Below are 57,671 nucleotides of genomic sequence, written 5' to 3'. Positions count from 1 at the left end.
CGTGTGGTCTTCTATCACCCCGCGTCCGGTGGCGAGCAGGTTGGCGTAGTTGTACAAGCCCCAGTCCAGCCCACCGCCGGCAGCCTGGCGGTAATGCCGTGCCGCGGCAGTGGCATCGGACACACAACCCCAGCCGTGTTCATGGCAACGACCGAGCATGTTGTGCGCCATCAGGTGCCCGCCGTTGGCGGCGATCTGGAACCAGCGCAAGGCGAGCGCCTCGTCCTTGGCGATGCCCTGCCCTTGCAGCAGGATCTGCCCCAGCAATGCCTGGCCGTCGAGGATGCCGGCCCTGGCTGCCAGCAGAATCGCCTGGGCCGCGCGTGCGGGGCTTTCGGCAAGCATGGCGCGCAGTTGCTCGCCGCTGAGGACTTCTTCGCGACGCAGTCGAAAGTTCACCGCCTAGACCTCGACCCAGCGACGCAACAGGTTGTGATACGTGCCGGTGAGGCGGATCAGCGATGGATGATCGGGCACATCGCGGGTCAGTTGCTGGATTGCCCCGTCCATCTCGAACAGCAGCGTCCGCTGGCTGTCCTCGCGCACCAGGCTTTGCGTCCAGAAAAACGAGGCGAGTCGTGTTCCGCGCGTCACCGCGTTGACCTTGTGCAGGCTGGTGCCGGGATACAGCACCATGTCCCCGGCAGGCAGCTTCACCCGTTGGGTGCCGAAGGTGTCCTGGATTTCCAGCTCCCCGCCGTCGTAATCCTCGGGCTCGCTGAAGAACAGCGTGGCGGACAAATCCGTGCGCACCCGCTCGATGCTGCCTTGGGGCTGACGCACCGCATTGTCGATATGGAAGTCGAAACTGCCACCAGCGGTGTAACAGTTCAGCAACGGAGGAAAGACTTTATGTGGTAGCGCAGCCGACATGAACTGTGGGTTTTTCCACAGCCTCTCCAGCATCGCCGCGCCGATCTCCTTGGCCAGCGGGTGCCCTTCAGGCAGCTGCAAATTGTGCTTGGCCTTGGCCGACTGGTAGCCGGCGGTGATCTTGCCATCAGCCCAATCGGCTTGTTCCAGAGCCTCGCGAATGCGCTGCACCTCGTCTTTTTCAAACAGACCGGGAATGTGCAGCAGCATGACAAAGGCACCTGAAACCAAAGGGATGTCAATGGTATTGATTCTTATTGCCCGTGTAAAACACATCTGACGAATGAGTCAGCAGAAACCGTAAGGTTAAATTGTAAAGATTGTAAATTCAGTGCGAATAGTAATATTTCGCAATTGTTACGAATACCTATTTACCCTATATTCCGCGGCCTCAAATCCTTGGGGAGGGGAATTCAAATGTCGCGTCAACAACCACAAGTACCGGTCAGTTCACCACGTCTGCTCGCATCCGCCATCGGCATGGCGATTACTGCCGGCTCTGCGGGCCACATGGTTTTCGCGGCGGAAAAAACCGACGAAAAAGCACCGGACAAAGTGATTTCGCTGGGCGCCACCGCCATCACCGGCGAAGCCCAGGACGAGACAACCTACAACGTAGAGAAAGCCTCCTCGCCCAAGTACACCGCGCCGCTGATCGACACGCCGCGCTCGGTAACCGTTGTTCCGCAACAGGTCCTGAAAGACACCGGCTCACTCAACTTGCAGGACGCGCTGCGCACCGTTCCGGGCATCACTTTCGGTGCCGGTGAGGGCGGTAACCCACAAGGCGACCGTCCGTTCATCCGCGGCTTCGACGCCCAGGGCGACACCTATCTGGACGGCGTGCGCGATACCGGCTCCCAGAGCCGTGAAATCTTCGCCGTTGAATCGATCGAAGTCAGCAAAGGCCCGAACTCCGCCATTGGCGGTCGTGGCGCTGCGGGCGGCAGCATCAACCTGGTCAGCAAGAAAGCTCACCTGGGCGACTCTCTCGACGGTGGTTTCACCTGGGGCTCCGACCAGACCCAGCGCTACACCTTCGACGGCAACTACCAGTTCACCGAAACCGCCGCCGGCCGTCTGAACCTGCTGAGCCACGAGAGCAACGTCGCCGGACGTGACAGCGTCAACTACGACCGTTGGGGTGTTGCACCGTCCCTGGCCTTCGGCCTGGGCACCGACACCCGCGTCAACCTCGACTACTACCATCTCGAAAGCAACGACCTGCCGGACTCGGGTATTCCGTACAGCATCCCGACCGGAGGCTCGGCGGCACGTACCAAGGCCAACCCGGACAAGCCCAATGACGGCGGCGACAGCAGCAATTTCTATGGCCTGACCGACCGCGACTTCCGCAAGACCCGCACCGACACCGCGACCTTCGCCATCGAGCATGACCTGAGCGACTCGCTGACCATCAAGAACACCCTGCGTCACGGCACCAGCATGCAGGATTACATCCTGACCCAGCCGGACGACAGTAAAGGCAACGTCAACAACGGTAGCGTCTGGCGCCGCGCGAACACCCGCGTGAGCAACACCGAGACCACCACCAACCAGACCGACCTGTTTGGTGATGTCTACATCGCCGGGTTCAAGAACAGCTTCTCCACCGGTGTCGAATACACCCACGAGGAAAGTGAAAAATCCTCGTACAACGTCAACACGGACACCACCCCGGGAACAGCCGCGGTGACCACCAACTGCTCGCCGGCCCTGATCGGCGCGCCAAGCGGTTACAACTGCACCTCGCTGTCCAACCCGAACCAGAATGATCCGTGGAACGGCGCCATCTCGCGCAACTATGCGGGCACCGACACCAAGGCCAACACCTACGCGCTGTATGTGTTCGACACCCTGACGTTGTCCGAGCAGTGGCTGGTGAACATGGGTTTGCGCTACGACCACTTCGACACCGAATACAAAACCTTCAACGGTTCCAGCGTGACTACGTCCAAGGGCGATGACACCAGCGAATTCGTTACCGGTCAGTTCGGTGTAGTGTACAAACCAGCCGAGAACGGCAGCATCTATGCGTCCTACGCGACGTCCGCCACGCCACCGGGCAACACCCTGGGTGAAGGTTCGGAAGGCAACCCTCTGGGCGGCACGCCGGATCGCAACGGCAACCTGCTGAAAAGCGACATGGAACCGGAAACCACCAAGAACTACGAAATCGGCACCAAGTGGGACCTGCTGAACGATCGTCTGTCCCTGACTGCCGATATCTTCCGCACCGAGAAAGACAACGCTCGTGTGCAGACCAATACCACCACGTTCGAAAACGTCGGCAAAACCCGCGTTCAAGGTATCGAACTGTCGGCCAGCGGCAAGCTCACCGACAAATGGCAAGTCTTCGCCGGCTACGCCTACATGGACAGCGAGCAAATCGATGGTGGTGACCTGCCGGCAAACAAAGCCAACAACGGCAACGAACTGCCTAACACGCCGAAAAACAGTGCCAGCCTGTGGACGACCTATCAGGTCACGCCGAAGCTGACCATCGGTGGCGGTGCGTTCTATGTCGATGACGTGTTCGGCAACGTAGCCAACACCACCATGGTTGATTCCTACGTTCGTTACGACGCAATGGCAGCCTACAAGCTGAGCAAAAACGTCGACCTGCAACTGAACGTGCAGAACCTGACCGACGAAACCTACTACGACAAGGCGTTCTCGACTCACTTCGCCAACCAGGCGGCCGGTCGTACCGCATTGCTGAGCACCAACTTCCACTTCTAACTGTAGGAGCAGCCGGTCGACGCTCGATTGCTCGCGAGAGACTCGAGAACGACGCGGTGAATCAGGTTTACCGCGCTATCGTTGACGACCATCGCCAGCAAGTTGGCTCCTACAGATATTGGCAGTGGGTCGGGCCCCGTTCATCCACATGAACGGGGCCTTTGTGCGTAAAAAAGAATGCTTCTCGACAACCCCACGGCATAATGCGCGCCGTGGTGAATCAATTTGAACGAACAAGGCGAGCGACGTGTTGAAGAAAACCCTGTTCCAGTTGCACTGGTTTTTCGGCATCAGCGCCGGGCTGGTCCTGGCCCTGATGGGCATCACCGGGGCGGTGGTGTCGTTTCAGGATGAAATCCTGAGTACATTCAACCCTTCTGTGTTGCAGGTCGAAAAACAGGTCGCCGGTGTGCTGCCACCCGCCGAACTGGTGGAGCGAATCGAAGCCGTGTCAGGCAAAAAAGTCTCGATGCTCACGGTGGAAACCGACAGCGGCAACGCCGCCAAAGTGTGGTTCACCCCGCCGCCGGGTGAACGCCGTGGTGAGATGCGCTACTTCGACCCGTACACCGCCGAGTTCCTCGGCGACGCCGCCGGCCAGGACTTCTTCGGCCTGATGCTGCAACTGCACCGCTTCCTCGCCATGGGCGACACAGGCCGGCAGATCACCGGCGCGTGCACGCTGATCCTGGTGTTCTTCTGCCTGTCCGGCCTGTACCTGCGCTGGCCTCGCCAATGGAAAAGCTGGCGCGCCTGGCTGACACTGGACTGGAAGAAAAAGGGCCGCAGCTTCAACTGGGATCTGCACTCGGTGGCCGGCACCTGGTGCCTGGTGTTTTACCTCATGGCAGCGCTGACCGGGTTGTCCTGGTCCTACGAGTGGTACAACAAGGGCCTGACCCGGTTGCTCTCCGACTCACCGCAGAGCGAACGCGTTCGCGGCGGACGTGGCCCTGCGCCGAGCGGTCCGGCACCGACGGCCGATTACGCGGCGATGTGGAGCAGCATCTACAGCGCAGCCGGTCCGCAACTCAGTTCCTATAACGTGCGCATGCCGCCCGTGGCCGGCCAGTCAGCGACCGTTTACTTCCTGCTGAAAACTTCGCCTCACGACCGCGCCCTGAACCAGATCACCCTCGACCCGGCCACCGGCGTGGTCAAACGGGTTGATCGCTACAGCGACAAGAGCCTCAAGGCGCAACTGCTGACCAGCATCTATGCGCTGCACGTCGGCAGTTACTTCGGCATCGTCGGGCGCATCATCCTGACCCTCACCGCGCTGACCATGCCGCTGTTCTTCGTCACCGGCTGGATGCTGTACCTGGATCGTCGGCGCAAAAAACGCCAGATCAAGGATGCGCGCAAAGATCTCGTGCAACCCGCCAGCGATGCGCCGGCGTGGCTGATCGGCTTCGCCAGCCAAAGTGGTTTTGCCGAACAGCTGGCATGGAAAACCGCCGGGCAATTGCAGGCCGCTGGCTTGCCCGTGAAAGTGCAGCCTTTGGCAGATGTCAGCGAGCAGGACTTGCATGAATCGAACAATGCCTTGTTCGTCGTCAGCACCTTCGGCGACGGCGAAGCACCGGACAGCGCTCGCGGTTTCGAACGCAAGGTACTGGGCCGGGCACCGAGCCTGGGACGCCTGAATTATGCCGTCCTTGGGTTGGGCGACCGGCAGTATCAACACTTCTGCGGTTTCGCCAAACGCCTGCACGCCTGGCTGGGCGAACATGGCGCAAAGACCCTGTTCGCCCCGGTGGAGGTCGACAGCGGTGACCCTTATGCCTTGCGTCACTGGCAGCAGCAACTGGGCCTGTTGACCGGACAGGCCCCCGTGGATACCTGGCAAGCGCCCAGCTACGACAACTGGACCCTGCTGCGTCGTGAACTGCTCAACCCGGACAGCAGTGGTTCGCCGGTGTACTTGTTGGGCCTCAAGCCTCCTTCCACCAGCAGCTGGCTGGCGGGCGACCTGGTGGAAGTGATGCCGCGCAATTGCCCTTGGGCCATCGAACATTTCCTCGACGGCCTGGGGATCCACGGTGAAACCAAGGTGCAACTCAACGGCCTGGAAGAAACCCTCGAACAGGCCCTGGCCAGCCGCCAGTTGCCGGAGAACCGCGCCCATCTGGTCGGGCTGCACGCCCAAGCGCTGGCAGAAGCCCTCGTGCCGTTGGCCATGCGCGAGTATTCCATTGCGTCGATCCCGGCCGATGGCGTACTGGAATTGATCGTGCGCCAGGAAGTGCATGCCGACGGCAACCTCGGCGTCGGCTCCGGCTGGTTGACCGAATACGCGCCGGTGGGCAGCTCCGTTAGCTTGCGCGTTCGGCGCAACAGTGGTTTCCATCTGCCGGCCCAACCGGTGCCGATGATCCTGCTGGGCAATGGCACGGGGCTGGCCGGGTTGCGCAGCCTGCTCAAGGCCCGGATTGCCAATGGTCAGCAACGTCACTGGCTGTTGTTTGGCGAGCGCCATCGCGAGCACGACTACCTGTGCCAAAAGGAGCTGGAGGAGTGGCTGATCAATGGTGATCTGGCGCGCCTCGACCTGGCGTTTTCCCGCGACCAGGCCGAAAAGATTTACGTACAGGATCGCCTGCGTGAATCGGCAGCCGAGCTCAAGAAGTGGCTGGCGGACGGTGCGGTGATCTACATCTGCGGCAGCCTTCAAGGCATGGCTTCATGTGTGGACCAGGTGCTCGACGAGGTGCTGGGCGCTGCCGAAGTGGAGCGCCTGATCGAACAGGGCCGCTACCGCCGCGACGTTTACTGATTCACTGAGTTCCCTGTAGGAGCGAGCTTGCTCGCGATGGTCGTTAACGATGACGCGTTCATACAGGATGAGCGCGTTATCCTCAGGTTCATCGCGAGCAAGCTCGCTCCTACAGGTACCCGGTGCCGGTCAAACTGGCTGCAACTTCTGCTCGAATACAGACACCCCATCCAGATCCCGCAACACCACGCTCAACTCCCCGCTCTGCCCATCGATATTCACCTCGCCAAAAAACTGAAACCCGGCAAACGGCGAGACGTTCTGCGCGGGTGGCGCCTTTTCGAACACCACTTCGGGGCCGAAGGTTTTGTCCAACTGGTTCGGTCCGAAACTGCCGGCATTCAATGGCCCGGCGACGAACTCCCAGAACGGTTCGAAATCCTGGAACGCCGCCCGATCCGGATGGTAATGATGGGCCGCGCAGTAATGCACATCCGCGGTCAGGAACAGGAAATTGCGCACCTGTTGCGCCCGCAGAAAACCGAGCAGTTCGGCGATCTCGAGTTCACGCCCCTGGGCTGGGCCGGGGTCACCGTTGGCCACCGCTTCCCAACGCGCGACACCGGGGCTGACCTCGCCGTCGGGCACGCCGAGGCCAATGGGCATGTCGGCAGCGATCACTTTCCATTGCGCGTTCGAGGCCTGCATTTCGCGCTTGAGCCAGTCCAGTTGCTCACGACCGAGGAAGGGTTTTTCAGCGCCCAGATTGTCATCGTTGGCCCCGCGATAGCTGCGCATGTCGAGCACAAAAACATCGAGCAGCGGCCCGTAACCAAGCTTGCGATAGATCCGCCCGCCGCCATCGCCACTCTGCAAACGCATCGGCGCGTATTCGAGCCAGGCCTGGCGTGCGCGGCCCACCAGGCTGTGGATATCTTTGTCCTGATAACGCGCATCCAGCTGCTTGCCCGGCGACCAGTTGTTCACCACTTCATGGTCGTCCCACTGCCAGATCTGCGGGACCTCGGCGTTGAAGCGACGGATGTTTTCGTCCATCAGGTTGTAGCGATAGTTGCCGCGATACTCATCGAGGGTTTCGGCGACTTTGCTCTTGGCCTCGGTGGTGATGTTGCGCCACACCCGGCCGCCTTCTGAGGCGAGCTGTGCCGGGATCGGGCTGTCGGCGTAAATGGTGTCGCCGCTGTGGATAAAAAAGTCTGGCAGACGCAGGCGCATGGCGTCGTAAATGCGCATACCACCAATGTCCGGGTTGATGCCGAAGCCCTGGCCGACGGTGTCGCCGCTCCAGACGAAACGGATGTCGCGCCGGGTTTGCGGCACGCTGCGCAAGTGACCGAACCAGGGCTCGCTGGCGACGCCGCTCTGGGCGTCTTCAAACTGCACGCGATAGAAAATCGCCTGGTCAGCGGGCAGCCCGGTGAGTTCGACCCGGGCAGTGAAATCGGTGCGCGCATCGGCCAGGGGCGAGACGAATCGCCGAGGGTTGGGAAACAGGCTGCGGGTGTCCCACTCCACCACCATCCGTGCGGGGCGGTCGCAGCGGCTCCAGATGATCGCCCGGTCGCCCAGCAGGTCGCCGGACTGCACGCCGTCGGTGAGTTGCGGCCGGTCCTTGACCGAAGCGATCACCGCCGGCGCCAGCCCCGGCAACAACAGCCCGGCGCCGACCGCTTGCATGACACGACGGCGCCCGAGGTTGAAATCGCTCATGGTGTTCTCCCTGAAAAAGGAAAAACTAAAGCATGGACCTATGACCCTGGCATGACACAGATCCCTTGTGGGAGCGGGCTTGCTCGCTCCCACAGGGGCAGGTGTCAGGCAGTGACGGGTTCTACCGCCAACTCCACCGTCTCCGGCCGTTTCACCAGCGCATACACCACCGCCGTCAACAGGCTCCCCGCCACAATCGCCAACAAATAAAGCAGCGCATGGTTGATCGCATTCGGGATCGCCAACACGAACAACCCACCGTGGGGCGCCATCAATTTACAGCCGAAATACATCGACAGTGCACCGGTCAGCGCACCGCCGGCGATGCTCGCCGGAATCACCCGCAACGGGTCTTTCGCCGCAAACGGAATCGCCCCTTCGGAGATGAAGCACAGTCCCAGCACCAGCGCTGCTTTACCGGCCTCGCGTTCGGTCTGGGCGAACTTGCGTCGGGCAATGAACGTGGCGATGCCCAGGCCGATCGGCGGCACCATGCCGGCGGCCATGGTCGCCGCCATCGGCGCGTAACTCTGCGACGCTAGCAAGCCCACCGAAAACGCATAGGCCGCCTTGTTGATCGGCCCACCGAGGTCGACGCACATCATGCCGCCCAGCAGCACCCCAAGCAGAATCGCGTTGGTGGTGCCCATGCTGTCGAGGAAATGCGTAAGCCCGGCAAGCATCCCGGCGACCGGTTTGCCGACCACGTAGATCATCACCAGACCGGTGAACAGACTCGCCAGCAACGGGATGATCAGGATCGGCTTCAGCGCCTCAAGGCTTTGCGGCAACCGCGCATAACGGTTGATCGCCCTGGCCGCATAACCGGCAAGGAAACCGGCGATGATCCCGCCGATGAAACCGGCGCCCAAGGTGCTCGCCAGCAGTCCGCCGATCATCCCCGGCGCGAGGCCCGGACGGTCGGCGATGGAATAGGCGATATAGCCTGCCAGCAGCGGCACCATCAGCTTGAATGCGCTGTCGCCACCGATCTGCATCAATGCCGCCGCCAGAGTGCCCTCTTCCTTGAACGCGGTGATACCGAACACGAACGACAAGGCGATCATCAAGCCACCGGCCACCACCATCGGCAACATGAACGACACGCCGGTCAGCAGGTGTTTATAGACGCCCGTCTTCTCCTGCTTGGCCGTTGTCTTGGCAGCGCTCGATGCGCTTTCCTGCTGGCCTTCGGCCAAGGCCTTTTTCAAGGTCGCTTCGGCTTGCTTGAGGGCAATGCCGGTGCCACAGCGATAGATTTTCTTGCCGGCGAAACGCTCGGTGGCGACTTCGATATCGGCCGCCAGCAGCACCACATCGGCCTCGGCAATGGCTTGCGCGCTCAATGGATTGCGCGCGCCGACCGAGCCCTGGGTTTCCACTTGCAAGTCATAGCCCAGGCGCTTGGCCGCTTGCTGCAAGGCTTCGGCAGCCATGAACGTGTGGGCTACGCCTGTCGGGCACGCGGTGACGGCCACCAGTCGCGGCGTGTTCTGGACAACCGCCACCGGTTCGACGACGGCCTCTTCGGCGGCGTAAACCTGAGCGTCCTGCGCTCCACGCCGCAGCACGGCTTCCACGTCTTGCAGGGCCTGGGCCGGGGTACTCTGGAACAGCCGCTTGCCGACAAACCGCGACATGTCCACGGGCGCGCTGGTCACCAGCAACACCCACTCGGCCGCGTCGAGGGTAGCCGCCGACAGCTGCTTTTCGGGATGCGCGACATCGGTGACTTCGACACTGGTGCTCCAGCCCTGACGCTGGGCCGCGGCATCGAGCAGCCGGGCACACAGCACACTGGTGACCATGCCGTTCGGGCAGGCCGTAACGATGGCTAACTTCATGACAAACCCTCTTATTGTTCTGTCAGGGGACGCACGCGCACACCCTGTTCAAGCTGCGCCAGTTGCGCTGCGTCGCCAATGCCGAAACCGATCTGGGTCACTGCCATCGCGGCAATCGCCGTGGCGGTGCGCAAGGTCTGCTCCGGCGTATCGGCACTTAGCAAACCGTGGAGTATCCCCGCCAGCAACGAATCACCTGCGCCCACCGTGCTGGCGACGCTGACCTTGGGTGGCGTGGCATGCAGCGCCGAGCCGACGCTGAACCAGTTCACACCCTCGGCACCATGGGAAATCACCACATGCTCGATGCCTTGGGCGTGCAATCGCTCCGCCGCTGTGGCCTGGGCGCTGACCGACACGACCTCGCAGCCCAGCACCTCGGCCAGCTCTTCAGTGTTGGGCTTGATCAGCCATGGTCCGGCTTTCAGCGCTGCACGCAACGCCTCGCCGCTGGTGTCGAGGGCTACGTTCAGACCCAGGTTCTTCAAGCGCAAGATCAACGCCTGCAACCATTGCGCACTGACGCCCAACGGCAAGCTTCCGGCGACCACCACCACATCGTGCCCCGGGGCAATCTGCTCCAGTCGATCCATCAAGGCCTGCTGCGCCGCTTCGCTGACCTGCGGCCCCGGCCCGTTGATGTCGGTGATGCGGCCGTCGCTTTCCGCCAGTTTGATATTGCTGCGGGTCTCGCCCGGAACACGGATGAAGGCATCGACAAAACCGCGCTTGGCGAACAATGTTTCGAACGCTTGCAGGTTGTCTTCGCCAAGAAAGCCACTGACGGTCAACTGATGCCCGAGGTCCGCCAGCACTTGCGCCACGTTCACGCCTTTGCCGGCGGCGTGGGTGTGCATCACATCGCTGCGGTTGACCTGGCCGGCTTCAAGGCGCGGCAACTGGACGGTCAGGTCCAGCGCCGGGTTGAGGGTCAGGGTGAGAATCCGGGCCATTACAGGGCCTCCACTAATGCGCGCACTTCATTGGCGCTGCCCACGGCCAGGGCCTGGCGGGCAAGGGTTTGAGTCTGAGTGAAGCCCAGTTCGCGAATCCGCGCCTTGACTTCGGCAATGCTGCGCGCCCCGACGCTGAGCTCATCCACCCCGAGGCCGACCAGCACCGGCACCGCCAGCGGGTCGGCCGCCAGCTCACCGCACACACCGACCCATTTGCCGTGGGCATGGGCCGCGCGCACAGTGATGTCGATCAGTTGCAGCACCGCCGGATGCAAGCCATCGGCCTGGGCCGACAGCGTCGGATGGCCACGGTCGATGGCCAGGGTGTATTGGGTCAGGTCATTGGTACCGACGCTGAAAAAGTCGACCTCTTTGGCCAGCACCGGCGCCAGCAATGCCGCCGACGGCACTTCGATCATGATCCCCAGCTGCAGATCGGCGACCGGGATTTCCTGGCGCAGGCGTTCGGTCATGTCACGGGCCTGGCGCCACTCGTCGACGCTGCCCACCATCGGGAACATGATCCGCAGCGGCCGGTTGTCGGCAGCCCGCAGCAAGGCGCGCAGTTGCGCTTCCATGATCTGCGGGCGCTGCAAGGTCAGGCGAATGCCGCGCACGCCGAGGAAGGGGTTTTCTTCCTTCGCAATCGGCCAGTACGGCAGCGGTTTGTCGCCACCGACATCGAGGGTACGCACCACCAACGGCCGCCCGGCCAGACCGTCGAGGACGCGGCGGTACTCGATTTCCTGGGTCGCTTCGTCGGGCGCCTGTGGGTGGGCCATGAAAATCAGTTCGGTGCGCAACAGGCCAACGCCTTCGGCGCCCTGCTCGACCGCGCCGGTCACACCAGCGCTTTCACCAATGTTGGCGAACACTTCGACGGCGTGGCCATCGGTGGTCAGAGCTGGTTGATGGCGCCGCTCCGCAGCCGCCTTTAAGCGTTGCTCGCGGGTATCGCGTTCGGCCGTGGCGCGTTGCAAGGTCGCCGCGTCAGCGTCCACATGCAGGCGACCCCGCTGGCCATCGAGCAGCAACGGCGTGCCCGGCGCCAGCAGCAACACGCCAGGGCCGGCGCCGACCAGGGCCGGAATGCCCAGGGCCCGGGCGACAATCGCACTGTGCGCCGTAGCGCCACCCCGGGCGGTGAGAATCCCCGCCACGCGAGCCGGATCGAGACGCGCGACGTCGGACGGGCCGACCTCGTCCATCACCAGAATGTACGGTTGGTCCGGTTCGCTCGGGGTTTCGATGCCGCTGAGCTGCATCAACACCCGACGTCCGATGTCGCGCAAGTCGGCCGCTCGCTCGGCGAGCAAGGCATCCTGCAACGCTTCCTGCTGCCGGGCCGCCGCTTCAATCACCGCCATCCACGCCGCCTCGGCGCTTTCGCCCTGCTTGAGGCGCGTATCGACCTCATCGGTCAGTTCCGGGTCGTCGAGCATCTCCTGGTGGGTGATGAAGATTTCGCGGATGGCTTTGCTCTTGCTGCGCTCGATCAGGCCCTGGATGTCACGGCGTACCTGCGCCAGGGCTTGCTGGAGACGCTCACGCTCGATGCCGGCGGACTCGCCGCGCAACGGGTAATCGATGGTTTTCAGCACTTGAATATGCGCCGGGCCGATGGCGATCCCTGGAGCCGCGGCAATCGCCTGAACCACGCTGCCTGACACCGGGGCGAGGATCACTTCGGCCATATCGGCAACGACTTCGCGCGCCTGGCTTACCGGCGGCAGCGGTTCGACTTCCTCACCGAGGCCTTCTTCGATGGCGGCCAACAAGGCCGGCAACGCATCCGCCGCGATGTCCGGTTCGGCGATGATTTCCAGGATCTGCCCACGACGGGCGCCGAGGCTGAGCAACTTGCTCAAGCTCTTTACCGACACCGCGCTGTCGTGGCCATCGACGATGCGCACGCGGATGTCACCGTCAAAACTCTTTGCCAGTTGCGCGAGGATTTTCGCCGGCCGTGCATGCAAACCGTGGGCGTTGGCCAATGCAATTCGCGCGCTGGGCCAGTCGGCGGGCACTTCGCCACCGAGCACTTCGAGGACTTTGCGGCTGCTGGTGGCGCGCCCCAATTCATGACCACGCCCTTCGATCAACAACGCGCACAGGCGTTCGAGCAGGGCTTGATGGGCCTCACCGAGGCTGGCCAGGCAGAACAGTCCATTGAGCGGCTGGCCGAGATAGCGCAGCGGTCTGTCCGGGGTGACGAAGGCCAGGCCTGGACGCTTCACCGTCTGCTCGCTGTGCAGCCACCACAGGCCATCGCCCAGGGGCAGCGCTTCAACCTGCTGCAGCACGGCGGAGAAACCGTTGCTCACGCAGTCGGCCTGCCGCAACAGACGTGCGCCGCGCCAGACCAACTCTTCGAAATCTTCGGCCGCCACACCGAGGCCGATCATCTGCGCATCCAGTGCCAGCTCCTGCGGCGCGCCTTGCAGCAACTTTAGCAAGGCTTCGGCGGAACCGGCGCGACGCAGGGCCTGGCCCAGGTCAGTCTCGCCGAGAGCGCGGGTGAGCAACTGCAACAGGCGCAGGTGTTCATCGGATTTGGCGGCGATACCGATCGCCAGGTAAACGATATGACCATCGCCCCAGTCCACGCCATCAGGAAACTGCATCAAACGCACGCCGGTGGTAAACACCAGGTCGCGGGTTTCGGGCGTACCGTGGGGGATGGCAATACCTTGACCGAGAAAGGTCGAGCCCTGGGCTTCCCGCGCCTGCAAACCGGCGAGATAACCCTCGGCAACCAGGCCGTCGGCGACCAGGTGCCGGGCCAGCAATTGCAGCGCTGCGGACTTATCCACAGCCGACTGGCCCATGGAAATCTGCTCTACAGTGAGCTCGAGCATGCTTTCTCCTTTTTGGCGCCTTGGGGCACCAGGTATTGTTTTGAATGAGTCAGCTTAGGCGCTTGGTCATCGCTTTTGGCGGTTTCATGGCAGAACCGGCCAAAGGCGCATAAAACGTAGAAAATACGCTTGCTGAAACGTTTAATCTAGATCAGTTGGCACGTTACTCGATATTGGCCCATCCTTGAAGTCCAACTTGTCGGATACGTTGCGACAATGGTCGCCTGCCTTAATCGGTTAGGATTGACGAAAATGTCGAGGCAATCTCGAAAAAACAAGGAAACAGCGGGTTGAAACTCAGTGATATCGCCCAGTTGGCCGGTGTGTCCGTCACCACCGCCAGCTATGTCATCAATGGCAAGGCCGAACAACAGCGCATCAGCAGCGCTACCGTCGAACGCGTGCGCGCGGTCGTCGAACTGCATGGCTTCACGCCTAACCCACAGGCCGCCGGTTTGCGCAGCCGACACACCCGCACATTGGGGTTCATTCTGCCGGATCTGGAAAACCCCAGTTACGCGCGAATCGCCAAATTGCTGGAGCAAGGTGCGCGGGCCCGGGGTTATCAGTTGCTGATCGCCAGTTCCGACGATGCACCGGACAGTGAACGGCAATTGCTGCAACTGTTCCGCGCCCGGCGCTGCGACGCACTGATCGTTGCCAGTTGCCTGCCGGCCGGCGACGACAGCTATCGCCAATTGCAGGCCAAGGGCATTCCGATCATTGCCATCGACCGGGTCATGGAACCCGAGCATTTCTGTTCGGTGATCAGTGACGACCGCGAAGCCAGCCTGCAACTGACCCGCAGCCTGCTCAATCCCTTGCCCAAACAGATCGCGCTGATCGGCGCCCGCCCGGAACTGAGCATCAGCCAGGAACGTTGCGCCGGCTTCAAAGAGGCGCTCGCCGGGTTCAACGGTGAGGTGCTGATCGAAGAAGGTGAGTCCTTCAGTCGCGAGTGTGGCAAACAATTGATGGAAGAGTTGCTGCAGCGCCTGGGCCATTTGCCCGAAGCCCTGGTGACCACATCCTACGTGCTGCTTCAGGGCGTGTTCGATGCGCTGCACGACTTCCCGCTGAAAAACCGCCCGCTACGCCTCGGCACGTTCGGCGACACCCAGTTGCTGGACTTCCTGCCGCTGCCGGTCAACGCCATGGCCCAGCAACACCAGTTGATCGCCGACAAGGCCCTCGCGCTGGCCCTGGCAGCCATCGAGCAGTCGGATTACCGGCCCGGCGTGCAAGCCATCGCGCGCACGTTCAAGCAGCGTATTCGCCAGGACTGAACCGTGGAGCTGATCGACACCCACACCCATCTGGATTTTCCGGACTTCGATGCCGACCGTCAGGCGCTGCTGGCCGAAAGCCGCGCCCTCGGGGTGCGGCGGATGGTGGTGCTGGGGGTTTATCAGGCCAATTGGCAGCGGGTCTGGGAGCTGGTGCAGAGTGATCCCGACCTGCACGCCGCGTTCGGATTGCACCCGGTGTACCTGGACGATCATCGCCCGCAACACCTGAGCGAACTCGCTGACTGGCTGACCCGATTGGCCGGCCATCGGCAACTGTGTGCGGTCGGCGAGATCGGCCTGGATTACTTCATCGAAACCCTCGACCGTGACCGCCAGCAGGCGTTGTTCGACGCGCAATTGCAACTGGCGGCGGACTTCGACCTTCCGGCCTTGATCCATGTGCGGCGTAGCCATGCGGCGGTGATTGCCACGCTCAAACGGTTTCGCCTGAAACGGGCCGGCATCATCCACGCCTTCGCCGGCAGCCAGGAAGAAGCGCGGGAATACATCAAGCTCGGTTTCAAACTCGGCCTTGGTGGCGCCCCGACCTGGCCGCAGGCGCTGCGCATGCACCGCGTGCTCGGCGAACTGCCGCTGGATTCGGTGGTGCTGGAAACCGACTCGCCGGACATGGCCCCAGCCATGTTCCCGGGCCAGCGCAACAGTCCGGCACACTTGCCGGCGATCTGCACGGCACTGGCGCAATGGATGGCGATCAGCCCGGAACAACTGGCGGTTGCCAGCACCGCCAACAGCTGCGAAGTGTTCGGCTGGTAATCAGTCGACGTGAGCCCTTGCGGCTTCCAGGATCAGCGTCAGGTGCTGGCGCCGGCGGAAATAACGGATCACCGCGAAGTACACGAATATGACAATCAGCGAAGCATTCAGCTGTTCGATGACGCTGAGCATTCCCACCCACTCCATCACCAACGCCACCAGCAAGGCGGTGCAGACCATGATCCGCAGGCTGGCGCGCAACAGCGAAAAAGAGTCGAGGGACTTGAAGCGCCTGATCTGTTCCGGACAACGTAACTGAACGCGTTTCTGACAGTGAGTACAGGTAAACGCTTCATTGATCGCAATGGCGTTGAGCTGCCAGGGTTGAAGCAGCAATGTGCGCTGACAATGCGCACAGCGTCCCTGGACCCCTATTGTTGCAGCAGACATAACCAAGTTCCTCCATGAAGTAAGCCGCGTAACTCTTCCTTGATTGACATCCAAAATCCAGCGCACGGAAAGAATCAGGAGGATTCTCACCTGGAAAAGGAAAAAGTATTACGAAATTTTCCGACAGTACACCAAAACGTGGGAGCGGGCTTGCCCGCGAAGACGGCGGCACATTCAACATCAATGTGACTGAAAGATTGCTATCGTCGGATCGCCGCCCGGAGCAAGCCCGCTCCCACAGGGTCCCGAGGAGACTTTCAGACCCGGAATGCACTGATCAACTGTTTCAACTCCACGACCTGGGCCGACAACGCCCGGCTGGCATCTTCGGTCTGATGCGCACCTTCAGCGGTGCGCTCGCCGGCGCGATTGATCTCGACGATGTTCTGGTCAATGTCGTGGGCCACGGCGGTTTGTTGCTCCACGGCGGCGGCAATCTGCTGGTTCTGGTCGACGATCATGCCGACCGCTCCCAGAATGTTTTCCAGCGCCCGCTGGACCTTCTCCGACTGCCCCACCGTGCCGTTGGCCATTTCATGACTGGTGCCCATGGCCTTGACCGCCGCGCCGACACCGCCATGGAGCCTGGCGATCATCTGCTCGATTTCTTCGGTCGATTGCTGGGTTCGCTTGGCCAGGGTCCGGACTTCATCGGCCACCACGGCGAAACCACGGCCCTGCTCACCGGCCCGTGCTGCCTCGATGGCGGCATTGAGCGCCAGCAGATTGGTCTGCTCGGCGATGCTCTTGATCACTTCGAGCACGCGGCTGATGGACTGGCTATCGCTGGCCAGTTGATTGATCACCAGCACCGACTGATCGATCTCGCTGGCCAGCGCGGCAATGCTGCCTTGCTGCGACTCCACCAGGCCACGGCCACTGATGGTCTCGTCGTTGACGCTGTGGGCACTGCTCACCGCCGCGGCGGCACTGCGCGCCACTTCCTGAGAAGTGGCCGACATCTGGTTCATCGCCGTGGCCACTTGTTCGATTTGCGTGCGTTGCCCGGCGACGGCCTGGTTGCTTTGCGCGGAAACGCTTTCCACTTGCCCGGCCTGACGTTCGACTTCGCTAACGGTCTGCCCCACCCGCTCGATCAGGTCATGGATTTTTTTCACGGTGCCGTTGAACACCTCGCCCTACTCCCCCAGCTCATCGCGGCTGTGGGCGCTGAAGGTCACGGTCATGTCGCCAGCCGCCACCTTGTCCATCACCGCCCCCAGGCGCTTGAGCGTGGTGCGGGTCGAGGCATAAAAAGCGCCGTAGAGATAAAAAATCAACACAAACACGACCGACAGCGCCACGGCCTGCAAGACCATGTGCGTGCGGTTCTGCTCAAGTCGTTGCTGCAATTGCGGGCCCAGATACTTCAGGGTTGCTTCGTTGAGTTGGTAAGTCTGGTCCATCAGGGCGCTGATTTGATCGTAAAAACCCTGCCACGGCGCATCGAGGGTGTCGGCCATGACCACTTGTTCTTCGAACAGCTCGCTGGCTTTCTTCAAGGATGCCCGGCTGCTATCGGCCTGAGCGGCCAGGGTGTCGCGTGCAGCTTTGCTGGAACCCAGGGCATCCTGCAACTTCAGGCCATACTCGGCCTGGAGCTTTTCAATCTGCGCCAGCAATTCATCGAAACGGGTACTCGAAGCCGAGTTGATGAATCCCTGCCCCAACGAATAAGAACCCATTGCCCGACCTTCGCCCAGGATCTGGGTGACCCGTGGAGTGACGAGGGTGACGAGCTCGCTCAACTGGCGCATGTCGCTCTGGTTGTCGCGACTGAGGCCTGATTGGCTGGTGATGAGCTGGCTGAAAATCTGCGCGCTGCCTACCAGCTTGCCGATCAAGGCACTTTTGCTTTGCAGGGAGTTTTCCGTTTGCTGGGCCTTGAACGCGGCGATCATTTCATCGCGTTTGCCATCAAACACCGCGACCTGCTCCGGGTCACTGGTCATCGCCGTCAGCCCTTGCAGACGAGTCAGAATATTCTGCTCAAGGGTGCTGATTTTCGATTCGACATTGCCGGCCTTGCCGGATTGGCCGAGGCTGACATTGATCTGCACCAGGTTGTTCAGGGTTTCCAGATCGCGCCGCAACGTCAGGCTGCTGCCCAACAGGTCGAGACTTTGCAGTTCGATGCGCGTGCCCTGGAATTCGCGGTAGGAGTCACGCACCAGATAGAAGTTGGTCACCAGCATCGGCACCAGGAACAGTACGCTGATCAGGCTGAACTTCATGCCGAAGCTCAGACGGTTCATCAGTGCGACAGCGGGATAGAGCAAGCTCTTCACTGTATGTCTCCCTTCGATTTCTTATTTTTTTTATTGGCAGGCGCAGACAGAAGGCAGATAGCCACTATTCAGCGCTATCTCTGTATAACTTAAATCGGCAGGAGGTTTTGTAACTTAAGGTTAATGACAGGGCGAAACACTTCGGACAAGTGATCGCCCTGTGGCGAGGGCATTAACTGTTGGACTAATGCAAGACCGTCCACAACGCAAACCCGGCATACCAGAGCACCGCCGCACGCAACAGTAGCGCCCAGATGCGGTCCAGGTTGTTGATACCTTCTGCGCCAGCCACCGGCGCTGGAATTTCACCGGCCACCATCCCGACTTTCTCGATCAATTGCGCGGCGCTGATGTTCCAGTTCAGCAGCTCATGCAGCATGACCCGGCTGACCGCGACAAAATTGCCGACCAACGCCAGGCTCGCCGCCAGCAGGCGCACCGGCACCCAGTCGAAGGAGTGACGCAGTTGCCCGGCGCGCTCGACCAGCGCAGGGCTTTTCCCGTGTTCTTCGGCCAGCGCCAGCAGCCGATAGCTCAGCACCGCGACCGGACCCAGCAGGAAGTACCAGAAAATCACCGCGAAAAAGCTCTGGTAGGCCTCCCACAACAAATGCCCTTCGACCTGTTCCAGCAGCTGCTCGCCACTGTCTGCGCAGATATCCAGATCGCGCTTGGCGACATGGGCCGCGGCTTGCAAGTCCTCCCGACGCCAGGCATCGCGGAACGGCCCGAGATCGCCCAACAGATCACCGCGTCCGAGGCTGTAAATCACCACCAGCAAATGGATCGGCAACGCCAGCAACCCGTAGGCCACCGGTTCGATGACCAGCAGCAGCAAACCCAGCAACGCCACTGGCAACAAGACCATCACCGACAACACCAGCCATGGCCGGCCAGAAAGTCGCGGGCTGGCCTCTAGCTTGTTCAGCTTGTGTATCCAGCCGCTGTCCCGCTGAACCCGATGACGCAAGGCCGAGAACTTCTCGATCCACACCGCCAACAGCAACACCAGAAAATTCATCGTCCTTCCTCTTGTGCCAGAGCGGCACGATAGCGTGCCCAGTCGAACGCCGGCCCTGGATCGGTTTTGCGCCCCGGAGCAATGTCGCTGTGCCCGCAGATGCGCTCTGTAGTGATCGCCGTGAACGCCTGCTGCAACTGGCGGGTCAGGGCTGTCAATGCGCTGTACTGCGCATCGGTGAACGGCAGATCATCCGTGCCTTCGAGCTCGATGCCCACGGAAAAATCGTTACAGGTTTCCCGCCCCTCGAAGCTCGAGACACCCGCATGCCACGCACGCTCAAGACATGAAACAAACTGGGTGACGTTACCGTCACGTTCAATCAGAAAGTGCGCGGACACCCGCAAATCCGCGATCCCTTCAAAATAGGGATGTTCGGTGACATCCAGACGATTCTGGAAAAACTCCTGCACCTTGCCGGTGGCGAACTGCGCCGGCGGCAGGCTGATGTTGTGGATCACCAGCAGGGAAACTTCGCCTGCGGGGCGCGCATTGAAGTTGGGTGAGGGGCAGACATGCACACCCTGAATCCAACCGCTCGCGGGGTCCAACTGCATACCGACTCCTTCAATCGTCGACTGTGTGGGCACAGTATGCCGTGATAATCCCCCGGGGCGCGATCACTTGCCGCGAATGAGGCGCTGGAGATTGCCGATCTCAAACAGGCGTTTGTTCGGAATCGACGGTCAACGCCGACAACGTCAAGGAATCGACCAAATACAGGCGCCAGTGCCAACGTAACGCTCTGATGCCTTGGGTTGGTCGGCGCCATGGCCCTATAATCGAGCCACTTTGTTTGTGGAGTCCGTTATGCCGAATCTACGTCTCGCCGATCTGACCGCTGAAATCGAAGCCAACGTGCGCCGTGCGTTGCGTGAAGACATTGGCAGCGGCGACATCACCGCGCAGTTGATCCCGGCCGAACGCCTGGCCAAAGCCACCATCATTACCCGCGACGCGGCCGTCATCAGCGGCACCGCCTGGGTGGATACCGTGTTTCGGCAACTGGACCCACGGGTAGCGGTGCACTGGCAGGTTGCCGATGGTGAACGGGTGACGCCCAATCAGGTGCTGTTCCACCTCGAAGGCCCTGCGCGCTCGCTGCTGACCGGCGAACGCAGCGCCCTGAACTTCCTGCAATTGCTCTCCGGCGTGGCGACCCGCGCGCAATACCTGGCGGACTTCGTGGCCGAAACTCAGGTCAAGTTGCTCGACACCCGCAAAACCTTGCCGGGGCTGCGCCTGGCGCAAAAGTACGCCGTGACCTGCGGCGGTTGCCATAACCACCGCATCGGCCTGTATGACGCCTTCCTGATCAAGGAAAACCACATCGCCGCCAGTGGCGGCATCGCGCAGGCCATCGCCGCCGCGCACAAGATCGCCCCGGGCAAACCGGTCGAGATTGAAGTGGAAAGCCTGGATGAACTGAAAGAAGCGCTGGCGGCCGGTGCCGACATCATCATGCTCGACGAACTGAGCCTGGACGACATGCGCGAAGCCGTACGCCTGAACGCCGGCAAGGCCAAGCTGGAGGCCAGCGGCGGGATCAACGAAAGCACGTTGCTGCCGATTGCACAGACCGGGGTGGATTACATTTCGATCGGTGCGATGACCAAGGATGTGAAGGCGGTCGATCTGTCGATGCGCTTGAGTCTCTGATCGCACGTATTTGAGTTGCCGAAACTGTAGGAGCGAGCTTGCTCGCGATGTTCCTGAGAGCGCCATGTTTAACCAGTAAACAAGCGTTATCGTTAACGACCATCGTCGGAACGCCGCCCGGAGCAAGCTCGCTCCTACATGAGTGTCAAACCACCAGATTGTTCATCTCGCAGTACTCTTCCCACTCGACGCCCAACACCTCGGCGGCCTCCCGGTGCAGCTCCAGGCGCTTGGCCTCGTACTCCTCTGGAGTGCTCGTGTACTTGAGGGTCAACTCCCACGGCTGCAAGCCCTGGGCTTCGGCTTCATCCTCGAACGCCCACTGGATCTGGTCTTTCTGATCATCCGGACTCAAGTCCTTGATCTCGTCCATCAGTTCGTGGTTATCCAGCACGTACTTCTTCAGCGCTTCTTCGTGTCGGGCTTGCTGGGTCATCTCTTTATCGGTCATGGCGTTCTCGCTGATCTGGGAATGGAAGATGGATCTGGATCTTCAAGGATCTCTCTGACACAAAAACCGGATCAAGCCCGGTTTATCTGGCCTTCAGAACCATTCTGGATCATCTGAAAACTGCTGGGCGGTGCTCAGGCAGGCTCCGAATATAGGACGTTTGGCTGCGGATTTACACGTCTCTTTGCATCTCCCCACAAAAAGTTGTGCACACGATGTTTTGATGACGGCGGGAACATAAATTCAAACCCCCAGTCATAGCGATGTGCCATATTGGCAATTCACAAGGAGTCCAGGTGATGCGCAGCTTTTCGAAGTTTTCGTCTGTTCTGTCCGCGACAGTGATGACAACCTTGCTGGGGGCCCTGGCGCTGCCGGGAACCGCACTGGCCAGTGTTGAAATGAGTAGCGGTTACACGTCCTCCGGCGACAAACTCACGGTCATTCACAATGAATTTGGCAAAGACGTGCTCGTGAGAAGCGATTACAGCCTCGACGATCTGAAAAAAATGCAGGATACGATCGACAATCAGACCCGGCAGATCGAAGAACTCAAGCGCAGCAGCGGTTCCAGCTCAAGCTCCAGCAGCAAGGAAATCGACGAACTCAAGCGCACGGTGGCCGAGCAGGAGCGCGACATCAACAACCTCGACAAACAGGTTGAAGAACTCAAACGCAATAGCGGCTCCAGTTCCAGCTCTAACAGCAGCGAGATTTCCAGCCTGAAGCGGGAAGTCAGCGATCAGGACCGCGAACTCGAGAGCCTCAAGCGCACCGTCGAGGACCTGAGCAGAAAGGTGAAATAACCGAGGGGGATATGGTGCCCGAGACAGGAATCGAACCTGCGACCTTCGCGTTACGAGTGCGCTGCTCTACCGGCTGAGCTACACGGGCGGTGGGCTAAACCTAGCACTGAGTTTCGACTCCGGCAACGTCGCCAGTCATCTCTGTGATCTACAGACAAAAAAATGCCCCGCCGTTTTCACGGCGGGGCATTTTTTATAACGTTGAAGCGGTCAGGCGTGAGGCGTAATTAAACGCCCGAAGCCTTGGCTGCTGCCACGTCTTTGATGGACAGCTTGATACGGCCGCGGTTGTCCACGTCCAGTACCAGTACTTCCACTTCCTGGCCTTCTTTCAGGATGTCGGTCACTTTCTCAACGCGAGCGTCGCTCAGCATGGAGATGTGAACCAGACCGTCCTTGCCCGGCAGGATGTTTACGAATGCGCCGAAGTCGACGATGCGCTCAACCTTACCAACGTAGATCTTGCCGATCTCGGCTTCAGCGGTGATACCCAGAACGCGCTGACGTGCTGCTTCAGCGGCTTCCTTGGTTTCGCCGAAGATCTTGATCGAACCGTCGTCTTCGATGTCGATCGAAGCCTTGGTCTCTTCGCAGATCGCACGAATGGTCGCGCCGCCTTTACCGATGACATCACGGATTTTGTCGGTGTCGATTTTCATCGCGATCATGGTCGGAGCGTTGGCCGACAGTTCGGTACGCGACTGGCCAATGATCTGGTTCATCTGGCCGAGGATGTTCAGGCGCGCTTCCAGGGCTTGGCCCAAAGCGATTTCCATGATCTCTTCGGTGATGCCCTTGATCTTGATGTCCATCTGCAGCGCGGTGACGCCTTTGGCGGTACCGGCTACCTTGAAGTCCATGTCGCCCAAGTGGTCTTCGTCACCCAGGATGTCGGTCAGGACGGCGAATTTCTCGCCTTCTTTAACCAGACCCATGGCGATACCGGCAACCGGCGCCTTCATCGGCACACCGGCGTCCATCAGGGCCAGGGAAGCGCCGCAAACGGAAGCCATCGAGCTCGAACCGTTGGATTCGGTGATTTCCGAAACCACGCGGATGGTGTACGGGAACACGTCGGCGGCAGGCAGCATGGCCGAAACCGAACGACGGGCCAGACGGCCGTGACCGATTTCGCGACGACCAGCGCCACCCATGCGACCACACTCACCTACCGAGAACGGAGGGAAGTTGTAGTGCAGCATGAACGGGTCTTTCTTCTCGCCTTCCAGGGTATCGAGCAGCTGTGCATCACGGGCAGTACCCAGAGTTGCAACTACCAGAGCCTGGGTTTCGCCACGGGTGAACAGAGCCGAACCGTGAGTCTTTGGCAGAACGCCGACTTCGATGTTCAATGGACGTACAGTCTTGGTGTCGCGACCGTCGATACGTGGCTTGCCGTTTACGATGTTTTCGCGAACGGTGCGGTATTCGATTTCGCCGAAAGCCGCTTTGACTTCGCTGGAAGAAGGCTGGCCTTCTTCACCGGACAGCTTGGCAACGACCTGGTCCTTCAACTCGCCCAGGCGAGCGTAACGGTCAGCCTTGACGGTGATGGTGTAGGCCTGGGAGATCGCTTCGCCGAACTCGGCACGGATAGCGCCCAGCAGTTCGGTGGCTTCAGGCGCTGGAGCCCAGGCCCAGGTTGGCTTGGCAGCTTCGGCAGCCAGTTCTTTGACGGCGTTGATCACAACCTGGAACTCGTCGTGAGCAAACAGTACCGCGCCCAGCATCTGGTCTTCGGTCAGCTCTTTGGCTTCCGATTCAACCATCAGCACGGCGTCCGAAGTACCGGCAACGACCATGTCCAGGCTGGAAGCCGCCTGTTGCTCGTAAGTCGGGTTCAGCAGGTAGCCGGTGCTTTCGTGGAAGGCAACGCGGGCAGCGCCGATCGGGCCATCGAAAGGAATGCCAGAGATCGCCAGCGCAGCCGAGGTACCGATCATCGCAGCGATGTCCGGATCGGTCTTCTTGCTGGTGGAAACGACGGTGCAGACTACCTGCACTTCGTTCATGAAGCCTTCCGGGAACAGCGGACGGATCGGACGGTCGATCAGTCGGGAAGTCAGGGTTTCTTTCTCGGAAGGACGGCCTTCGCGCTTGAAGAAACCGCCAGGGATCTTACCGGCAGCGTAAGTTTTTTCCTGGTAGTGAACAGACAGAGGGAAGAAGCCCTTGCCTGGATCTGCTTGCTTGGCACCGACTACGGTCACCAATACGCTGACGTCGTCGTCAACGGTGACCAATACTGCGCCGGAGGCCTGACGGGCGATACGGCCAGTCTCGAGGGTAACGGTCGACTGACCGAACTGGAATTTTTTGATTACCGGGTTCACGGTGTCCTACCTTCTTTGTGGCTCTTGGGGAACTGGTTTCTTGCGAAATTCTTGGGCAATGTCGGGAATCGGCCCGACCGGTTTGTCCAGGTGTTACTCAGGCAAAGCAGGTATCCAGATAAAACTTGAGGCTGGGAGCCTGCCATGCGCCGGCGGGAAACCCGCTGGTGCACGACAGACAACCAACCTCTAGCGCAATCGCTTATTAGCGACGCAGACCCAGGCGACCGATCAGAGTCTGATAGCGACCCAGATCCTTGCCTTTCAGGTAGTCCAGCAGCTTACGACGCTGGTTAACCATGCGGATCAGACCACGACGGGAGTGGTGGTCTTTACCGTTGGCCTTGAAGTGACCTTGCAGCTTGTTGATGTTGTGGGTCAGCAGTGCAACTTGCACTTCTGGCGAACCAGTGTCACCAACAGCTTGCTGGTAGTCAGCTACGATTTGAGCTTTTTCTTGAACGTCGAGAGCCATGAGGCAATCCTTTTATCAGGAAACTGTTTCAGAAAAACAGTTTCAACAGGCCAGGGACAAATCCCTGTATCTAAAAATGAGTAGTGACCGTGCCTGTTGACAGCCACCCTCGCCAGCCCGGTGTTACGCGGACTGGTTTCGGTCATTCTGACCGAATCAAACGACGCGGCGCGATGCGCCCGTCTTCGCTCACTTCACCGATACCGATGAAGCGACCATTGTGATCCTGCACCCGCACCATGCCGAACTTCGGAGCATCCGGGGCACGTACCGGCTGGCCGTTGAGCCAGTAGAACGCACTCGCTTCCGAGAACTGCAACAGTGGCCAATCCAGCAGGCCGCTGTCCGATGGCATCAGGAAGCGATCGACCGCTTCGTTGCCGCCTTCGGCATGTACCGCTTCCAGCTCTTCGAGGGTAACCGTCTGCGCCAGGGTGAATGGCCCGGCCTGGGTACGTCGCAGTTCTGCAACGTAAGCGCCACAACCGAGTTGCTCACCGATATCCTCCACCAGGGTACGGATGTAGGTGCCTTTAGTGCAATCCACCGCCAGCCGCGCAGTATCACCTTCGAAGGCCAGCAATTCCAAGCGCGTAATAGTAACAGAACGCGGTTCGCGCTCCACTACTTCGCCTGCACGAGCCAGCTTGTACAGCGGCTGGCCATCGCGCTTGAGTGCCGAGTACATCGGCGGTATCTGACTGATTTGCCCACGAAATTTCGGCAGTACAGCCTCGATATCGGGGCGACCAACGGTCACCGGGCGCTCCTGCAAAACTTCACCTTCGGCATCCGCCGTGGTGGTGGTCTTGCCCAGTTGCGCCAGGGTTTCATAACCCTTGTCGGAGTCGAGCAGGTATTGCGAGAATTTGGTGGCCTCGCCGAAGCACAACGGCAGCACGCCGGTGGCCAAGGGATCAAGACTGCCAGTGTGCCCGGCCTTCTCGGCATTGAGCAACCAGCGAACCTTTTGCAAGGCCGCGTTGGAGGTGAACCCCAGCGGCTTGTCGAGCAGGATGATGCCGCTGACGTTACGACGGATACGTTTGACCTGAGCCACCGATTACTCCTTGGTGTCTTCGGCTTCTGCCGCAACCGGATGCTGATTGTCTTCAGCCACTGCGCGCTCGATCAAGGCCGACAGATGCGCACCGCGTACGACGCTTTCGTCGTAGTGGAAGTGCAGCTGAGGAACGCTACGCAGCTTCATCTCGCGAGCCAACTGCATGCGCAGGAAACCGGCGGCAGAGTTCAGCACCTTGATGCTTTGGGCAATTTCTTCAGCGCTGTCCTGGCCCATCACGGTGATGAAAATCTTGGCGTGACCGACGTCACGGCTGACTTCCACTGCGGTAATGGTGACCAGGCCGACGCGCGGGTCTTTGACTTCACGACGGATCAGTTGTGCCAGCTCGCGCTGCATCTGATCGCCAATACGTTGGGTACGGCTATATTCTTTTGCCATGTCTTGTTACCTGTTACTGCCCCACGGTGAAACCCGAGAGGTCTGAAAGCGGCAAACGCCCGGCCTGACAGAAGCCAGACCGGGCGTTGCGTTTAGAGTCCTGGTGACGAGCTGCACATTTGCATGCGACTACCCGTCACGGCTCCTGAAGTGCGCGAGTTAGAGGCTGCGAGCAACCTGAACCTTCTCGAAGACTTCGATCTTGTCGCCGACTTTGACGTCGTTGTAGCTCTTCACGCCGATACCGCATTCCATGCCGGCACGTACTTCGGAAGCGTCATCCTTGAAGCGGCGCAGGGATTCCAGCTCGCCTTCGAAGATAACGATGTCTTCACGCAGTACACGGATTGGACGGTTACGGTGCACAACACCTTCGATAACCATGCAACCGGCGATCGCGCCAAACTTCGGCGAACGGAACACGTCACGCACTTCGGCGATACCCAGGATGTTCTCGCGAACATCGCTGCCGAGCATACCGGTCAGGGCTTTCTTGACGTCTTCGATGATGTCGTAGATCACGTTGTAGTAACGCATATCCAGACCTTCCTGCTCGACGATCTTGCGCGCGCCGGCATCGGCACGCACGTTGAAGCCGAACAGTACAGCGTTGGAGGCCAGTGCCAGGTTGGCGTCGGATTCGGTGATACCACCGACACCGCCACCCACTACACGCACTTGCACTTCGTCGTTACCCAGGCCGTTCAAGGCACCGTTCAACGCTTCCAGCGAACCACGGACGTCGGATTTGAGGACGATGTTGAGCGTCTTCTTCTCTTCCTGACCCATGTTTTCGAAGATGTTTTCCAGCTTGCCGGCGTGAGCACGGGCCAGCTTGACTTCGCGGAACTTGCCTTGACGGAACAGAGCCACTTCACGGGCTTTCTTCTCGTCGGCAACCACGCTCATCTCGTCGCCAGCATCCGGGGTACCGTCCAGGCCGAGGATCTCGACAGGGATGGCCGGACCGGCTTCCTTGATTGACTTGCCGTTCTCGTCGAGCATGGCGCGAACGCGGCCATAGTTCGAACCGACCAGGACCATGTCGCCCTGACGCAGGGTACCGTCTTGAACCAGAACGGTAGCCACCGGACCACGGCCCTTGTCGAGACGCGATTCAACCACGACACCACGGCCAGGAGCCGACGGAGTTGCAGTCAGTTCCAGAACTTCGGCTTGCAGCAATACAGCTTCGAGCAGTTCGTCGACGCCAGTACCCATCTTCGCCGAGACCGGTACGAACGGAGTGTCACCACCCCACTCTTCCGACGTCACGCCGTGAACCGACAGTTCGCTACGGATGCGATCGAGGTCAGCACCTGGCTTGTCGATCTTGTTCACTGCAACAACCAGTGGCACACCAGCCGCTACTGCGTGCTGTACGGCTTCAATGGTCTGCGGCATTACGCCGTCATCCGCTGCAACCACCAGGATCACGATGTCGGTCGCCTTGGCACCACGGGCACGCATTGCGGTAAACGCAGCGTGACCAGGGGTGTCGAGGAACGTCACCATGCCACGGTCGGTTTCAACGTGGTAAGCACCGATGTGCTGGGTGATACCACCGGCTTCGCCAGCAGCAACCTTGGCACGACGGATGTAGTCGAGCAGGGAAGTCTTACCGTGGTCAACGTGGCCCATTACGGTCACGACTGGTGCACGGGAAACCGCCTCACCTTCAAACTTCAGGGACTCGGCCAGGGAATCTTCCAGGGCGGTGTCGCTGACCAGGGTCACTTTGTGGCCCAGCTCTTCGGCAACCAGTTGAGCAGTTTCCTGATCCAGTACCTGGTTGATGGTCGCTGGAGTACCCAGTTTGAACATGAACTTGATGATTTCAGCAGCCTTCACCGACATCTGCTGGGCGAGGTCGCCAACAGTGATGGTTTCGCCGATCTTCACTTCGCGCACGACAGGGCCGGTCGGGCTCTGGAAACCGTGGGCGTTGCGCTTCTTCAGCTTGGCCTTGCCGCGACCACCACGACGGAAGCCATCGCTTTCTTCGTCGGTAGTACGTGGGGCAACGCGTGGAGCCGGCGCCTTTTCCTTGACCGAAGCACGATGCGGAGCGTTTTTGCGCTCGCCATCGCCGCTACCGCGACGACTGTTGTCGTCGGCACGTGGCTTGTCCGGACGGCGCTGTTCGTCACGCTTGCGGGTATCGGCCGCAGGAGCCGGAGCAGCTGCCACAACCGGTGCGCTTTCGCGAACTGGCTCGGCCACCACAGCAGGCGCTGCAACAGGTACGGCATGAGCGGTCGGCGCAGCAGCAGGCTGGCGACGCGCTTCTTCTTCGGCGCGACGCTTGGCTTCTTCTTCAGCCTTCTGACGAGCAGCATTTTCTACTGCGCGACGTTCATCCAGTTCACGCTTGCGCTCGGCTTCGATTTCTTCCGGGCTGCGCTGTACGAAGACTTTCTTCTTGCGTACTTCAACGCTGATGCTTTTGCTGCCAGCAACACGCAGGGTGCTGGTGGTTTTACGCTGCAGCGTAATCTTGCGTGGTTCTTCCACTTTCGCCTTGTGGCTGCTTTTCAAGTGAGTCAGCAACGATTGCTTCTCACTGTCAGTCACATGTTCTTCGGCGGCGGTGTGCGGCAGACCTGCCTCACGCATCTGCTGCAACAGGCGCTCTACCGGTGTTTTGACCTCATCGGCCAGTTGTTTCACCGTGACTTGCGTCATGCACTTCTCTCCTCAGGCCGCGCCTAATTACTCGAACCAGTGGGCTCGGGCGGCCATGATCAACTTGCCGGCACGATCATCGTCAATGCCGTCGATGTCGAGCAGGTCGTCAATAGACTGCTCGGCCAGGTCTTCGCGGGTAATTACGCCGCGCACCGCCAGTTCCATCGCCAAATCCTTGTCCATACCCTCAAGCGAGAGCAGGTCTTCGGCCGGATGGGCGTCTGCCAGCTTTTCCTCAGTAGCGATGGCTTTAGTCAACAAGCGATCCTTGGCCCGAGCGCGAAGCTCGTTGACGGTATCTTCGTCAAAGCCGTCGATGTTGAGCATTTCTTCCAACGGTACGTAGGCAATCTCTTCCAGGCTGGTAAAGCCTTCGTCCACCAGCACCTGCGCCAGATCTTCGTCGACTTCCAGCTCGTCGATGAAGTTGCGCAGGATGTCGCCGGTTTCCGCTTGCTGTTTAGCCTGGATGTCCGATTCGGTCATCACGTTCAGGGTCCAGCCAGTCAACTGGCTAGCCAGACGCACGTTCTGACCACCGCGACCGATGGCCTGAGCCAGATTGTCTGCGCCAACGGCGATGTCCATTGCGTGGGCATCTTCGTCAACGATAATTGCCGCAACCTCAGCCGGGGACATGGCGTTGATCACGAACTGAGCCGGGTTGTCGTCCCACAGAACGATGTCAACACGCTCACCGCCCAACTCGCCCGACACTGCCTGGACGCGCGAACCGCGCATACCGATGCAAGCGCCCTGCGGGTCGATGCGTTTGTCCTTGGAGCGAACGGCGATCTTGGCGCGCGAACCCGGATCACGGGACGCAGCCATTACTTCGATCAGGCCTTCGGCAATTTCCGGCACTTCGATGCGGAACAACTCGATCAGCATTTCCGGCGCGGTGCGCGACAGGATCAACTGCGGGCCGCGGTTCTCGGTGCGGATTTCCTTGAGCAGCGCACGCAGACGCACGCCAACCCGGAAAGTTTCGCGAGAAATGATGTCTTCACGGGCCAGCAACGCTTCAGCGTTGTTGCCCAGATCAACGATCACGTTGTCGCGGGTGACTTTTTTCACGGTGCCGGAGATGATTTCACCCAGGCGCTCGCGGTAAGCGTCAACAACCTGAGCGCGCTCGGCTTCGCGAACTTTCTGCACAATGACTTGCTTGGCAGTCTGTGCAGCAATGCGGCCGAACTCGATGGACTCGATTTTCTCTTCTACGACATCACCGACCTTGGCGCCAGGATGCGTTTCGGCAACCTTGCTCGGCCAGGTTTCGATGGCCGGATCGTCCAGGTCTGCTTCTTCGACGACCGTCCAGCGACGGAATGTCTCGTATGCACCCGTGTGGCGATTGATTTCCACACGCAGATCAACTTCGTCTTCGAAACGCTTTTTGGTAGCAGTGGCCAGAGCCAGCTCCAGCGCTTCAAAAATAACGTTTGCCGGTACGCCCTTTTCATTGGATACCGACTCAACAACCAGCAGTACTTCTTTGCTCATCGTACGCCTCGCCTTTCGCAAGCCATTGGATCCGCGGGATCCGCAGTATCTGGCACGCCTCAGTCAAAACTGGGAATAATGTTGGCCTTGTCGATCATATCGATCGGCAACAGGAACTCATGGTCTTCTACCTGCACCACGACATCCTGCTCTTCTACGCCGCGCAGAAGGCCCTGAAAGTTGCGTCGTCCTTCAAAAGGCGAGCGCAGCTTGATCTTCACTTGTTCACCGGCAAATTTTGCAAACTGCTCAAGAGTGAACAGCGGGCGTTCCATGCCAGGCGAGGAAACTTCAAGGGTGTACTCAACGGTGATTGGATCTTCAACATCCAGCACACCGCTGATCTGACGGCTGACGATGGCGCAATCGTCCACCAGCACGCCGCCTTCTTTATCGATATAAACGCGCAACATCGAGTGACGACCCTGAGCCGAAAACTCGATACCCCAGCATTCATAGCCTAGGGCCACGACCACCGGGGCCAGCAAGGCCTGCAACTCTTCTAGCTTGCTCGACACCTGAACCCCCTAGTGCATGTATGTGCATGCTATGCAAAATAAAAAAATGGGCTAAACGCCCATCCTTGAAACGCCGTTGAACAGCGGCGTTGAAAGTGTCCAGCTAACAAAAAGCCCCTTAAAAGGGGCTCCTTAAACTGGTTGCGGGGGCCGGATTTGAACCGACGACCTTCGGGTTATGAGCCCGACGAGCTACCAGACTGCTCCACCCCGCGACAAAGCTGGGGCGGAAGTATACGACCGATCCCCTACAGGGTCAATGTAACCTTCCACCTGCAAGAAAGCCCGCAACAGCGGGCTCTCCTGACTAATTGGTACCGAGAAGGGGACTCGAACCCCTACACCCTATGGGCACAACCACCTCAAGGTTGCGTGTCTACCAATTCCACCACCTCGGCAATACTACGTTTGGAACCCTTCTTACTTCTGCTCTTGAGCTGGAGGCACGTCAGTCGCTGGGGTAGCCGACTTTTGCTCTTGAAGCACCGGGACATCATCAGAAGCCGGTTGTTGCTTTGGAACTTCCAGTACCGCTGGATTTGGGAGACCTACTTGAGTCAGCTGGTGAGCCTTCTCTTTAGCAAAGTAACCTAACCCCAAGCTGGTTATGAAAAAACCTGCGGCAAGTATAGCAGTAAACTTACTAAGAAAGGTAGAGGAACCTTGGCTTCCGAACACAGTATTTGAAGCACCTGCTCCGAAAGACGCGCCAGCATCCGCACCCTTACCCTGCTGCAGCAAAACCAGAGCTACTACGCCCAATGCACCCAGCAGATGAAAAACGACTACGACTGTTTCCAGCATTTTTTCAGTTTCCCGCGGCGCGACAAATCGCACCGAACTCATCTGCATTCAGGGAAGCCCCACCAATGAGACCCCCATCGATATCCGGCATGCCGAACAGTTCGACCGCATTGGCCGCCTTCACGCTGCCGCCGTATAGAAGCCGCACACCTTGTGCGACCTCAGAATTCTCTGCCGCCAACTGGGCGCGAATGGCTGCGTGCACATCCTGCGCCTGTTGTGGCGTTGCAGTCAGCCCGGTGCCAATGGCCCAGACCGGTTCGTAAGCGATCACTGCCTTGGCAAAGGCACCGACACCCAGCTCCTCAATGATACTGCCCAGCTGACGCGAGACAACCTCAAGAGTCTTTCCGGCTTCACGCTGCTCAAGGGTTTCCCCTATGCACAACACCGGAATCAAGCCACATGCCTGTGCCGCTGCGAACTTGCGGATCAGCATTCCGTCCTGCTCGCCCATAATCTGGCGGCGTTCGGAGTGCCCGACAAGCACCAGGGAACAACCTGCATCCACCAACTGACTCGGTGCAACTTCACCGGTCAACGCACCTTGTCCGGATTCCACCGCAGAATTCTGCGCGCCGACCGAAATCGACCTTCCTTCCAGACCATCAATCACTTGATTGATATGCAGGCAAGGCGGGAATACCGCAACATCAACATCGCTCGGCAAGGCCAAGTCACGAAGGCCGTTGATCAGCTCAGCGACGCTGGCGCGGGTACCGTGCATCTTCCAGTTACCAGCTACCATAGGGCGACGCATGCTGTACCTCGTCGGTCAAAGTGGGCGCAGATGTTACCCAACACAATCATGGCTGGCAAGCCGAATTCAGGCAGAAACTTCAGTAACCAGTTTTGCCAGCTCTTCGGCGTAGCCACGAACCTGCGTTTCGTCTTCGCCTTCGACCATCACACGCACCAGAGGTTCGGTTCCGGACTTGCGCAACAGCACACGCCCCCGACCCGCCATGGCCTTGGTCACACGCTCGCTGGCTTCCTTGACCGACGGGTGGTCGAGTGGGTTTGCGCCGCCACCGAAACGTACATTGATCAGCACCTGAGGGCATTTGCGCAGCGCCTGACGCGCTTCAGCCAAACCTTGCGCACGGGCTTTCAACGCCTTCAGCACCTGCAACGCGGCGATAATCGCATCACCAGTGGTGGTGTAATTGAAGCAAACGATATGACCCGAATTTTCGCCACCGACCAGCCAGTTGCGCTCCAGCAGATCAGCAATCACATAACGATCACCAACATTGGCGCGGACAAATGGAATCGCCAGGTCGGCCAAGGCCAACTCCAATCCCAGGTTGCTCATCAGCGTACCGACTACACCACCTTGCAGCTTGTCTCGCTCATGCAGGTCGCGAGCAATGATGAACAGCAACTCATCACCATCGACGATGGCCCCCGTGTGATCCACCATCAACACCCGGTCGCCATCACCATCGAAGGCGATACCCAGATCGGCGTGTTCAGCCAGCACAGCGGCCTGCAGTTGCCCCATATGGGTCGAGCCGCAGTTGTCATTGATATTCAAACCATTGGGCTGCGCGGACAAGACCACGACTTCGGCACCCAACTCACGAAACACACTCGGCGCCACTTTATAGGTCGCACCATGGGCGCAGTCGATCACAATCTTGAGGCCGGTAAAGCTGGTACCGGTCGGCACACTGCTCTTGCAGAATTCGATATACCGACCCGACGCGTCATTGATTCGCGACACCTTGCCGATCTTGCTCGACTCAACCACAGTCATTGGGGTATCGAGCAGCTCTTCGATCATGTGCTCGACTTCATCCGGAAGCTTGGTGCCCTGGCCGGAGAAAAACTTTATGCCATTGTCATCATGCGGATTGTGCGACGCACTGATCACGATGCCAGCTTCGGCATGAAAGGTACGCGTCAGGTAGGCAATCGCCGGGGTCGGCATCGGACCAAGGAGCATTACATCGGCCCCAGCGGAAGTAAGCCCCGCTTCAAGTGCAGACTCGAACATGTAGCCGGAGATCCGGGTGTCCTTACCTACCAATACCTTGCAGGCGCCCATCTTGCGGAACGCCATACCTGCAGCCCAGCCGAGCTTGAGCATGAAATCAGGAGTAATCGGGTATTCACCGACACGCCCACGAATACCATCGGTGCCAAAATATTTTTTGCTCATAAGTGCTCCATCATTCTTATTCGGCTGATTCCACTGCGGCGATCATCCGCACCACATCCATTGTTTCGGCTACATCATGGACGCGCAATATACGCGCACCCTTCACCGAAGCCAGCGCCGCGAGCGCCAAACCACCATACAGTCGGTCCCCCACCGGACGATTCAACGCCTGGCCAATCATGCTCTTTCGCGAAACCCCGACCAACAGGGGTCGCCCCAAGGCATGCAGGGCCTCCATATGCTTGAACAAACTCAGATTGTGCTGCAAGGTTTTGGCGAAGCCAAAGCCGGGGTCAAGAATGATCCGCTCAGCCGCAATTCCCACCAATGAACACTGATGCATGCGCTCGGCGAGAAACTCACCGACTTCCCTTGTAATGTCCTGATACTGCGGATTGTCCTGCATATCGCCTGGCTCTCCAAGCATATGCATCAAGCAAACCGGTAACCCGGTGGCCGCCGCAGCATCCAGGGCGCCATCGCGACGCAACGAACGTACGTCATTGATCAACCCGGCACCCAGGCGCGCAGTTTCACGCATGACGGCTGGTGTGGAGGTGTCGACCGAGATGATGACATCCAGTTCGCGACTGATGCGCTCGACAATGGGCGCTACGCGCTCCAGCTCTTCCAGTGGCGACACCGCCCTGGCACCAGGACGGGTAGATTCGCCACCGACATCGATCAGCGTCGCGCCGGCCGCCACCATGGCTTCAGCGTGGCGCATGGCCGCGTCGAGCTGGCTGTATTGACCACCATCGGAGAAAGAATCAGGAGTGACATTGAGAATACCCATGACATGCGTCTGGGCCAAATCAAGAACCCGGTTGCCGCAAGGCAACCGGGTCGAGGACTGAACAGAAGTCATTTCAAACCTTATACGTCAGCAGCAGGACCGCCGATCGGTGTTTCCGGACGCTCATCCTGCACCACCGGCGGGGTGCCGGAAGTACCCGTGCCACCCGACCAGTCGCGCGGCTCGCGAGGCGGACGACCTGCCATGATGTCGTCGATCTGCTCGGCATCGATCGTTTCGTACTTCATCAAGGCATCGGCCATCGCATCGAGCTTGTCACGGTTGTCCGTGAGAATCTGCTTCGCCGTGCCATAGCACTGATCGATGATGCTGCGCACTTCGGAGTCGATCAGCTTGGCTGTTTCGCCAGAGAAACTTGCACTCTGACCGCCACCGCCACGACCGAGGAACACTTCACCCTCTTCTTCGGCATACATCAACGGACCGAGTTTTTCCGAAAGACCCCACTTGGTCACCATGTTCCGCGCAATCTGGCTGGCGCGCATGATGTCGTTGGAGGCACCGGTGGTCACGCCATCGAAGCCCAGGGTCATTTCTTCAGCGATACGACCGCCGTACAGCGAGCAGATCTGGCTGATCAACGCACGCTTGGACAGACTGTAACGATCTTCTTCCGGCAGGAACATGGTCACACCCAGCGCACGACCGCGCGGGATGATCGACACCTTGTACACCGGATCATGCTCAGGCACGACACGCCCCACAATGGCGTGGCCCGCTTCGTGATAAGCCGTGTTCTGTTTTTCTTTCTCGGACATGACCATGGATTTGCGCTCGGCGCCCATCATGATCTTGTCTTTCGCCAGCTCGAACTCTTTCATCTCGACGATGCGCTTGCCGGCACGGGCAGCGAACAACGACGCCTCGTTCACCAGGTTGGCCAGGTCAGCACCGGAGAAGCCTGGAGTACCACGAGCGATCACGCCCGGGGCAACGTCGTCGCCCATCGGCACTTTGCGCATGTGAACCTTGAGAATCTGTTCCCGACCACGGATGTCCGGCAGACCCACCACAACCTGACGGTCGAAACGGCCTGGACGCAGCAACGCAGGGTCCAGTACGTCAGGACGGTTGGTTGCGGCGATCACGATGATGCCGTCATTCATTTCAAAGCCGTCCATCTCGACCAGCAACTGGTTGAGAGTTTGCTCGCGCTCGTCGTGACCACCACCCATGCCAGCACCACGATGGCGACCGACCGCATCGATTTCGTCGATGAAGATGATGCATGGAGCGTGTTTCTTGGCCTGTTCGAACATGTCGCGAACACGGCTGGCACCCACACCGACGAACATTTCGACGAAGTCGGAGCCAGAAATGGTGAAGAACGGCACTTTGGCTTCGCCGGCAATCGCCTTGGCAATCAAGGTTTTACCAGTACCAGGAGGACCGACCATCAGCACGCCACGAGGAATGCGACCGCCCAAACGCTGGAACTTGCCCGGATCACGCAGGAATTCAACCAACTCGCCAACTTCTTCCTTGGCTTCGTCGCAACCGGCAACGTCAGCCAAAGTGGTTTTGACCTGATCTTCGGAGAGCAGGCGCGCCTTGCTTTTACCGAAGCTCATCGGCCCACCCTTGCCACCTGCACCGCCCTGCATCTGCCGCATGAAGAACATGAACACGGCGATGATCACGAGGATCGGGAAGCTGGCGACCAGAAGCTGAGTCCAGATGCTTTGCTGTTCAGGCTGCTTGCCTTCGACCACGACGTGGTTATCCACCAGGTCACCGATCAGGCCGTTGTCCTGGATCGCCGGGCGAATGGTCTTGAAACTGTCGCCATCGTTGCGCTTGCCGGTAATCACGTAGCCATCAACCGCCACGCGCTCGACCTTGCCATCCTTGACCTGCTGGATGAAGTCGGAATAGTTGAGGGTCTGCGGCTCGTTAGGGCTGGAGAAGTTGTTCATCACCGTCACCAGGACAGCCGCGATGATCAACCACAGGATCAGATTCTTTGCCATATCGTTCAATTAACTACCCTCTGAAGCAAGCTCCGCTACTGGCGCGCGCTTCGCATGATATTCACCGGCCTAACTTACTACATTACCTACAACTTGGCAGGCGCCGTCTGTAACCCTTTGTGAAACACTTCCTACACAATATTCGCTAATTCTGACAAGGCGTAATACAAAAATCCTATCGCCCCGATCGAAAATTCACTCAACCCTCACTGCGTCCGCGGAAACCCCGGCCCAGCAGGTACTGCTCGCGAGAACGGTCGCGCGACGAGTTCGGCTTGCGCATCTGCACCTTCTCGAACTGCTGGCGAACGCTTTTGTGAAATTCGTCGAAGCCTTCGCCCTGGAAGATCTTGATCAAAAAATCACCACCGGGCTTGAGCACCCGCGTCGAAAGATCCAGTGCCAACTCGCACAGGAACATCGCTCGCGGCATGTCCACGGCCGGTAATCCACTCATATTGGGGGCCATGTCGGAAATCACAAGGTCTACTTCTTTATTTCCGACGGCATCGAGGATCTGAGCCAGCACGGCGTCCTCGGTAAAGTCGCCTTGAATGAAGGTCACGTCCGGGATGCTGTCCATTTCCAGAATGTCAGAAGCGATCAGCGTGCCCTGCCCGCCAATCAGACGACTGGTCACCTGGGACCACCCACCGGGGGCCGCACCAAGGTCGATCACGCTCATGCCCGGGCGGATCAAACGGTCCTTTTCCTGGATCTCCAGCAGTTTGTAGCTGGCGCGGGAACGGTACCCGTCTTTTTGTGCCATTTTGACGAATGGGTCGTTGAAATGCTCTTGCAGCCACTTAAGGCTTGTCTTGGAACGGGCCACGGGATACCTCGGAAATAAAACGGGTCGTGATTAACTGGGCGGTCCCGGACTCGCTCGGGTAAACTGGCCGCCGCTTTTTACAAGATCAGACGCAGGGGTCAGATTATGCCGCTCACTCAAGAGCAGAAGAAACAGTACAAATCCATTGGCCACCATCTGAAACCGGTTTTGATTGTGGCAGACAATGGTTTGACTGAAGGTGTGTTAGCCGAACTCGAACGCGCATTGGCGGATCACGAGCTGATCAAGATCAAGCTCAACATCCTCGATCGCGAATCGCGCCTGGCGTCCATTGCAGAGCTCTGCAAGGTCGGCAAAGCGGATCTGGTCCAGGTCATCGGCAAGATGGCACTGATCTACCGCAAGAACTTCAGCGTCAACAAGCAGCTGTCGAACGTCCATCGCTTCAAGTGATGGCAAGGGTCAAGGGTGTGCTTCGCGCACCCTGCCACTCCACCCCGGCATTGGCTGCAACACCAGCACCAGCCCGGAAAAGCCCAGAACAAGATAGCTGAACGCCTGCCAACGATCGGCATCCGGCCAGCCGAAACGCACCGCGAAGTACATCGCGCACGCATACAGCGCCATCAACAGCAGTTGCCCGCGAATATCCCGCCATAGACTGACAAGGCCCTCGGCCTTAACCAGCACCAAAGCCTGAAAAATCACACACGCCGTGGCGAATCCCACTACCAACGTATTGAGCGTGCCTGCGATTTCATCGATCAGCAGCGGCGCCAGGCCAATTCGTCCCAGCACCGGCAACAGACCGATTTGCAACAGCCACAAGCCGCCGACCCACAACATCTGGGTCAGCTGCCAAAGCATGGCGCCCGCACGAAACGGACGCCGACCTTCAGACGTGGCGAACTTCGACAATCTCGTACTCGATAACGCCGCCAGGCGTTTTGACTGCAACCACATCACCCTCTTCCTTGGCAATCAAGGCGCGAGCCAGTGGCGAGCCGACCGAGATCTTGCCGAGTTTGAAGTCAGCCTCATCCTCACCCACGATGTGGTAAGTGACGCGCTCATCCGTCTCGACGTTGGCGATTTCAACGGTGGTGCCGAAAATCACTTTGCCGGTGTGAGGAATGCTCGTGACGTCGATGATGACCTGATTCTGAATCCGGCCCTCAATGTCACGAATGCGCGCCTCGACCATACCCTGCTGCTCACGGGCAGCGTGGTATTCGGCGTTTTCCTTCAAGTCACCCAACTCGCGGGCCGTACCGATGTCCTGGCTGAGCTTCGGACGAACGACCTTGGTCAGGTGAGTGTGCTCTTCTTCCAGGGCGCGAGCGCCCTGAACAGTCATTGGGTACTTCGTTATGCTCATGCCTTCAATCCTGCGTGTAGATCCTGCAAGCGGCGCACGGTCTTTTCGGGACCGAACTTCAGCGCTTCACAGATGGCTTCGCCAGCAGCAATGGTGGTGGTGCAGTAAATCTTGTGCTGCAGGGCATTACGACGAATGGAGTACGAATCAGCGATCGACTGACGACCTTCGGTGGTGTTGATGATCAGCGTGACTTCGTCATTCTTGATCATGTCGACCACGTGCGGACGACCTTCGGTCACCTTGTTCACACGGCGCACTTTCAGGCCTGCCGCTTCGATCAGCTTGGCAGTACCGGCAGTGGCAACCACTTCGAAGCCCAAGTTGATCAGATCACGGGCCACGCCCGCAACCAGTGGTTTGTCGTCATCACGTACGCTGATGAACGCGGTACCGCCGGTCGGCAGCACTTCGCTGGCACCCATCTGGGCCTTGGCGAACGCTTCACCGAAGGTGTCGCCCACGCCCATCACTTCACCGGTCGACTTCATCTCTGGGCCGAGGATCGGGTCAACGCCAGGGAATTTGGCGAACGGGAACACCGCCTCTTTCACGCTGTAGAAGTTCGGGATGATTTCCTTGGTGAAGCCGATTTCCTTCAAGGTCTTACCGGCCATGACGCGAGCCGCGATCATTGCCAGGGAAACACCGATGCACTTGGACACGAACGGCACAGTACGGGAAGCGCGCGGGTTGACTTCGATGACGTAGATGTCGTCGCCTTGCAGCGCCAACTGAACGTTCATCAGGCCGACCACGCCCAGCTCCAGGGCCATTTTCTTGACCTGTTCGCGCATCTCGTCCTGGATGTGCGCAGGCAGCGAGTACGGCGGCAGCGAGCACGCGGAGTCACCGGAGTGAACACCAGCCTGCTCGATGTGCTGCATGATCGCGCCGATTACCACGTCCTTGCCGTCGCAGACCGCATCCACGTCCATTTCGATGGCGCAGTTGAGGAAGTGGTCCAGCAGCACCGGGCTGTCGTTGGACACTTGAACCGCTTCGCGCAGGTAGCGCTTGAGTTCTTCTTCTTCGTAGACGATTTCCATCGCACGGCCGCCCAGTACATAGGACGGACGCACCACCAGCGGGTAACCGATCTTGCTGGCGGCACGAATCGCTTCGTCTTCGCTGCGCACGGTGGCGTTTGGCGGCTGACGCAGGTTCAGGCGCTGGACCATCTGCTGGAAACGCTCACGGTCTTCGGCACGGTCGATGGCGTCAGGGCTGGTGCCGATGATCGGCACGCCGGCGGCTTCCAGGGCACGCGCCAGTTTCAGCGGGGTCTGGCCGCCGTACTGGACGATCACGCCTTTTGGCTTCTCGACGCGGACGATTTCCAGCACGTCTTCCAGGGTCACTGGTTCGAAGTACAGGCGATCGGAAGTGTCGTAGTCGGTGGAAACGGTTTCCGGGTTGCAGTTGACCATGATGGTCTCGTAACCGTCATCGCGCAGGGCCAGTGCCGCGTGAACGCAGCAGTAGTCGAACTCGATGCCTTGGCCGATGCGGTTAGGACCGCCACCCAGGATCATGATCTTGTCACGACCCGATGGCGCCGCTTCGCACTCTTCCTCGTACGTCGAGTACAGGTAAGCAGTATCGGTGGCGAACTCGGCAGCGCAGGTGTCGACGCGCTTGTAGACCGGGAAAATTTCCAGCTTGTGACGATGAGCGCGCAGGCTCTTCTCGGTCACGCCCAGCAGCTTGGCCAGGCGCATATCGGAGAAGCCTTTGCGCTTGAGGCGGAACATCAGATCGCGGTCGATGCTGGTCAGACCCAGGGTCTTGACCTTCTCTTCTTCCTTGATCAGGTCTTCCATCTGCACCAGGAACCAAGGGTCGATCATGGTCATGCCGAAGATGTCTTCGACGCTCATGCCGGCGCGCATTGCGTCCGCCACGTACCAGATACGCTCGGCACCCGGCACGGTCAGCTCGCGCTTGAGTACGCTCATGCTTTCCGGGTTGGCCAGATCAACCTTCTCGTCCAGACCGCAAACGCCCACTTCCAGACCGCGCAGGGCTTTCTGCAGGGATTCCTGGAAGGTACGGCCGATGGCCATGACTTCACCCACCGACTTCATCTGAGTGGTCAGGCGCGCGTCAGCCTTGGGGAACTTCTCGAAAGCGAAGCGTGGCAGCTTGGTGACGACGTAGTCGATGGACGGCTCGAAGGACGCCGGGGTCTTGCCGCCGGTGATGTCGTTCGACAGCTCGTCGAGGGTGTAACCCACAGCCAGCTTGGCCGCGACCTTGGCGATCGGGAAGCCGGTGGCTTTCGAAGCCAGTGCCGAGGAGCGCGATACACGTGGGTTCATCTCGATCACGACCATGCGGCCGGTGTTCGGGCAGATACCGAACTGAACGTTGGAACCGCCGGTTTCCACGCCGATCTCGCGCAGTACCGCCAGGGAGGCGTTACGCAGGATCTGGTATTCCTTGTCGGTCAGGGTCTGTGCCGGAGCCACGGTGATCGAGTCACCGGTGTGCACACCCATCGGGTCAAAGTTTTCGATGGAGCAGACGATGATGCAGTTGTCCTTCTTATCGCGGACAACCTCCATTTCGTATTCTTTCCAGCCGATCAGCGATTCGTCGATCAGCAGCTCTTTGGTCGGCGACAAGTCCAGACCACGGGCGCAGATTTCTTCGAACTCTTCACGGTTGTAAGCGATACCGCCACCGGTGCCGCCCATGGTGAATGACGGACGGATGATGCACGGGAAGCCGAGCTTCTCGAGGACCGCATTGGCCTCCTCCATGCTGTGGGCGATACCGGAACGCGGGCACGCCAGGCCGATGGACTTCATCGCCTTGTCGAAACGCGAACGGTCTTCAGCCTTGTCGATGGTGTCGGCGTTAGCACCGATCATCTCTACGCCGAACTTCTCCAGAACGCCTTCGCGCTCCAGGTCCAGGGCGCAGTTCAGAGCGGTCTGGCCACCCATGGTCGGCAGCAGAGCGTCCGGACGCTCTTTCTCGATGATCTTGGCAACAGTCTGCCACTTGATCGGTTCGATGTAGGTGGCGTCGGCCATGGCCGGGTCGGTCATGATGGTGGCCGGGTTGGAGTTCACCAGGATGACGCGGTAGCCCTCTTCGCGCAGGGCTTTGCAGGCCTGGGCGCCGGAGTAGTCGAATTCGCAGGCCTGGCCGATCACGATCGGGCCAGCACCAAGAATCAGGATGCTTTTAATGTCTGTACGTTTTGGCATGGGTTTGTCACTCAAATCCGCAGGTCAGTCGGCAAGCCGTCTTGTTCAATCTCTGAAGCCTTGAGGGGGCCGCCGGTGTCGGGACCACCCTCAAGCTTTGCTACATCAGGGCGAGCGATCAGCGTCGCTTGGCCATCTCGGTGATGAAGCGATCAAACAATGGCGCTACGTCGTTCGGGCCAGGGCTGGCTTCCGGGTGACCCTGGAAGCTGAAGGCGCTCTTATCGGTACGCTCGATACCTTGCAGGGTGCCGTCGAACAGCGATTTGTGGATCGCGCGAACGTTGGCCGGCAGGGTCGCTTCGTCTACGGCAAAACCGTGGTTCTGGCTGGTGATCATCACCACGCCGCTGTCCAGGTCCTGGACGGGGTGGTTGGCACCGTGGTGGCCGTGACCCATTTTCAGGGTCTTGGCGCCGGAGGCCAGGGCCAGCAGCTGGTGACCGAGGCAGATACCGAAGACCGGGATCTCGGTTTCCAGCACGTCCTTGATCGCCTGGATCGCGTAGTCGCAAGGCTCCGGATCACCAGGGCCGTTGGACAGGAACACGCCGTCCGGCTTCAGCGCCAGAACGTCGGACGCTGGAGTCTGTGCAGGGACGACAGTCACGCGGCAACCGCGCTCGACCAGCATGCGCAGGATGTTCACCTTGACGCCGTAGTCGTAGGCAACCACGTGGTACGGCAGCTCGGAGGCTTCGATGGTCGCGTGGCTGTCGGTTTTCAGATCCCAGACAGTCGAACGCCATTCGTAGGTGTCCTTGGTGCTGACAACTTTCGCCAGGTCCATGCCTTTCAGACCAGGGAAACCCTGGGCGGCGGCAATGGCGGCTTCTTCGGAAATGTTGTCACCGGCCATGATGCAGCCGTTCTGCGCACCTTTTTCACGCAGGATGCGCGTCAGGCGGCGGGTGTCGATACCGGCGATGGCCACAACATTGTTGGCCTTCAGGTAGTCGGACAGGGACATCGTGTTACGCCAGTTGCTCGCCACCAGTGGCAGGTCACGGATGACCAGGCCGGCAGACCAGACGCGGTTGGACTCGGCGTCTTCCGGCGTGGTGCCGGTGTTGCCGATGTGCGGGTAAGTCAGGGTAACGATCTGTTGGGCGTAGGAAGGATCGGTAAGGATTTCCTGATAGCCGGTCATTGCGGTGTTGAACACCACCTCACCAACGGTCTGACCGTCGGCTCCAATGGCTTCGCCGCGAAAAATGCTGCCATCAGCAAGGGCGAGTATGGCTGGCTTAGTCAAGAAGACCTCCCGTAAATAAAGCCTGAAAGGGCGATCGCAGGTTGTAAAAAAGCGGAGTGACGTATGGACACGTCACCCCGCTTCTTCACTGAATTATTCTGCGCGCTTTTAGTGGACACACTAAAGCTGTAGCTTACAGAAAAAGGCCTTTTTGGTCTACCGCCAATGAGCCTTAAAGGCTGGAGAATGCGACAGGACGTCGCTTGGCGGAACAAAACCGGGCTCAAACGCTGTGCGCGAGCCCGGATTCGAGTGCATCTTAACGCAGATCGAGCACGTCTTGCATGTCGTAAAGGCCAGGCTCGCGCCCGTCCAGCCACAATGCAGCACGTACCGCGCCCTTGGCGAAGGTCATGCGACTGGACGCCTTGTGAGTGATCTCGACACGCTCGCCGTCGGCGGCGAACAGCACAGTGTGATCACCGACGATGTCGCCAGCGCGTACAGTGGCGAAACCAATGGTCTCGCGCTCGCGAGCGCCGGTCTGACCCTCACGACCGTAGACCGCCACTTTCTTCAGGTCGCGACCCAACGCATCGGCAATCACCTCACCCATGCGCACGGCAGTGCCGGACGGCGCATCGACTTTATGCCGATGGTGAGCTTCGGTGATTTCGATATCGACATCGTCGCCCAATACGCGAGCGGCCGTGTCGAGCAACTTCAAGCACAGGTTGACCCCGACACTGAAGTTGGCCGCGAAGACAATCGGAATATCCTTGCCCGCTTCCGCCAGCAACTGCTTTTCTTCAACGCTGAAACCGGTGGTACCGATGATCATCGCCTTGCCGTGTTTACGGCAGAAAGCCAGGTTCTTCAGGGTCACCGTCGGGTGCGTGAAGTCGATCAGCACGTCGAACTCGTCGACCACCCGATCCAGATCGCCGGACAGAGGCACGCCGATACGACCCAGCGCAGCCAGTTCACCGGCATCCGCGCCGACCAGCGTGCTGTCGGGACGATCCACCGCCGCCGTCAGACCGGCGCCCGGGGTTTGCTGCACCGCTTCAATCAGGGTCTTGCCCATGCGCCCGGCGGCGCCCATCACTGCAATACGTCGCATGCCTGTCTCCTTACAAATCGCCGAAGAAGCGCTTCACGCCTTCGAACCAACCAGTGGTTTTCGGCGAATGGCTGTTGTCATCCGCCAACGAACTACGGAACTCCTCGAGCATTTCACGCTGCCGACGGCTCAGGTTGACCGGAGTCTCGACCGCCACGCGGCACATCAGGTCACCGGCTCCGCCGCCGCGCACAGGCGCAACGCCCTTGCCGCGAACACGGAACTGTTTGCCGGTCTGAGTTCCCTCAGGGATCTTCAGCTTGACCCGGCCATCAAGGGTCGGAATCTCCAGCTCGCCACCCAGCGCTGCATCGACGAAGCTGATCGGCACCTCGCAGAACAGGTGCTTGCCATCGCGCTGGAAAATCGAGTGCTCGCGCACATTGATCACCACGTACAGGTCGCCCGTCGGGCCACCGTGAGCGCCCGCCTCGCCTTCGCCGGACAGACGAATGCGGTCACCGGTATCGACACCGGCCGGCACTTTCACCGACAAGGTCTTGTACTCTTCGACACGACCTTCGCCGTGGCAGGAATCGCACGGATCGGAAATGATCTTGCCCTGGCCATGGCAGCGCGGGCATGTCTGCTGCACCGAGAAGAAACCTTGCTGCATGCGCACCTGGCCGATACCGCCGCACGTCGGGCAGGTCACCGGCGCAGAACCTTTCTTGGCGCCGGAGCCGTCGCAAGGCTTGCAGTTGACCAGCGTCGGAACGCGAATATTCACGGTCGTACCGCGCACCGCCTCTTCGAGGTCCAGTTCCAGGGTGTAGCGCAAGTCACTGCCGCGCTGAGCACCGCCACGGGAACCGCCGCGACCGCCACCGAAGAAGTCACTGAAGACATCGCCAAAGATGTCGGAGAAGTTCTGACCGCCGAAACCGGCACCGCCGCCACCCATGCTTGGGTCGACACCGGCATGGCCATACTGGTCGTATGCCGCGCGCTTGCTGGAATCGGACAGCACTTCGTAGGCCTCGTTGGCCTCCTTGAACATATCTTCCGACGCTTTGTCATCGGGATTACGGTCCGGGTGGTGCTTCATCGCCAGGCGACGGTAAGCCTTCTTCAGGTCCGCTTCGCTTGAGCCACGCTCAACACCCAACACTTCGTAATAGTCACGCTTTGCCATAAGTCTTTGCACTCTTGAGGACGTCCGACAAAACCCTCCTGAGTTTGCCGAACTCGTTGAGCCCCAATACAGGCCCGGACCCAACTCACGTCAATTCAACGATCCTGGTCTTTGATTCTTGCGGTACTTGCGGCGCGAAAAGCAGGAGCATTTCCGGCCATACCACCAACATGCTGGGGCGGACTGAATGGCTTGTTCGTTAGGCAACTCAATCCGCCGCTGTCGCATGCTGTAAAAATTCGCGTATTCCAGATACGCCAACGCGGGAGCAAGCTCCCGCGCGGCGACATCCTACCAGTCACCGCCTGAAGGCAGTCAACCGGCCGACCAACAACTTACTTGTGGTCTTTGACTTCTTCGAACTCGGCGTCGACAACGTCGTCAGCCTTTTCCGCCTTGTCGTCGTGCGGTGCCGCGCCTTCAGCAGGCTGAGCCTGTTCGGCGTACATCTTCTGCGCCACTGGAGCGGAGACTTTCGACAGCTCTTCAACCTTGGCGTCGATAGCAGCCTTATCGTCGCCTTTGACGGCGGCTTCCAGGGCAACTACGGCCGCTTCGATTGCAGTCTTCTCTTCAGCGGTCACTTTATCGCCGGCATCGACAACCATTTTGCGCGTCGAGTGAACCAGTGCATCGCCCTGGTTACGGGCAGCGGCCAACTCTTCGAACTTGCGGTCTTCCTCGGCGTTCGCCTCGGCATCACGCACCATGCGCTCGATTTCTTCGTCGGACAGACCGGAGTTGGCCTTGATCACGATTGACTGAGTCTTGCCGGTAGCCTTGTCCTTCGCACCTACGTGCAGGATGCCGTTGGCGTCGATGTCGAAGGTCACTTCGATCTGTGGCACACCACGTGGAGCTGGTGGAATGTCGGCCAGGTCGAACTTGCCCAGGGACTTGTTCTGTGCGGCTTGCTTACGCTCGCCTTGCAGCACGTGAATGGTCACGGCGCCCTGGTTGTCGTCGGCAGTCGAGAACACTTGCGATTTCTTGGTAGGAATCGTGGTGTTTTTCTCGATCAGCGCAGTCATTACGCCACCCATGGTTTCGATACCCAGGGTCAGCGGGCTGACGTCGAGCAGCAGAACGTCTTTCACGTCACCGGCCAATACCGCGCCCTGGATAGCAGCACCCATGGCAACCGCTTCGTCCGGGTTGACGTCTTTACGAGCTTCTTTACCGAAGAACTCGGTCACCAGCTTCTGAACCAGTGGCATACGGGTCTGACCGCCCACCAGGATCACGTCGTTGATCGCGCCAACCTCGATACCGGCATCTTTCATTGCGATGCGGCAAGGTTCGATGGTGCGCTGAACCAGGTCTTCCACCAGCGCTTCGAGCTTGGCGCGGGAGATCTTCACGTTCAGGTGCTTAGGACCGGTGGCGTCTGCAGTGATGTACGGCAGGTTCACATCGGTCGACTGGCTCGAGGACAGTTCGATCTTGGCTTTTTCAGCGGCTTCTTTCAGGCGCTGCATGGCCAGCGGGTCGCCCTTGAGGTTCATGCCGCTTTCTTTCTTGAATTCGTCGACGAGGTAGTCGATCAGACGAATGTCAAAGTCTTCACCGCCCAGGAACGTGTCACCGTTGGTGGCCAGTACTTCGAACTGGTGCTCGCCATCGACTTCAGCGATCTCGATCACGGAAACGTCGAAAGTACCACCACCCAGGTCGTAAACGATCACGGTGTGATCGCCCTTGGCCTTGTCCATGCCGTAAGCCAGAGCGGCTGCGGTTGGTTCGTTGATGATACGTTTTACGTCCAGGCCAGCAATGCGGCCGGCGTCCTTGGTGGCTTGACGCTGGCTGTCGTTGAAGTAGGCCGGAACGGTGATCACCGCTTCAGTCACGGTCTCGCCGAGGTAGTCTTCGGCGGTCTTCTTCATTTTTTTCAGGATTTCAGCCGAGATTTGTGGCGGTGCCATTTTCTGGCCGTTCACTTCAACCCAGGCGTCGCTGTTGTCAGCCTTGACGATCTTGTAAGGGACCATCTGGATGTCTTTCTGCACGACTTCTTCGTCGAAACGACGACCGATCAGACGCTTCACCGCATACAGGGTGTTATGCGGATTGGTCACAGCCTGACGCTTGGCCGACTGGCCAACCAGGATTTCGCCATCGTTGGCGTAAGCGATGATCGACGGCGTGGTACGCGCGCCTTCAGCGTTTTCAATAACTTTTGCCTTGCCGTTTTCCAGCACGGAGACGCAGGAGTTGGTAGTCCCCAGGTCGATACCGATAATTTTGCCCATGTTCACTCTCCCGAAACTTTGGATTTGGTTGCCGCAGCAGTGGTGGCTAACTGCGGTAGCACTTAAACGCTTGACTTATAAATGGGGGCCTTGCGGCGGATTTCAAGCCTGCTCGTCAATCGAAGGCGAAACCGGCGCAGGTGCCTTGCTGACCACGACCATCGCCGGGCGCAGCAGGCGGCCATTGAGCTGATAGCCCTTTTGGAACACCTTCAGAACACTGTTCGGCTCGACATCGGCGCTTTCCTGCATGGCCATTGCCTGATGGTGAACGGCGTTGAACGGTTCGCCATGCGGATCGATCGCTTCAAGCTGATAACGCTTGAGAGTGTCGTGGAACATTTTCAGGGTCAGCTCGATGCCTTCGCGCATCGGACGGATGCTTTCGTCGTCCGGGCTGGACAGTTCCAGGCCGCGCTCCAGGCTGTCGACAATCGGCAGCAGGTCGCTGGCGAATTTTTCCAGCGCGAACTTGTGAGCCTTCTCCACATCCTGCTCGGCGCGACGGCGGACGTTCTGCAGATCGGCGGCTACACGCAAAGCCTGATCCTGAGCGCCTGCCAGTTGCTCTTCGAGCACTTGTACACGAGCCGCCAGGTCATCACCCGAAGCCTCGGGCGCCTGGTTGGCGTCTGGGTTTTGCGTATCCACTGTCTGTTCGTCAGCCATAGATTTCTCCTTTCAATTTCGTCCGCGAGCTCAACTCGCGCTTCTGCCCAGCTATATGGGGCCGCAAAATCCGGCTTCAAGGGGCGCCGACGATTAACCCTACAAAAAACAACTGCTTTGTCATTCCCGGTCGCGATAAGGCTTTCGTCGGACCGAGCGAATCGAGCTAACGAGGGGCATTGTCAGCCAGAAACAAAACACTGTATAAATAACCAGACCTAACACCTGGGAGCGGCCCATATGCTGGTGCACCTGTCCGTACACAACTACGCCATCGTTGAACATCTCGATCTCGAACTCGATCGCGGGATGAGCGTGATTACCGGGGAAACCGGCGCGGGCAAGTCGATCATGCTCGACGCGCTGGGCCTTACCCTGGGCGATCGCGCCGACAGCGGCGTGGTCCGCCCCGGCGCTGACAAAGCCGACATCCTGGCCACCTTCGATCTGGTCGACATTCCGGAAGCCAGCGCCTGGCTGGCCGAACGCGACCTCGAAAACGACGGCCCGTGCATCCTGCGCCGAGTGATCACATCCGAAGGGCGCTCGCGCGGCTACATCAACGGCACGCCCTGCCCGCTTGGCGACCTCAAGGCGCTGGGCGAGCTGCTGATCGACATTCACAGCCAGCACGAGCACCAATCCCTGCTCAAGACCGATACCCACCGTCGCCTGCTCGATGAATATGCCGGCGCGACCGACCTGGCCCGCCAGGTTCAACTCGCCGCCCAGCGCTGGCGCCAGACCCGCCAGGAGCTGGAGCGACTCTCCAACTCCGGCGACGAGCAACGCGCTCGCCATCAGTTGCTCAGCTATCAACTCGAAGAACTGGAAAACCTTGGCCTTGGCGACAACGAGCTGGAGCAGCTTGAGCAGGAACACAAGAATCTGACCAACGCCGAGACCTTGCTCGGCATCTGCCGCCAAGTCGTCGAGCAATGCAGTGAAAGTGATTCCGGGAATGTACTGAATGCCCTCACCGCCAGCCTCAACCGCCTGTCGAGCGTGAACAGTTCGATCGGTGCGCTGGGCGAAGCCAGCAGCTTGTTGACCAGTGCACAGATCCAGGTTGAAGAGGCCGTTGGTGAACTGAACCGCTTCCTCGATAATTTCGACGCCGATCCGTCGCGCCTTCAATACCTCGAAGAACGCCTCGACGCGATCTACACCCTGGCGCGCAAACACCGCATCCAGCCGACCGAAGTCGCCGAGATGCAACAGAAACTGCTGGATGAAATCGAAACCCTCAACGCCAATGACGAATCCATCGAACGACTGAGCGATGAGCTGTCTTCATACGCTCGCCATTATCAAGAAAAGGCTCGTGAGCTGAGCGATCTGCGTCATCAAGCCTCAAGCAGCCTGTCCAGCGCCGTGGAACTGGAGATCCAGCGCCTGGGCATGCCTGGCGGGCGCTTCACCATCGAGTTGCGCCCAAACAGCAGTGACGAACTGCTGCCTAATGGACTTGAACAGGTTGAACTACTGGTCAGCGCCAACCCTGGCCAACCATTGAAAGCCTTGGCAAAAGTCGCATCCGGTGGCGAGCTGTCGCGGATCAGCCTGGCGATCCAGGTGATCACTGCGCAGACATCTCGCGTTCCCACCCTGGTGTTTGACGAAGTGGACGTTGGTATCGGTGGTCCGACTGCAGAAATCGTCGGCCAACTGTTGCGTCGACTCGGAGAACGCGGACAGGTACTGACCGTGACCCACTTGCCGCAAGTGGCGGCGCAAGGTCATCAGCATCTATTCGTGCATAAAGTACGCGGCGAAGATGCCACCCGTACGGCCGTTTCCAAATTGAGCAAAAACGACCGCGTCGAAGAAGTCGCACGGATGCTGGGAGGCATCGATCTCACCAAAGAGTCCTTGGCGCATGCCAAAAAAATGGTGGTGGCCGCAAAAGCTTGAATAAATAAAGACAGAAAGCACGAAGGCGACCCTGGGGTCGCCTTCGTTCGTTTCGCGAACTGATGTTCGCGCGACATGCTTACTTTTTCTTGCGCACGTACAGCACCAGATTGTGATCAACCATCTCGAAGCCATACTTGTCGACGATTGCTTTCTGAAGCCGCTCGATTTCTTCGTCGAAGAATTCGATCACTTCGCTGGTTTCGACGTTGACCATATGGTCGTGATGCTTTCCGTCGTCCAGTTCGAAGACCGCATGGCCTCCGTCGAAGTTGTGCCGCACCACAAGGCCAGCTGCCTCGAACTGGGTCAGAACACGGTAAACCGTGGCCAGACCGACGTCCTCACCAGCCTCCATAAGGGCCTTGTAGACATCCTCGGCACTCATGTGGCGCTGCTCGGCGGAATCGAGCATTTGCAGAATTTTGACCCGTGGCAGGGTCACTTTGAGGCCGGCTTTGCGTAGTTCGCTATTTTCAACCATGGTCAGCTTTCTCGCGATGCTGCTTCGCAGCTTCTCTTAATGCGGGTATGATCGGCGTTTACGTTGTCCCAGCCAAGATAGTGGAAGTCGCCCACCGATGCAAAACACCAAGCTCTTGCTAACCAGTTTCACCTTTGTGGGACTGCTCGCACTCGCCGGTTGTTCATTCCCCGGGGTTTACAAAATCGACATCCAGCAGGGCAATGTCGTCACGCAGGACATGATAGACCAGTTACGCCCGGGAATGACCCGTAAGCAAGTACGGTTTATCATGGGCAACCCTCTGCTCACCGACACGTTCCATGCCGATCGCTGGGATTATCTGTATAGCCTGCAACCGGGTGGCGGTGAACGCCAACAAGAACGCATTAGCGTTATCTTCAACCCAAATGATCAGCTTGTCAGCCTCTCCGGTGATTTCATGCCAGGCGTGAGCCGCGACGAAGCCATTCTCGGCAAGGACAGCGGCACGACAGTGGCTGCCCCGGCAGAAAACGTCGAGAAGCCAAAACCGGAAAAACCGGTCAAGCCAGGTTCGTTGCTGGATCAGATCCAGAAGGACGTCGACGGCGTAGAAGCCGTTCCGGTCCCGACGCCGCAACCGCTGGAAACCTCGCCGCAATAATTTGCGACGCATTAAAAAACCCGGCATGTCCGGGTTTTTTATTGCCTGGTGCTCAAGCCACTCACTGATTCCGCGCTTTGGCCTCGGCAGCTTTTGCCGCGCGCAGTCGGCGCACCTCTTTCGGATCGGCCAGCAGTGGTCGGTAAATCTCGATACGATCCCCCGCCTGGACTGACCGACGCTCTGGATCGGCTACAACCTTGCCGAAGATCCCCACAGGGCAATTGGCCAGATCCAGCTCCGGAAACTCCTCAGCCACGGCAGACCGGAGCAAGGCTGCCCGCACGCTCGTCCCGACCGGCACCGCCAGCGTCAGTAGCACCTGACGGTCTACGGCCGCGTAGACCACCTCGACTTCAATCATGACTTCAACCATGTATCTGCTTGGCGCGCTGGCAGAACGCATCCACCAGGGTATTGGCCGCCTGGTTGAACAGTGGCCCCAGGGTGGCGCGAACCAGCGGCCCGGCATAATCGAACGACAGATCGAGACTGATCTTGCAGGCCTTCTCGCCCAGCGGCTTGAACACCCACACGCCATGCAACTGATTGAACGGGCCTTCCTCGAGGTTCATTTCGATCGACTGACCGGGAACCAGGGTATTGCGCGTCACGAAATGCTGACTGAGGCCACCCTTCGCCACGCCAACGCTCGCCCGCATATGCTCAGGGGAGCTCTCCAGGACTTCGGCCGCCGAGCACCACGGCAGAAACTCCGGATAGCGCGCCACGTCGTTGACCAGGTCATACAGCGCTTGCGCCGGGTACGGCAGCAAGGCCGAACGTGAAATGTGTGTCGTCATGTCAGCGTCACTTCCACAGCTGGGCGGCAAACACTACGAGAATGCCGATGGGCGCCACATAGCGCATCAAGAACAGGGACAGGCCAAACAGCGCAGGGTTACGGATCGACAACTCGTCGCGCACCGCTTCACGCCCCATGATCCAGCCCGCAAACACCACGAAACACAAACCGCCAAGCGGCAACATGAGTCGCGAGGTGAAGAAATCGATCACGCCAAAGAAGTCGAGACCACCGGTTGCTCCCCATTGGTAGAGGTGGAACATCCCGCCTTCGTTCACGAAAAACTTGGCCTCCTTCCAGATATTGAAGGAGAACACCGTACCCAGGCCGACAAACCAGCAGCTGAAAGCCAACCAGAAGGTGACCCATGCACGACTCACTTTGGTGCGCTCGACCAGGTAGGCCACCATCGGTTCAAGCAGGGAAATCGCCGAACTCCAGGCAGCGACCGCCACCAGCACGAAGAACACCACACCCATCAATTGCCCGAACGCCACATTACCGAAGGCAAACGGCAGGCTGACGAACATCAGCCCCGGCCCTTCGCTCGGATTCAGGCCCGCCGCGAAAACAATCGGAAACAATGCCAGACCGGCCACCAGGGATACAAAGGTATCGAGCAGCGCCACGCCGACAACCGTCCCTGAAATCGACGAGTTCTTTGGCATGTAGGCGCCGTAGATCATGATCGAGCCGACGCCCACGCTCAGGGAAAAGAACGCATGCCCCATCGCGGGCAACAAGCCGTCCAGGACCTTTTCCGGGTGGAAGTCGAACATGAAATGCACGCCTTCCATGAAATGCCCGGTGGTCATGCTGTAGCCCAGCAGCACCAGGATCATCACGAACAGCAGCGGCATCATGATGCGCAAACTGCGTTCAAGCCCTGCAACCACGCCCCTGGCGATCACCACCGCTGACAACAGCATGAAAATCGTGTGCCAAAGTGTCAGGCGCCAAGGATCGGCGATCACATTGCCGAAGTAAGCCCCCACCTGATCCGGCGTCACACCCTGGAAGTCGCCATGCCCCATGTCGATGATGTAATCCAGCGACCAGCCGCCAACCACACTGTAGAAAGACAGGATCAGCAATGCCGTGATCATCCCGGCAAATGCGCCCCAGGACCATTTGGCCGAGTGCCCCGCCTCGACCGCCAGTACCTTCAAGGCATTGGCCGGGCTCTGCCGGGCACGCCGGCCGATCAGGGTTTCCGCCAGCATGACCGGCACGCCGATCAATGCGATACAGGCCAGGAACATCAGCACGAAGGCACCGCCGCCATAGACGCCGACCATGTACGGGAATTTCCAGATACTACCCAGCCCCACGGCCGAACCGGTCGCGGCGAGTATGAAGACCCAGCGGCTAGCCCAACTGCCGTGGACAGAAACCTTGTCTGTCGACATCGTTATCACGCCCAAGCGTTCAAAAAAGAGGCCGCATTGTCCGGGATTCAATCAACCTGCTCAAGCACGTAGCAACCCCATAGCCGACTCTGTTGTAACTCCCTATAATGTCGCCCCTATGGCTAAACAGAAGAAACACCCAACAGGGACCATCGCGCAAAATAAAAAGGCGCGACACGATTACTTCATCGAACATCGGTTCGAGGCTGGTCTGGTCCTGGCCGGCTGGGAAGTAAAAAGTCTGCGGGCAAGCAAGCTGCAGCTGGTTGACAGCTACGTACTGCTCAAGGATGGCGAAGCCTGGCTGCTCGGCAGCCACATTACGCCCCTGACGACCGCCAGTACCCACGTCATCGCGGATCCAGTGCGCACCCGTAAATTGCTGCTCAACCGGCGCGAGCTGGAAAAGCTGGCCGCTGCCGTGCAGCAAAAGGGTTACGCCTGCGTGTGCCTGTCCTGGTACTGGAGCAAGCACATGGTCAAGTGCGAGATTGCTCTGGGCAAGGGCAAGAAGGAATACGACAAGCGCGATACCGAGCGCGAACGCGACGCCGGTCGCGAGTTGCAGCGTGCGGTGCGCAACAAGGGCAAGGAAGAGTAATTCTCCTTTCCTGACGCGACCTTGTGGCGAGGGAGCTTGCTCCCGCTGGGGTGCGAAGCGCCCCCTGGTTTGGCGGCATCAAGCCTGCTGACGGCTGCTGCGCAGCCGAACGGGGCGGTGCGGCGATCCGACAAGCTCCCTCGCCACAGCAAGCTCCCTCACCGCAATCAAACTACCGCCTCACATCCCCTTGCGCCGCTCCGCCCGGGCCATGCGCTGCACTTCCTGACGCACTTCTTCCAGCACTTCCTGCACATACAGAATGTGCCGACTGGAAACTTCCCGCGCCTGCTCCGCCCGCCCTTCGATAATCGCCTGATACAACTCCCGGTGCTGCGTAATCAACATGTCGCGGGTTTCAGTGCGCTGCTTGTACATGCCACCGATGTTGGTTACCACGTTGCGCTTGAGCAGGTCGAACAGCCCGCGAATAGTGTGCAGCAACACGGCATTGTGGCTCGCCTCGGCGATCGCCAGGTGAAACCTTGCGTCCGCCGCCCCCTCTTCGGCACGACTCACCTCTTCGTGACGCGAATAGCAGTCCTGCAATTCGTTGAATGCCGCGGTCAGCCGCTCGCGATCCACCTCCGTGGCACGCAGCGCCGCGTAGTAGGCGCAAGACGCTTCCAGCGTATGGCGAAACTCCAGCAGATCGCGTTGCGCCTCGGGATTGCTTTCCAGCAGCTGCAACAAGGGATCACTGAAGGTACTACCCAGTGATTCCACCACATAGTTGCCGCCGCCCTGGCGACTGACCAGCAGGCCCTTGGCGGTCAGCTTCTGAATGGCTTCGCGCAACGAAGGGCGTGACACACCAAATTGCTCGGCCAGCGCGCGCTCGGCCGGCAAGCGCTCACCCGCTTTCAGCGTGCCCTCGAGGATCATGCCCTCAAGCTGCTCGACAATATCGTCAGACAAACGGCGCTGACGAATCTGATCAAACCCCATAACTCGATTACTCCACGATCCGACGGCTCGCCGGGGCTCTATTCTGGCCTATCGGCGCCGTGCCAGCACCTGCCACAACGCATTTGGTCATACCAGGCAGACGACCTGCGCACTTTGCATTCGACAAAAGTTTTAGGGCGGCAAATTGACACACCGCCTACAAGGCTTTTACCCTAGCCAACAGCGATTGTAAATTGGTCTTACCAATTATCCAAGAACGCTGATCAGTGCCTGACCAACAACAATTAGGGGCCACCCCATATGCAAACCTGGCAACAGCTCTATACCCCGCTCGGCAGCCTCGGCCTGTCCGCACTCGCCGCCGTCATCCCCATCGTGTTTTTCTTCCTGGCTTTGGCCGTGTTCCGCCTCAAGGGGCACGTGGCTGGCAGCATTACCCTGGCTTTATCGATTCTGGTGGCGATCTTCGCTTTCCAGATGCCGGTCGATATGGCGTTCGCCGCCGCCGGGTATGGTTTCGCTTATGGCCTGTGGCCGATTGCCTGGATCATCGTGGCAGCGGTGTTCCTCTACAAACTGACGGTCAAGAGTGGCCAGTTTGAAGTCATCCGCAGTTCGGTTCTGTCGATCACCGATGACCAGCGCCTGCAGGTCCTGCTGATCGGTTTCTGCTTCGGCGCCTTCCTCGAAGGTGCGGCCGGTTTTGGCGCACCGGTGGCGATTACCGCTGCGCTGCTGGTAGGACTTGGCTTCAACCCGCTGTACGCCGCTGGCTTGTGCCTGATCGCCAACACCGCGCCGGTGGCCTTCGGCGCCCTGGGCATTCCGATCATCGTTGCCGGGCAAGTCACCGGCATCGACGCGTTCAAGATCGGCGCCATGACCGGCCGCCAATTGCCGCTGCTGTCGCTGTTCGTGCCGTTCTGGCTGGTGTTCATGATGGACGGCCTGCGCGGCGTGCGGGAAACCTGGCCGGCAGCCCTGGTGGCCGGTTTGAGCTTTGCCGTCACCCAGTACTTCACCTCGAACTTCATCGGCCCGGAACTGCCGGACATCACCTCGGCCCTGGCCAGCCTGATTTCCTTGACCTTGTTCCTGAAAGTCTGGCAACCAAAACGCGCCGCCGGCCAACACATCGTCGGCGCTGTCTCGGCCTCCGTGGTGAGCGCCAGCGCCGGTGGTTTCGGCCAGAAGCGCACCACCGTGGCTTCGCCTTACAGCCTTGGGGAAATTTTCAAGGCCTGGTCGCCGTTCCTGATCCTGACCGTACTGGTCACCATCTGGACCCTGAAGCCGTTCAAGGCGATGTTCGCCGCCGGCGGTTCGATGTACAGCTTCGTGTTCAACTTCGCCATCCCGCACCTGGACCAGATGGTAGTCAAGGTCGCACCGATCGTGGCCGCGCCAACCGCCATTCCGGCAGTGTTCAAACTGGACCCGATTTCCGCCACTGGCACAGCGATTTTCTTCTCGGCGCTGATCTCGATGCTGGTCTTGAAGGTCAATCTCAAAACTGGTCTGACCACTTTTAAAGAGACCTTCTACGAACTGCGTTGGCCAATCCTGTCCATCGGCATGGTGCTGGCGTTTGCCTTCGTGACCAACTACTCGGGCATGTCCTCGACCATGGCCCTGGTACTGGCGGCGACGGGTGCAGCTTTCCCGTTCTTCTCGCCGTTCCTTGGCTGGCTGGGCGTATTCCTCACCGGTTCCGATACCTCGTCCAACGCGCTGTTCAGCTCGCTGCAAGCGACCACCGCGCATCAGATCGGTGTCAACGACACCTTGCTGGTGGCGGCGAACACCAGTGGCGGCGTGACCGGCAAGATGATCTCGCCACAATCGATCGCCGTGGCCTGCGCCGCGACCGGCTTGGTGGGCAAAGAATCGGATCTGTTCCGCTTCACCCTCAAGCACAGCCTATTCTTTGCAACGATTGTCGGCTTGATCACGTTGGCCCAGGCCTACTGGTTCACCGGCATGCTGGTGCACTAAGGGCTACAAGCAACACGATAAAAAC

49 protein-coding genes and 3 tRNA genes (1 of these 52 only partly in view) are annotated in these 57,671 nt (G+C 59.5%); 11 read left to right on the top strand and 41 right to left on the bottom strand.

The genetic code is table 11. The annotated features are described in order from the left end of the window. Both AC3ITY_RS03870 and AC3ITY_RS03865 read right to left on the bottom strand, forming a co-directional pair. On the bottom strand, positions 1 to 399 hold the 5' portion of the coding sequence (locus AC3ITY_RS03870; RefSeq protein WP_489307706.1) for a tetratricopeptide repeat protein. The gene continues 345 nt to the left of window position 1, outside the view; only the first 399 of its 744 coding nucleotides appear in the window; the start codon lies at positions 397 to 399; its stop codon lies beyond the left edge, outside the window. 3 nt (positions 400 to 402) lie between these two features. Further along, positions 403 to 1,083: a Fe2+-dependent dioxygenase gene (locus AC3ITY_RS03865; protein WP_489307705.1), complete on the bottom strand. Its 681-nt coding sequence runs from the start codon at positions 1,081 to 1,083 to the stop codon at positions 403 to 405. 207 nt (positions 1,084 to 1,290) lie between these two features. Here AC3ITY_RS03865 and AC3ITY_RS03860 point away from each other — a divergent pair, with 207 nt between their 5' ends. Then, entirely contained in the window at positions 1,291 to 3,615 is a 2,325-nt protein-coding gene (locus tag AC3ITY_RS03860) for a TonB-dependent receptor (protein ID WP_489307704.1), read from the top strand. A gap of 247 nt (positions 3,616 to 3,862) precedes the next feature. Then, positions 3,863 to 6,391: a PepSY domain-containing protein gene (locus AC3ITY_RS03855; RefSeq protein WP_489307703.1), complete on the top strand. Its 2,529-nt coding sequence runs from the start codon at positions 3,863 to 3,865 to the stop codon at positions 6,389 to 6,391. 129 nt (positions 6,392 to 6,520) lie between these two features. On the opposite strand, the gene AC3ITY_RS03850 is transcribed toward AC3ITY_RS03855, so the two are convergent. The 4 genes from AC3ITY_RS03850 to ptsP form a co-directional block, all read right to left on the bottom strand. Next, positions 6,521 to 8,062, bottom strand: coding sequence for an alkaline phosphatase D family protein (locus AC3ITY_RS03850; protein ID WP_489307702.1), 1,542 nt, complete (start codon positions 8,060 to 8,062; stop codon positions 6,521 to 6,523). Between the two features lie 104 nt (positions 8,063 to 8,166). Continuing rightward, positions 8,167 to 9,906, bottom strand: coding sequence for a PTS fructose-like transporter subunit IIB (locus AC3ITY_RS03845; protein WP_489307700.1), 1,740 nt, complete (start codon positions 9,904 to 9,906; stop codon positions 8,167 to 8,169). A gap of 11 nt (positions 9,907 to 9,917) precedes the next feature. Then, a complete protein-coding gene (pfkB, locus tag AC3ITY_RS03840; protein ID WP_489307699.1) occupies positions 9,918 to 10,859 on the bottom strand; it encodes a 1-phosphofructokinase in 942 nt (313 codons plus the stop codon). Beyond that, the gene (gene ptsP, locus AC3ITY_RS03835; protein WP_489307697.1) at positions 10,859 to 13,720 is read right to left on the bottom strand and encodes a phosphoenolpyruvate--protein phosphotransferase; all 2,862 of its coding nucleotides are present in this window, start codon (positions 13,718 to 13,720) and stop codon (positions 10,859 to 10,861) included. Before ptsP ends, pfkB begins: the two co-directional genes overlap by 1 nt. Positions 13,721 to 14,010: 290 nt before the next feature. Between ptsP and cra the strand changes: the two genes are divergently transcribed. Beyond that, positions 14,011 to 15,006: a catabolite repressor/activator gene (cra, locus tag AC3ITY_RS03830; RefSeq protein WP_489307695.1), complete on the top strand. Its 996-nt coding sequence runs from the start codon at positions 14,011 to 14,013 to the stop codon at positions 15,004 to 15,006. Positions 15,007 to 15,009: 3 nt separating this feature from the next. Next, the gene (locus AC3ITY_RS03825; protein ID WP_489307694.1) at positions 15,010 to 15,786 is read left to right on the top strand and encodes a TatD family hydrolase; all 777 of its coding nucleotides are present in this window, start codon (positions 15,010 to 15,012) and stop codon (positions 15,784 to 15,786) included. On the opposite strand, the gene AC3ITY_RS03820 is transcribed toward AC3ITY_RS03825, so the two are convergent. The 5 genes from AC3ITY_RS03820 to ampD form a co-directional block, all read right to left on the bottom strand. Beyond that, positions 15,787 to 16,176 (bottom strand): hypothetical protein, encoded by a 390-nt coding sequence (locus AC3ITY_RS03820; RefSeq protein ID WP_489307692.1) that lies wholly within the window; start codon positions 16,174 to 16,176, stop codon positions 15,787 to 15,789. Positions 16,177 to 16,433: 257 nt separating this feature from the next. Further along, positions 16,434 to 17,138 (bottom strand): methyl-accepting chemotaxis protein, encoded by a 705-nt coding sequence (locus AC3ITY_RS03815; protein WP_420825132.1) that lies wholly within the window; start codon positions 17,136 to 17,138, stop codon positions 16,434 to 16,436. 177 nt (positions 17,139 to 17,315) lie between these two features. Beyond that, positions 17,316 to 18,464, bottom strand: coding sequence for a methyl-accepting chemotaxis protein (locus AC3ITY_RS03810; protein ID WP_489307691.1), 1,149 nt, complete (start codon positions 18,462 to 18,464; stop codon positions 17,316 to 17,318). Positions 18,465 to 18,648: 184 nt separating this feature from the next. Then, positions 18,649 to 19,485 carry a regulatory signaling modulator protein AmpE gene (gene ampE / locus AC3ITY_RS03805; RefSeq protein WP_489307689.1) on the bottom strand — a complete coding sequence of 279 codons (837 nt, stop codon included), beginning with the start codon at positions 19,483 to 19,485 and terminating at the stop codon, positions 18,649 to 18,651. Next, on the bottom strand, positions 19,482 to 20,042 hold the full coding sequence (gene ampD, locus AC3ITY_RS03800; RefSeq protein WP_223534483.1) for a 1,6-anhydro-N-acetylmuramyl-L-alanine amidase AmpD: 561 nt from the start codon (positions 20,040 to 20,042) through the stop codon (positions 19,482 to 19,484). Before ampD ends, ampE begins: the two co-directional genes overlap by 4 nt. Before the next feature lie 253 nt (positions 20,043 to 20,295). Between ampD and nadC the strand changes: the two genes are divergently transcribed. Further along, positions 20,296 to 21,144, top strand: a complete 849-nt coding sequence (gene nadC, locus AC3ITY_RS03795) for a carboxylating nicotinate-nucleotide diphosphorylase (protein ID WP_008047437.1) — start codon at positions 20,296 to 20,298, stop codon at positions 21,142 to 21,144. A 145-nt stretch (positions 21,145 to 21,289) separates the two neighbouring features. Here the strand turns inward: nadC and AC3ITY_RS03790 are convergent, their stop codons facing one another. Continuing rightward, complete coding sequence (locus AC3ITY_RS03790) at positions 21,290 to 21,595, bottom strand: DUF6388 family protein (RefSeq protein ID WP_489307687.1); 306 nt, start codon at positions 21,593 to 21,595, stop codon at positions 21,290 to 21,292. A 299-nt stretch (positions 21,596 to 21,894) separates the two neighbouring features. On the opposite strand from AC3ITY_RS03790, the gene AC3ITY_RS03785 reads away from it, so the two are divergent. Further along, positions 21,895 to 22,401, top strand: coding sequence for a hypothetical protein (locus tag AC3ITY_RS03785; protein ID WP_489307686.1), 507 nt, complete (start codon positions 21,895 to 21,897; stop codon positions 22,399 to 22,401). A gap of 12 nt (positions 22,402 to 22,413) precedes the next feature. On the opposite strand, the gene AC3ITY_RS03780 is transcribed toward AC3ITY_RS03785, so the two are convergent. From AC3ITY_RS03780 to rlmE, 16 genes are all read right to left on the bottom strand, one after another. Beyond that, positions 22,414 to 22,489, bottom strand: a tRNA-Thr gene (locus tag AC3ITY_RS03780). Between the two features lie 139 nt (positions 22,490 to 22,628). Further along, on the bottom strand, positions 22,629 to 24,734 hold the full coding sequence (pnp, locus tag AC3ITY_RS03775; protein ID WP_489307684.1) for a polyribonucleotide nucleotidyltransferase: 2,106 nt from the start codon (positions 24,732 to 24,734) through the stop codon (positions 22,629 to 22,631). A gap of 205 nt (positions 24,735 to 24,939) precedes the next feature. After that, on the bottom strand, positions 24,940 to 25,209 hold the full coding sequence (gene rpsO / locus AC3ITY_RS03770) for a 30S ribosomal protein S15 (RefSeq protein WP_003177875.1): 270 nt from the start codon (positions 25,207 to 25,209) through the stop codon (positions 24,940 to 24,942). A 142-nt stretch (positions 25,210 to 25,351) separates the two neighbouring features. Continuing rightward, a complete protein-coding gene (gene truB, locus AC3ITY_RS03765) occupies positions 25,352 to 26,269 on the bottom strand; it encodes a tRNA pseudouridine(55) synthase TruB (protein WP_056728245.1) in 918 nt (305 codons plus the stop codon). Positions 26,270 to 26,272: 3 nt separating this feature from the next. Further along, positions 26,273 to 26,674 carry a 30S ribosome-binding factor RbfA gene (gene rbfA / locus AC3ITY_RS03760; protein WP_007973108.1) on the bottom strand — a complete coding sequence of 134 codons (402 nt, stop codon included), beginning with the start codon at positions 26,672 to 26,674 and terminating at the stop codon, positions 26,273 to 26,275. A gap of 159 nt (positions 26,675 to 26,833) precedes the next feature. Further along, a complete protein-coding gene (infB, locus tag AC3ITY_RS03755; RefSeq protein WP_489307682.1) occupies positions 26,834 to 29,359 on the bottom strand; it encodes a translation initiation factor IF-2 in 2,526 nt (841 codons plus the stop codon). A 27-nt stretch (positions 29,360 to 29,386) separates the two neighbouring features. Continuing rightward, complete coding sequence (gene nusA / locus AC3ITY_RS03750) at positions 29,387 to 30,868, bottom strand: transcription termination factor NusA (RefSeq protein WP_008057419.1); 1,482 nt, start codon at positions 30,866 to 30,868, stop codon at positions 29,387 to 29,389. 59 nt (positions 30,869 to 30,927) lie between these two features. Then, on the bottom strand, positions 30,928 to 31,386 hold the full coding sequence (rimP, locus tag AC3ITY_RS03745) for a ribosome maturation factor RimP (protein WP_064387885.1): 459 nt from the start codon (positions 31,384 to 31,386) through the stop codon (positions 30,928 to 30,930). Between the two features lie 138 nt (positions 31,387 to 31,524). Further along, positions 31,525 to 31,601, bottom strand: a tRNA-Met gene (locus AC3ITY_RS03740). Between the two features lie 97 nt (positions 31,602 to 31,698). Further along, positions 31,699 to 31,784 (bottom strand) — tRNA-Leu (locus AC3ITY_RS03735). Positions 31,785 to 31,806: 22 nt separating this feature from the next. Then, positions 31,807 to 32,190, bottom strand: a complete 384-nt coding sequence (gene secG, locus AC3ITY_RS03730) for a preprotein translocase subunit SecG (protein ID WP_017336473.1) — start codon at positions 32,188 to 32,190, stop codon at positions 31,807 to 31,809. 4 nt (positions 32,191 to 32,194) lie between these two features. Then, positions 32,195 to 32,950, bottom strand: a complete 756-nt coding sequence (gene tpiA / locus AC3ITY_RS03725; RefSeq protein ID WP_489307679.1) for a triose-phosphate isomerase — start codon at positions 32,948 to 32,950, stop codon at positions 32,195 to 32,197. Between the two features lie 66 nt (positions 32,951 to 33,016). Then, positions 33,017 to 34,354: a phosphoglucosamine mutase gene (gene glmM / locus AC3ITY_RS03720; RefSeq protein WP_489307677.1), complete on the bottom strand. Its 1,338-nt coding sequence runs from the start codon at positions 34,352 to 34,354 to the stop codon at positions 33,017 to 33,019. Between the two features lie 16 nt (positions 34,355 to 34,370). Continuing rightward, positions 34,371 to 35,222 carry a dihydropteroate synthase gene (gene folP / locus AC3ITY_RS03715; RefSeq protein ID WP_489307675.1) on the bottom strand — a complete coding sequence of 284 codons (852 nt, stop codon included), beginning with the start codon at positions 35,220 to 35,222 and terminating at the stop codon, positions 34,371 to 34,373. A gap of 8 nt (positions 35,223 to 35,230) precedes the next feature. Further along, entirely contained in the window at positions 35,231 to 37,141 is a 1,911-nt protein-coding gene (gene ftsH / locus AC3ITY_RS03710; RefSeq protein ID WP_150754339.1) for an ATP-dependent zinc metalloprotease FtsH, read from the bottom strand. A 199-nt stretch (positions 37,142 to 37,340) separates the two neighbouring features. After that, complete coding sequence (gene rlmE, locus AC3ITY_RS03705) at positions 37,341 to 37,973, bottom strand: 23S rRNA (uridine(2552)-2'-O)-methyltransferase RlmE (protein ID WP_108218137.1); 633 nt, start codon at positions 37,971 to 37,973, stop codon at positions 37,341 to 37,343. 105 nt (positions 37,974 to 38,078) lie between these two features. Between rlmE and AC3ITY_RS03700 the strand changes: the two genes are divergently transcribed. Further along, a complete protein-coding gene (locus tag AC3ITY_RS03700; RefSeq protein ID WP_007942889.1) occupies positions 38,079 to 38,387 on the top strand; it encodes a YhbY family RNA-binding protein in 309 nt (102 codons plus the stop codon). A 9-nt stretch (positions 38,388 to 38,396) separates the two neighbouring features. On the opposite strand, the gene AC3ITY_RS03695 is transcribed toward AC3ITY_RS03700, so the two are convergent. The 8 genes from AC3ITY_RS03695 to grpE all read right to left on the bottom strand — a co-directional run bounded on the left by AC3ITY_RS03695 (position 38,397) and on the right by grpE (position 48,904). Beyond that, entirely contained in the window at positions 38,397 to 38,801 is a 405-nt protein-coding gene (locus tag AC3ITY_RS03695) for an MFS transporter (protein WP_489310769.1), read from the bottom strand. Positions 38,802 to 38,829: 28 nt separating this feature from the next. After that, positions 38,830 to 39,306 (bottom strand): transcription elongation factor GreA, encoded by a 477-nt coding sequence (gene greA / locus AC3ITY_RS03690; RefSeq protein ID WP_103401052.1) that lies wholly within the window; start codon positions 39,304 to 39,306, stop codon positions 38,830 to 38,832. Positions 39,307 to 39,308: 2 nt separating this feature from the next. Then, entirely contained in the window at positions 39,309 to 42,530 is a 3,222-nt protein-coding gene (gene carB, locus AC3ITY_RS03685) for a carbamoyl-phosphate synthase large subunit (RefSeq protein WP_223458586.1), read from the bottom strand. Positions 42,531 to 42,648: 118 nt separating this feature from the next. Beyond that, a complete protein-coding gene (gene carA / locus AC3ITY_RS03680) occupies positions 42,649 to 43,785 on the bottom strand; it encodes a glutamine-hydrolyzing carbamoyl-phosphate synthase small subunit (protein WP_223454175.1) in 1,137 nt (378 codons plus the stop codon). A gap of 259 nt (positions 43,786 to 44,044) precedes the next feature. After that, positions 44,045 to 44,848 carry a 4-hydroxy-tetrahydrodipicolinate reductase gene (gene dapB / locus AC3ITY_RS03675; RefSeq protein ID WP_056728226.1) on the bottom strand — a complete coding sequence of 268 codons (804 nt, stop codon included), beginning with the start codon at positions 44,846 to 44,848 and terminating at the stop codon, positions 44,045 to 44,047. 10 nt (positions 44,849 to 44,858) lie between these two features. Next, the gene (gene dnaJ / locus AC3ITY_RS03670; RefSeq protein WP_223454177.1) at positions 44,859 to 45,983 is read right to left on the bottom strand and encodes a molecular chaperone DnaJ; all 1,125 of its coding nucleotides are present in this window, start codon (positions 45,981 to 45,983) and stop codon (positions 44,859 to 44,861) included. A 335-nt stretch (positions 45,984 to 46,318) separates the two neighbouring features. After that, positions 46,319 to 48,235, bottom strand: coding sequence for a molecular chaperone DnaK (dnaK, locus tag AC3ITY_RS03665; protein WP_489307672.1), 1,917 nt, complete (start codon positions 48,233 to 48,235; stop codon positions 46,319 to 46,321). Positions 48,236 to 48,337: 102 nt separating this feature from the next. Further along, a complete protein-coding gene (gene grpE, locus AC3ITY_RS03660) occupies positions 48,338 to 48,904 on the bottom strand; it encodes a nucleotide exchange factor GrpE (RefSeq protein WP_056728221.1) in 567 nt (188 codons plus the stop codon). Positions 48,905 to 49,144: 240 nt separating this feature from the next. On the opposite strand from grpE, the gene recN reads away from it, so the two are divergent. After that, the gene (gene recN / locus AC3ITY_RS03655) at positions 49,145 to 50,818 is read left to right on the top strand and encodes a DNA repair protein RecN (RefSeq protein ID WP_489307670.1); all 1,674 of its coding nucleotides are present in this window, start codon (positions 49,145 to 49,147) and stop codon (positions 50,816 to 50,818) included. A gap of 79 nt (positions 50,819 to 50,897) precedes the next feature. On the opposite strand, the gene fur is transcribed toward recN, so the two are convergent. Next, entirely contained in the window at positions 50,898 to 51,302 is a 405-nt protein-coding gene (gene fur / locus AC3ITY_RS03650) for a ferric iron uptake transcriptional regulator (RefSeq protein ID WP_003197684.1), read from the bottom strand. Positions 51,303 to 51,399: 97 nt separating this feature from the next. On the opposite strand from fur, the gene AC3ITY_RS03645 reads away from it, so the two are divergent. Next, positions 51,400 to 51,927 (top strand): outer membrane protein assembly factor BamE, encoded by a 528-nt coding sequence (locus AC3ITY_RS03645; protein ID WP_150727496.1) that lies wholly within the window; start codon positions 51,400 to 51,402, stop codon positions 51,925 to 51,927. Between the two features lie 61 nt (positions 51,928 to 51,988). Here the strand turns inward: AC3ITY_RS03645 and AC3ITY_RS03640 are convergent, their stop codons facing one another. From AC3ITY_RS03640 to AC3ITY_RS03630, 3 genes are read right to left on the bottom strand one after another with little or no spacing between them, the layout of a single operon-like run. Next, positions 51,989 to 52,303, bottom strand: coding sequence for an RnfH family protein (locus tag AC3ITY_RS03640; protein ID WP_223454183.1), 315 nt, complete (start codon positions 52,301 to 52,303; stop codon positions 51,989 to 51,991). After that, positions 52,296 to 52,730 carry a type II toxin-antitoxin system RatA family toxin gene (locus tag AC3ITY_RS03635; RefSeq protein WP_007988702.1) on the bottom strand — a complete coding sequence of 145 codons (435 nt, stop codon included), beginning with the start codon at positions 52,728 to 52,730 and terminating at the stop codon, positions 52,296 to 52,298. Before AC3ITY_RS03635 ends, AC3ITY_RS03640 begins: the two co-directional genes overlap by 8 nt. A gap of 7 nt (positions 52,731 to 52,737) precedes the next feature. Next, positions 52,738 to 54,141, bottom strand: a complete 1,404-nt coding sequence (locus AC3ITY_RS03630) for a sodium-dependent transporter (protein ID WP_223454185.1) — start codon at positions 54,139 to 54,141, stop codon at positions 52,738 to 52,740. Between the two features lie 118 nt (positions 54,142 to 54,259). Between AC3ITY_RS03630 and smpB the strand changes: the two genes are divergently transcribed. Then, positions 54,260 to 54,742: an SsrA-binding protein SmpB gene (gene smpB, locus AC3ITY_RS03625; RefSeq protein ID WP_007993569.1), complete on the top strand. Its 483-nt coding sequence runs from the start codon at positions 54,260 to 54,262 to the stop codon at positions 54,740 to 54,742. Positions 54,743 to 54,922: 180 nt separating this feature from the next. Here the strand turns inward: smpB and AC3ITY_RS03620 are convergent, their stop codons facing one another. Continuing rightward, positions 54,923 to 55,690 (bottom strand): GntR family transcriptional regulator, encoded by a 768-nt coding sequence (locus AC3ITY_RS03620; protein ID WP_458370665.1) that lies wholly within the window; start codon positions 55,688 to 55,690, stop codon positions 54,923 to 54,925. Between the two features lie 261 nt (positions 55,691 to 55,951). On the opposite strand from AC3ITY_RS03620, the gene AC3ITY_RS03615 reads away from it, so the two are divergent. Continuing rightward, positions 55,952 to 57,646 carry a lactate permease LctP family transporter gene (locus tag AC3ITY_RS03615; RefSeq protein WP_489307667.1) on the top strand — a complete coding sequence of 565 codons (1,695 nt, stop codon included), beginning with the start codon at positions 55,952 to 55,954 and terminating at the stop codon, positions 57,644 to 57,646. Positions 57,647 to 57,671 lie beyond the last annotated feature (25 nt).

The organism is Pseudomonas sp. GL_091 (genome assembly GCF_057837725.1).
This window is presented reverse-complemented; position numbering and strand designations above follow the sequence as displayed.

Excerpts from the sequence above, each read along its gene's own strand:
- AC3ITY_RS03865 (WP_489307705.1), bottom strand. The coding sequence starts at position 1,083 with ATGCTGCTGCACATTCCCGGTCTGTTTGAAAAAGACGAGGTGCAGCGC.
- AC3ITY_RS03860 (WP_489307704.1), top strand. The coding sequence starts at position 1,291 with ATGTCGCGTCAACAACCACAAGTACCGGTCAGTTCACCACGTCTGCTC.
- AC3ITY_RS03850 (WP_489307702.1), bottom strand. The coding sequence starts at position 8,062 with ATGAGCGATTTCAACCTCGGGCGCCGTCGTGTCATGCAAGCGGTCGGC.
- AC3ITY_RS03845 (WP_489307700.1), bottom strand. The coding sequence starts at position 9,906 with ATGAAGTTAGCCATCGTTACGGCCTGCCCGAACGGCATGGTCACCAGT.
- pfkB (WP_489307699.1), bottom strand. The coding sequence starts at position 10,859 with ATGGCCCGGATTCTCACCCTGACCCTCAACCCGGCGCTGGACCTGACC.
- ptsP (WP_489307697.1), bottom strand. The coding sequence starts at position 13,720 with ATGCTCGAGCTCACTGTAGAGCAGATTTCCATGGGCCAGTCGGCTGTG.
- AC3ITY_RS03820 (WP_489307692.1), bottom strand. The coding sequence starts at position 16,176 with ATGTCTGCTGCAACAATAGGGGTCCAGGGACGCTGTGCGCATTGTCAG.
- AC3ITY_RS03815 (WP_420825132.1), bottom strand. The coding sequence starts at position 17,138 with ATGTCGGCCACTTCTCAGGAAGTGGCGCGCAGTGCCGCCGCGGCGGTG.
- ampE (WP_489307689.1), bottom strand. The coding sequence starts at position 19,485 with ATGAATTTTCTGGTGTTGCTGTTGGCGGTGTGGATCGAGAAGTTCTCG.
- ampD (WP_223534483.1), bottom strand. The coding sequence starts at position 20,042 with ATGCAGTTGGACCCCGCGAGCGGTTGGATTCAGGGTGTGCATGTCTGC.
- nadC (WP_008047437.1), top strand. The coding sequence starts at position 20,296 with ATGCCGAATCTACGTCTCGCCGATCTGACCGCTGAAATCGAAGCCAAC.
- AC3ITY_RS03790 (WP_489307687.1), bottom strand. The coding sequence starts at position 21,595 with ATGACCGATAAAGAGATGACCCAGCAAGCCCGACACGAAGAAGCGCTG.
- AC3ITY_RS03785 (WP_489307686.1), top strand. The coding sequence starts at position 21,895 with ATGCGCAGCTTTTCGAAGTTTTCGTCTGTTCTGTCCGCGACAGTGATG.
- rpsO (WP_003177875.1), bottom strand. The coding sequence starts at position 25,209 with ATGGCTCTCGACGTTCAAGAAAAAGCTCAAATCGTAGCTGACTACCAG.
- rbfA (WP_007973108.1), bottom strand. The coding sequence starts at position 26,674 with ATGGCAAAAGAATATAGCCGTACCCAACGTATTGGCGATCAGATGCAG.
- infB (WP_489307682.1), bottom strand. The coding sequence starts at position 29,359 with ATGACGCAAGTCACGGTGAAACAACTGGCCGATGAGGTCAAAACACCG.
- nusA (WP_008057419.1), bottom strand. The coding sequence starts at position 30,868 with ATGAGCAAAGAAGTACTGCTGGTTGTTGAGTCGGTATCCAATGAAAAG.
- secG (WP_017336473.1), bottom strand. The coding sequence starts at position 32,190 with ATGCTGGAAACAGTCGTAGTCGTTTTTCATCTGCTGGGTGCATTGGGC.
- tpiA (WP_489307679.1), bottom strand. The coding sequence starts at position 32,950 with ATGCGTCGCCCTATGGTAGCTGGTAACTGGAAGATGCACGGTACCCGC.
- glmM (WP_489307677.1), bottom strand. The coding sequence starts at position 34,354 with ATGAGCAAAAAATATTTTGGCACCGATGGTATTCGTGGGCGTGTCGGT.
- folP (WP_489307675.1), bottom strand. The coding sequence starts at position 35,222 with ATGACTTCTGTTCAGTCCTCGACCCGGTTGCCTTGCGGCAACCGGGTT.
- ftsH (WP_150754339.1), bottom strand. The coding sequence starts at position 37,141 with ATGGCAAAGAATCTGATCCTGTGGTTGATCATCGCGGCTGTCCTGGTG.
- AC3ITY_RS03700 (WP_007942889.1), top strand. The coding sequence starts at position 38,079 with ATGCCGCTCACTCAAGAGCAGAAGAAACAGTACAAATCCATTGGCCAC.
- AC3ITY_RS03695 (WP_489310769.1), bottom strand. The coding sequence starts at position 38,801 with ATGCTTTGGCAGCTGACCCAGATGTTGTGGGTCGGCGGCTTGTGGCTG.
- carB (WP_223458586.1), bottom strand. The coding sequence starts at position 42,530 with ATGCCAAAACGTACAGACATTAAAAGCATCCTGATTCTTGGTGCTGGC.
- dapB (WP_056728226.1), bottom strand. The coding sequence starts at position 44,848 with ATGCGACGTATTGCAGTGATGGGCGCCGCCGGGCGCATGGGCAAGACC.
- dnaJ (WP_223454177.1), bottom strand. The coding sequence starts at position 45,983 with ATGGCAAAGCGTGACTATTACGAAGTGTTGGGTGTTGAGCGTGGCTCA.
- dnaK (WP_489307672.1), bottom strand. The coding sequence starts at position 48,235 with ATGGGCAAAATTATCGGTATCGACCTGGGGACTACCAACTCCTGCGTC.
- grpE (WP_056728221.1), bottom strand. The coding sequence starts at position 48,904 with ATGGCTGACGAACAGACAGTGGATACGCAAAACCCAGACGCCAACCAG.
- recN (WP_489307670.1), top strand. The coding sequence starts at position 49,145 with ATGCTGGTGCACCTGTCCGTACACAACTACGCCATCGTTGAACATCTC.
- fur (WP_003197684.1), bottom strand. The coding sequence starts at position 51,302 with ATGGTTGAAAATAGCGAACTACGCAAAGCCGGCCTCAAAGTGACCCTG.
- AC3ITY_RS03645 (WP_150727496.1), top strand. The coding sequence starts at position 51,400 with ATGCAAAACACCAAGCTCTTGCTAACCAGTTTCACCTTTGTGGGACTG.
- AC3ITY_RS03640 (WP_223454183.1), bottom strand. The coding sequence starts at position 52,303 with ATGGTTGAAGTCATGATTGAAGTCGAGGTGGTCTACGCGGCCGTAGAC.
- AC3ITY_RS03635 (WP_007988702.1), bottom strand. The coding sequence starts at position 52,730 with ATGACGACACACATTTCACGTTCGGCCTTGCTGCCGTACCCGGCGCAA.
- AC3ITY_RS03630 (WP_223454185.1), bottom strand. The coding sequence starts at position 54,141 with ATGTCGACAGACAAGGTTTCTGTCCACGGCAGTTGGGCTAGCCGCTGG.
- smpB (WP_007993569.1), top strand. The coding sequence starts at position 54,260 with ATGGCTAAACAGAAGAAACACCCAACAGGGACCATCGCGCAAAATAAA.
- AC3ITY_RS03620 (WP_458370665.1), bottom strand. The coding sequence starts at position 55,690 with ATGGGGTTTGATCAGATTCGTCAGCGCCGTTTGTCTGACGATATTGTC.
- AC3ITY_RS03615 (WP_489307667.1), top strand. The coding sequence starts at position 55,952 with ATGCAAACCTGGCAACAGCTCTATACCCCGCTCGGCAGCCTCGGCCTG.